The 57671-nt window shown below is 42.5% G+C and carries 49 protein-coding genes (1 of these 49 running past the window's edge); 19 read left to right on the top strand and 30 right to left on the bottom strand.

Going from position 1 to position 57671, the window contains the following annotated elements; genetic code table 11:
* The 3 genes in view from QZ576_RS13800 to QZ576_RS13790 are tightly spaced (at most 27 nt apart) and all read left to right on the top strand, a layout consistent with a single transcriptional unit that may run on beyond the window.
* Window positions 1-3013 carry the 3' portion of a BamA/TamA family outer membrane protein gene (locus QZ576_RS13800; RefSeq protein ID WP_297098141.1) on the top strand. The gene continues 623 nt to the left of window position 1, outside the view, so the window shows 3013 of its 3636 coding nt (coding positions 624-3636); the start codon falls outside the window, past its left edge; its stop codon occupies window positions 3011-3013.
* Window positions 3010-3636, top strand: coding sequence for a phosphoglycerate mutase family protein (locus tag QZ576_RS13795; RefSeq protein ID WP_297098140.1), 627 nt, complete (start codon window positions 3010-3012; stop codon window positions 3634-3636). Before QZ576_RS13800 ends, QZ576_RS13795 begins: the two co-directional genes overlap by 4 nt.
* 27 nt (window positions 3637-3663) lie before the next feature.
* Window positions 3664-4707, top strand: coding sequence for a DUF6268 family outer membrane beta-barrel protein (locus QZ576_RS13790; protein ID WP_297098139.1), 1044 nt, complete (start codon window positions 3664-3666; stop codon window positions 4705-4707).
* 10 nt (window positions 4708-4717) lie between these two features.
* On the opposite strand, the gene QZ576_RS13785 is transcribed toward QZ576_RS13790, so the two are convergent.
* Genes QZ576_RS13785 through rlmH form a run of 4 tightly spaced genes read right to left on the bottom strand, consistent with a single transcriptional unit; the run spans window position 4718 to window position 9784 of the window.
* The gene (locus tag QZ576_RS13785; protein ID WP_297098138.1) at window positions 4718-5224 is read right to left on the bottom strand and encodes a DUF6565 domain-containing protein; all 507 of its coding nucleotides are present in this window, start codon (window positions 5222-5224) and stop codon (window positions 4718-4720) included.
* The gene (locus QZ576_RS13780) at window positions 5212-5610 is read right to left on the bottom strand and encodes a phosphoribosyltransferase (protein WP_297098137.1); all 399 of its coding nucleotides are present in this window, start codon (window positions 5608-5610) and stop codon (window positions 5212-5214) included. The genes QZ576_RS13785 and QZ576_RS13780 overlap by 13 nt, the downstream gene beginning before the upstream one ends.
* Before the next feature lie 22 nt (window positions 5611-5632).
* Complete coding sequence (locus QZ576_RS13775) at window positions 5633-9307, bottom strand: ATP-binding protein (protein ID WP_297098136.1); 3675 nt, start codon at window positions 9305-9307, stop codon at window positions 5633-5635.
* 3 nt (window positions 9308-9310) lie between these two features.
* Window positions 9311-9784: a 23S rRNA (pseudouridine(1915)-N(3))-methyltransferase RlmH gene (gene rlmH, locus QZ576_RS13770; protein ID WP_297098134.1), complete on the bottom strand. Its 474-nt coding sequence runs from the start codon at window positions 9782-9784 to the stop codon at window positions 9311-9313.
* 341 nt (window positions 9785-10125) lie between these two features.
* Between rlmH and QZ576_RS13765 the strand changes: the two genes are divergently transcribed.
* Together QZ576_RS13765 and QZ576_RS13760 are read left to right on the top strand one after the other, a co-directional pair.
* On the top strand, window positions 10126-10539 hold the full coding sequence (locus QZ576_RS13765) for a DUF4783 domain-containing protein (RefSeq protein WP_297098132.1): 414 nt from the start codon (window positions 10126-10128) through the stop codon (window positions 10537-10539).
* A gap of 8 nt (window positions 10540-10547) precedes the next feature.
* Entirely contained in the window at window positions 10548-11471 is a 924-nt protein-coding gene (locus QZ576_RS13760; protein WP_297098130.1) for a YihY/virulence factor BrkB family protein, read from the top strand.
* Between the two features lie 110 nt (window positions 11472-11581).
* On the opposite strand, the gene QZ576_RS13755 is transcribed toward QZ576_RS13760, so the two are convergent.
* The 8 genes from QZ576_RS13755 to corA form a co-directional block, all read right to left on the bottom strand.
* Window positions 11582-12463, bottom strand: coding sequence for a rhomboid family intramembrane serine protease (locus QZ576_RS13755; protein ID WP_297098128.1), 882 nt, complete (start codon window positions 12461-12463; stop codon window positions 11582-11584).
* Window positions 12464-12493: 30 nt separating this feature from the next.
* Complete coding sequence (locus QZ576_RS13750; protein ID WP_297098126.1) at window positions 12494-13222, bottom strand: rhomboid family intramembrane serine protease; 729 nt, start codon at window positions 13220-13222, stop codon at window positions 12494-12496.
* A 133-nt stretch (window positions 13223-13355) separates the two neighbouring features.
* On the bottom strand, window positions 13356-15251 hold the full coding sequence (mutL, locus tag QZ576_RS13745) for a DNA mismatch repair endonuclease MutL (protein ID WP_297098124.1): 1896 nt from the start codon (window positions 15249-15251) through the stop codon (window positions 13356-13358).
* A gap of 39 nt (window positions 15252-15290) precedes the next feature.
* Complete coding sequence (locus QZ576_RS13740; RefSeq protein WP_297098122.1) at window positions 15291-15599, bottom strand: hypothetical protein; 309 nt, start codon at window positions 15597-15599, stop codon at window positions 15291-15293.
* Between the two features lie 66 nt (window positions 15600-15665).
* Window positions 15666-16814, bottom strand: coding sequence for an iron-containing alcohol dehydrogenase (locus QZ576_RS13735; RefSeq protein ID WP_297098120.1), 1149 nt, complete (start codon window positions 16812-16814; stop codon window positions 15666-15668).
* Between the two features lie 10 nt (window positions 16815-16824).
* On the bottom strand, window positions 16825-17133 hold the full coding sequence (locus tag QZ576_RS13730; protein WP_297098119.1) for a putative quinol monooxygenase: 309 nt from the start codon (window positions 17131-17133) through the stop codon (window positions 16825-16827).
* 68 nt (window positions 17134-17201) lie between these two features.
* Window positions 17202-18725 (bottom strand): bifunctional GNAT family N-acetyltransferase/carbon-nitrogen hydrolase family protein, encoded by a 1524-nt coding sequence (locus QZ576_RS13725; protein WP_297098117.1) that lies wholly within the window; start codon window positions 18723-18725, stop codon window positions 17202-17204.
* 18 nt (window positions 18726-18743) lie between these two features.
* Complete coding sequence (gene corA, locus QZ576_RS13720; protein ID WP_297098116.1) at window positions 18744-19808, bottom strand: magnesium/cobalt transporter CorA; 1065 nt, start codon at window positions 19806-19808, stop codon at window positions 18744-18746.
* Window positions 19809-19972: 164 nt separating this feature from the next.
* On the opposite strand from corA, the gene QZ576_RS13715 reads away from it, so the two are divergent.
* Entirely contained in the window at window positions 19973-21052 is a 1080-nt protein-coding gene (locus tag QZ576_RS13715) for a carboxypeptidase-like regulatory domain-containing protein (RefSeq protein WP_297098114.1), read from the top strand.
* A gap of 70 nt (window positions 21053-21122) precedes the next feature.
* A complete protein-coding gene (locus tag QZ576_RS13710; RefSeq protein ID WP_297098113.1) occupies window positions 21123-22208 on the top strand; it encodes a carboxypeptidase-like regulatory domain-containing protein in 1086 nt (361 codons plus the stop codon).
* A 68-nt stretch (window positions 22209-22276) separates the two neighbouring features.
* On the opposite strand, the gene der is transcribed toward QZ576_RS13710, so the two are convergent.
* Entirely contained in the window at window positions 22277-23587 is a 1311-nt protein-coding gene (gene der, locus QZ576_RS13705; protein WP_297098111.1) for a ribosome biogenesis GTPase Der, read from the bottom strand.
* A gap of 129 nt (window positions 23588-23716) precedes the next feature.
* Complete coding sequence (era, locus tag QZ576_RS13700; protein ID WP_297098109.1) at window positions 23717-24601, bottom strand: GTPase Era; 885 nt, start codon at window positions 24599-24601, stop codon at window positions 23717-23719.
* A 232-nt stretch (window positions 24602-24833) separates the two neighbouring features.
* Between era and QZ576_RS13695 the strand changes: the two genes are divergently transcribed.
* The gene (locus QZ576_RS13695) at window positions 24834-27017 is read left to right on the top strand and encodes a hypothetical protein (RefSeq protein WP_297098107.1); all 2184 of its coding nucleotides are present in this window, start codon (window positions 24834-24836) and stop codon (window positions 27015-27017) included.
* On the opposite strand, the gene QZ576_RS13690 is transcribed toward QZ576_RS13695, so the two are convergent.
* Both QZ576_RS13690 and dapF read right to left on the bottom strand, forming a co-directional pair.
* Window positions 27018-27788: a polysaccharide deacetylase family protein gene (locus QZ576_RS13690; protein WP_297098105.1), complete on the bottom strand. Its 771-nt coding sequence runs from the start codon at window positions 27786-27788 to the stop codon at window positions 27018-27020.
* Entirely contained in the window at window positions 27785-28648 is an 864-nt protein-coding gene (gene dapF, locus QZ576_RS13685; protein ID WP_297098103.1) for a diaminopimelate epimerase, read from the bottom strand. Before dapF ends, QZ576_RS13690 begins: the two co-directional genes overlap by 4 nt.
* A gap of 379 nt (window positions 28649-29027) precedes the next feature.
* Here dapF and QZ576_RS13680 point away from each other — a divergent pair, with 379 nt between their 5' ends.
* Complete coding sequence (locus tag QZ576_RS13680) at window positions 29028-30257, top strand: LL-diaminopimelate aminotransferase (RefSeq protein ID WP_297098101.1); 1230 nt, start codon at window positions 29028-29030, stop codon at window positions 30255-30257.
* 79 nt (window positions 30258-30336) lie between these two features.
* On the opposite strand, the gene QZ576_RS13675 is transcribed toward QZ576_RS13680, so the two are convergent.
* Window positions 30337-31539, bottom strand: a complete 1203-nt coding sequence (locus QZ576_RS13675; protein WP_297098099.1) for a pyridoxal phosphate-dependent aminotransferase — start codon at window positions 31537-31539, stop codon at window positions 30337-30339.
* Window positions 31540-31774: 235 nt separating this feature from the next.
* Between QZ576_RS13675 and ald the strand changes: the two genes are divergently transcribed.
* The 5 genes from ald to QZ576_RS13650 all read left to right on the top strand — a co-directional run bounded on the left by ald (window position 31775) and on the right by QZ576_RS13650 (window position 37203).
* Complete coding sequence (gene ald, locus QZ576_RS13670; RefSeq protein ID WP_297098098.1) at window positions 31775-32887, top strand: alanine dehydrogenase; 1113 nt, start codon at window positions 31775-31777, stop codon at window positions 32885-32887.
* 273 nt (window positions 32888-33160) lie between these two features.
* Complete coding sequence (locus QZ576_RS13665) at window positions 33161-33964, top strand: ion transporter (protein ID WP_297098096.1); 804 nt, start codon at window positions 33161-33163, stop codon at window positions 33962-33964.
* 146 nt (window positions 33965-34110) lie between these two features.
* Window positions 34111-34905, top strand: coding sequence for a thymidylate synthase (locus QZ576_RS13660; protein ID WP_297098095.1), 795 nt, complete (start codon window positions 34111-34113; stop codon window positions 34903-34905).
* A 12-nt stretch (window positions 34906-34917) separates the two neighbouring features.
* Entirely contained in the window at window positions 34918-35421 is a 504-nt protein-coding gene (locus QZ576_RS13655; RefSeq protein ID WP_297098093.1) for a dihydrofolate reductase, read from the top strand.
* A 42-nt stretch (window positions 35422-35463) separates the two neighbouring features.
* Window positions 35464-37203: a M14 family zinc carboxypeptidase gene (locus QZ576_RS13650; RefSeq protein WP_297098091.1), complete on the top strand. Its 1740-nt coding sequence runs from the start codon at window positions 35464-35466 to the stop codon at window positions 37201-37203.
* Window positions 37204-37245: 42 nt separating this feature from the next.
* Here the strand turns inward: QZ576_RS13650 and QZ576_RS13645 are convergent, their stop codons facing one another.
* The 5 genes from QZ576_RS13645 to QZ576_RS13625 form a co-directional block, all read right to left on the bottom strand.
* Window positions 37246-37911 carry an inorganic pyrophosphatase gene (locus QZ576_RS13645; RefSeq protein ID WP_297098089.1) on the bottom strand — a complete coding sequence of 222 codons (666 nt, stop codon included), beginning with the start codon at window positions 37909-37911 and terminating at the stop codon, window positions 37246-37248.
* Between the two features lie 85 nt (window positions 37912-37996).
* The gene (locus QZ576_RS13640) at window positions 37997-39466 is read right to left on the bottom strand and encodes an aldo/keto reductase (protein WP_297098087.1); all 1470 of its coding nucleotides are present in this window, start codon (window positions 39464-39466) and stop codon (window positions 37997-37999) included.
* Between the two features lie 220 nt (window positions 39467-39686).
* Window positions 39687-41318, bottom strand: a complete 1632-nt coding sequence (locus QZ576_RS13635; protein ID WP_297098084.1) for a glycoside hydrolase family 9 protein — start codon at window positions 41316-41318, stop codon at window positions 39687-39689.
* Between the two features lie 290 nt (window positions 41319-41608).
* Entirely contained in the window at window positions 41609-42835 is a 1227-nt protein-coding gene (locus QZ576_RS13630) for a YifB family Mg chelatase-like AAA ATPase (protein WP_297098082.1), read from the bottom strand.
* Entirely contained in the window at window positions 42835-43146 is a 312-nt protein-coding gene (locus tag QZ576_RS13625; RefSeq protein ID WP_297098080.1) for a magnesium chelatase domain-containing protein, read from the bottom strand. Before QZ576_RS13625 ends, QZ576_RS13630 begins: the two co-directional genes overlap by 1 nt.
* Before the next feature lie 171 nt (window positions 43147-43317).
* Here QZ576_RS13625 and QZ576_RS13620 point away from each other — a divergent pair, with 171 nt between their 5' ends.
* Window positions 43318-44085 (top strand): threonine/serine exporter ThrE family protein, encoded by a 768-nt coding sequence (locus tag QZ576_RS13620; protein ID WP_297098078.1) that lies wholly within the window; start codon window positions 43318-43320, stop codon window positions 44083-44085.
* A 1-nt stretch (window position 44086) separates the two neighbouring features.
* Window positions 44087-44575: a threonine/serine exporter family protein gene (locus tag QZ576_RS13615; protein ID WP_297098077.1), complete on the top strand. Its 489-nt coding sequence runs from the start codon at window positions 44087-44089 to the stop codon at window positions 44573-44575.
* 35 nt (window positions 44576-44610) lie between these two features.
* Here QZ576_RS13615 and QZ576_RS13610 read toward each other — a convergent pair whose 3' ends face one another.
* The 6 genes from QZ576_RS13610 to QZ576_RS13585 all read right to left on the bottom strand — a co-directional run bounded on the left by QZ576_RS13610 (window position 44611) and on the right by QZ576_RS13585 (window position 51297).
* Complete coding sequence (locus QZ576_RS13610; RefSeq protein ID WP_297098075.1) at window positions 44611-45540, bottom strand: DUF58 domain-containing protein; 930 nt, start codon at window positions 45538-45540, stop codon at window positions 44611-44613.
* 198 nt (window positions 45541-45738) lie between these two features.
* Window positions 45739-46056 (bottom strand): thioredoxin, encoded by a 318-nt coding sequence (gene trxA, locus QZ576_RS13605; protein ID WP_297098073.1) that lies wholly within the window; start codon window positions 46054-46056, stop codon window positions 45739-45741.
* A gap of 45 nt (window positions 46057-46101) precedes the next feature.
* Window positions 46102-49749, bottom strand: a complete 3648-nt coding sequence (gene dnaE, locus QZ576_RS13600) for a DNA polymerase III subunit alpha (RefSeq protein ID WP_297098071.1) — start codon at window positions 49747-49749, stop codon at window positions 46102-46104.
* Window positions 49750-49868: 119 nt separating this feature from the next.
* Complete coding sequence (locus QZ576_RS13595) at window positions 49869-50264, bottom strand: HIT family protein (protein ID WP_297098069.1); 396 nt, start codon at window positions 50262-50264, stop codon at window positions 49869-49871.
* Window positions 50265-50270: 6 nt separating this feature from the next.
* Window positions 50271-50744, bottom strand: a complete 474-nt coding sequence (greA, locus tag QZ576_RS13590; RefSeq protein WP_297098067.1) for a transcription elongation factor GreA — start codon at window positions 50742-50744, stop codon at window positions 50271-50273.
* Between the two features lie 163 nt (window positions 50745-50907).
* A complete protein-coding gene (locus QZ576_RS13585) occupies window positions 50908-51297 on the bottom strand; it encodes a hypothetical protein (RefSeq protein ID WP_297098065.1) in 390 nt (129 codons plus the stop codon).
* Window positions 51298-51409: 112 nt separating this feature from the next.
* On the opposite strand from QZ576_RS13585, the gene QZ576_RS13580 reads away from it, so the two are divergent.
* Window positions 51410-51853, top strand: coding sequence for a hypothetical protein (locus QZ576_RS13580; RefSeq protein WP_297098063.1), 444 nt, complete (start codon window positions 51410-51412; stop codon window positions 51851-51853).
* A 51-nt stretch (window positions 51854-51904) separates the two neighbouring features.
* Here QZ576_RS13580 and ahcY read toward each other — a convergent pair whose 3' ends face one another.
* Both ahcY and recQ read right to left on the bottom strand, forming a co-directional pair.
* Window positions 51905-53323: an adenosylhomocysteinase gene (gene ahcY / locus QZ576_RS13575; protein WP_297098061.1), complete on the bottom strand. Its 1419-nt coding sequence runs from the start codon at window positions 53321-53323 to the stop codon at window positions 51905-51907.
* Window positions 53324-53562: 239 nt separating this feature from the next.
* Window positions 53563-55749: a DNA helicase RecQ gene (gene recQ, locus QZ576_RS13570; RefSeq protein ID WP_297098059.1), complete on the bottom strand. Its 2187-nt coding sequence runs from the start codon at window positions 55747-55749 to the stop codon at window positions 53563-53565.
* A gap of 224 nt (window positions 55750-55973) precedes the next feature.
* Here recQ and tatC point away from each other — a divergent pair, with 224 nt between their 5' ends.
* Window positions 55974-56822 (top strand): twin-arginine translocase subunit TatC, encoded by an 849-nt coding sequence (gene tatC / locus QZ576_RS13565; protein ID WP_297098057.1) that lies wholly within the window; start codon window positions 55974-55976, stop codon window positions 56820-56822.
* Window positions 56823-56854: 32 nt separating this feature from the next.
* The gene (gene lptB, locus QZ576_RS13560; protein WP_367270492.1) at window positions 56855-57577 is read left to right on the top strand and encodes an LPS export ABC transporter ATP-binding protein; all 723 of its coding nucleotides are present in this window, start codon (window positions 56855-56857) and stop codon (window positions 57575-57577) included.
* Window positions 57578-57671 lie beyond the last annotated feature (94 nt).

Below are 57671 nucleotides of genomic sequence, written 5' to 3'. Positions count from 1 at the left end.
ATCAGTTGGCCCGCACGGAGGTAATTTCTCGACAGCCGCAAGTGTTTTGGGATTTCCGTATGCCATTTATAAAAACACACTGGGCGGAAGAAGCGACCTCGTTCACCCCGATTACCGGAACCTGCGCCAGCAAATGCATGCTGTTTTTCACGGATTTCCGAATGTAATTTACGCGTCGGCACTCGAAAACAGTCTGCAATACATTAAAACCGACAATATCCATCAGGTCATCAGCGGATCGATGGTTAAACAATCGTACGTTAACAGTAACAAAGCGGATTTTGCAAGCAGCAGCGCCGGCATCTCACGCATCGATATTCATGAAAACGGCGATGTTACACTTAACTTTTTTACCGTTGAAAATGGTACACAAACACCGGTTTTTAGCCGCCTTTTGTACTCCTTAACAACAGAAACAGAGGAAGACCTGACGGCAAAACGACAGGAACTTTTTAAAGACTCAACACACACTACCTACGCCAGCCTACAGTATCAGGCTACAAAAAGCTACGAAAAATGGATGGGTACCAACTATCGCCAGGTATGGGAAACACCTGTTGAGGCCCGCGTTTTCGATATCAGCAAAGAGAAAGGCGGACTTACCGTGTTAAAACGGGGAGGCGGACAACAAACCAAATCGCTTCGTGTGGAAACCGATGAGGGCCATCAATACGTACTGCGCTCACTCGAGAAATTTGCAGAAGGTGCACTTCCGAATGAAATGAAACCAACCTTTGCCAAAGATATTGTTCAGGATCAGATCTCGGCGTCGAACCCGTACTCGGCAATGCCCGCAGCTGTTTTAGCTGAACACGCAGGCGTTTTTCACACTAACCCCGAGGTGGTTTACGTGCCGCAGGATCCACTTCTGAAACAGTACAAAGAAGACATGCAAAGTGGCTTGTTTTTGTTTGAAGAACGACCGGCAAAAGACAGAAGCGACCTGAAAAGTTTTGGCTATTCCGAAGACATTGTTGGCACCGACGATGTGCTTGAGAAAATTATAGAAAGTGAAGACCATCAGGTAGATCAACAGGCCGTTTTGCGCGCCCGGCTACTCGATATTTTTATTAACGACTGGGACCGCCACGACGACCAGTGGCGCTGGGCTTCGTTTGAAGAAGGTAGTAAAACCATCTATCAACCGATTCCGCGCGACCGCGATCAAACGTTTTTTGTAAACCAGGGAATTTTACCCGGAATTGCATCGATGCCGTTTATTTTGCCAAAGCTTCAGAATTTTCAACCGCGCACAAAAAATGTAATTGGATTGGGATTTAATGCTCGTTATTTCGACCGGACTTTCCTGAACCAGATGGAGTGGGAAGACTGGCAAAAAGCCAACACCGAACTGATGAACCGAATGACGCCCGAGGCGATAAATGAAGCCATGGCCACTTTTCCAAAAGAAGTTCAGCCAATGGTTGCCGACTCCACGGCAAAAATTCTGCTGGCCAGAAAACAATACATGGAAGAGATGGCGCGCGAGTTGTATCTTTACCTGGCCAAAAGAATAAATATTCCGGGAACGGATCGTAAAGATCTTTTCGAGATCAACCGGAAAAATGATGATGAAACGGAAATAAGCGTTTATCACATTAAAAAAGACGACAGCAAAGGAAAACTCATTTATCAGCGCACCATTAAAACCGATGAAACGAAAGAGGTGGTTTGCTACGGACTTGACGACGAAGATCGTTTCGAGATTAGTGGCGAAGTACGGAAAGGCCCAATCATCAGGATTGTTGGTGGTCAGGATAAAGATGTGGTGGTAAACAATTCGAAAGTAAGCGGGATGAAAACGAAAACGCTGGTTTACGACCTGCTAAAAAGTACCGAAATTGAGGGTGATGGGCCAACAAATGCCAAACTCACCAACAACAAAATTATTCACGAATACGACCGAAAATACTTTAAACGCGATGTGGGCATGCCGCTTGCCAGTGGCGGTTATAATTCCGACGACGGCATTTATATAGGCTATGGCCGCTCGTGGTATAAACAACGTTTCCGTCGCGATACCAAAACATCGTTGCTGGGCGAGTATTCTTTCGAAAATACATCATTTAATATCAATGCACAGTACGAGTCATTGTCGACAAACAATGGTTTGGATGCCATTTTTGGCGTGGATGCAAGTACCGAAAATTATACCACCAACTTTTTTGGTTTTGGAAACAATTCATCGTACACAAACAGCGGTTTCGACGCTGATTATTACAAAGTAAAACAGCGAAGAATGGTTGCTCAGTTCGCTGTACAAAAACGATTTGGCGAGTCGGTTTGGGCACGCTACGACGAAGATGAAGAAAATAAAGACCACCCGATAAACGAGCATAAAATTGGCTTAAGCGCACAATACAAATTAAACGACACGAAAGAAGAAGAGGACAAATTTATTGGTGACTTTGATGAGAACGGTCTTAGTCCGGAAAACTTAGCACAGATACATTATGCTGTTTTGGGCGGCTATTACAGTTATCAGAATCTGAACAAAGATTTCAGGCCAACACGTGGTTTTGTGGTGGATGCTTCGGCTAACCGGTACCTGAATTTGCAAGGTGAAGAGCCCGATTTTACAAAGATTAGCGGGTCGGCTGCGGCGCTGCTGAGTTTTACCAAATATCCACGCACTGTTTTTGCGTTCCGGGTTGGTGGTGAAAAAATATTTGGCGATTACTTTTTTCACGACGCAGCAATTTTAGATGGAAAAACAAATCTTCGCGGTTACCGGAAAACGCGTTTTTACGGCGATGCCAGCGCCTATTTTAACTCTGAACTGCGTTTTAAAGTCATCGATTTTAAAAACTATCTGCTCACCGGCGAACTGGGTGTACTTCTATTCGACGATGTTGGCCGCGTTTGGATGGATGGCGAAGAATCATCGAAGTGGCATAACGGTTATGGGGCAGGCATTTGGATGTCGCCGTTTAAAATGGCCATCGTAACTGCCACCCTAAACAAAAGCCGTGAAGAAACGTTAGTTCAATTTAACTTTAGCTTTTTGTTTTGAAGATACTTACCCAACTCATATTTTTTCTCGGAATCATTTTATGCGTGCAAAAATCGGTGGCACAGGAAGTGATTTTGATTCGGCATGCCTCGGTAAAACTGGAGCGCCATGGCTGGATGGGTGCCAAAAAAGCTTCAAAAATGCGCGATGCTTACGACACTGCTCCGATCAGTCAGTTCGATCCGGATACGGTACTGAGCAAAGTTCCGGAACGTATAACCGACACGGTTTATGTTAGTGGTTTGTCGCGTTCGATTGCAACCGGGTTAAAACTTTTTGGCGATTCGGCAACAATCGTCTCATTGCAGGAACTCAACGAATTTGAGATGCACATGGTTTGGCTCCCCCTGTATTTGCCTTTTAAAGCCTGGACTTCCATATCGAGAACAACGTGGTTAATGGGGCTCGAAAAACCGGGGACGGAATCGTTTCAGGAAGCACGTGAGCGTGTTGACGATGTTTGTTCGTTTATTGAACGAAAAGCGGAGCAAAACAAACAGGTTATTTTGGTAACACATGGATTTATAAACCGAAACATTTCTAAAGAACTGGAAAAGCGCGGCTGGCAGGTGATCCAAAATAATGGCAAAAAAAACCTGGGCGCCACCGTTTTAAGAAAATAATTGTATCAATTGTACGTTAATAGGCTTGTGAAATATTTTTTAGGACTCATACTCGTTTTTATTTCGATGGCAGGATTTGCGCAGGACACCCTTTCGCGCGAAGACTGGACGCCTTATTTTGAAAACAATTTGCCTACACGTTTTCTGTACCTAAAAATGGAAGGCCCTTTTCAGTACAATATTTCATCCACTTCGGAGATTCCGCAAATTGGCGACGGCTCGGCAGAAATTACAGGAAACAGAACCGTTACTGCACGTTTAAAATTCCCGATTTTGAATAAACAGCGGGTAAAACTAACCGGTGGATTTCGCTACGTAAACGAGCAGTTTTACTTTGAGGACATAAAACCCGGCGACTACCCCATGTACGTTGGACTGAATGACAGAGGCTTGCGGCGTTTGGGTTTTGACCTGAAAGGGATGTTTCATTTGTACGATAATCACTCGCTGGTTGTGCAAACCGACTGGAGTCTGGCAGGCGATTTTCATATTCACAACAACAAATACTTTTCTTTTGGCGACTTGCTAAAATCATCGCTTGCGATTGGTTATGCCACCCGAAAAGACCTGAACACCTATTATGCTTTCGGCGCTTATTTTGGCTATACTTTTGGCGATCCGGCCATTTACCCGGTTTTTAACTACTCAAAACGTTTTGCAAACGGTATTGGTTTGGATTTACTTTTGCCGCAAGGTTTTAAGGCCTGGAAACAAATCAACAAAAGATTTTATGTAGTTTGCGATGCCGAGATTTCGGGAACCAGTTACACGGTGCGTGTTGACGATACTATTTTAAATGAAACCGAAAGTATTCAGCTGCGTCAATCTACCATTGATGCTACGGTTGGAATTATTACACAAATAAATAAATGGGTTGGTTTTGAGGCGAAATTTGGCTACTCAAACAATATCAATTTCAACGTTACCGAATCGAACTTTAAACCGGGGAGCACATTGCCCCGCCCGGATACCGACTACCTGATCAAGTCTACTGTTTCAGGCGCTCCTTATGCCAGCGTTGCTTTATTCCTGTCGGTTCCCCGAGATTTAATGGATCGTTGTATTGAATAAACATTAGAGACTAAAAAGACTCATCCAGCTTCCGCACAGCATCTTCCATAACCTTCACGGCCGAATCGCCAATTTCAAAAGCGCCATCAATTATTTTATCCCGATCCTCTTCAAAATCTTCATCAATGTATTTCTGTATTTTATCACCAATCTTATTTACGTCATCTTTAAACAGATCGCGAAGCATATCGCCAATACTTTCTTTATTTTTTAGCGCGTGATATTTAATAATCAGCCCTTTAATTTTTATCTGATCTTCAACCGTAAAATCGTCGCGATATTCGAGGTACCACTCCGAATTGTACCTTTCAAATTTTTCATCGGCCCACTCCCAGTCTTTCCTACCGTATTTATCATGATTATTGTCTACCCGCTTAACAAAACGTTCAAACCGATTGAGGTAATCTTCTTTTGATGATGGAGTTGTACACGCAACCATCCACACCAAACAACACACAATCAAATATTTTGAGTACTTCATTTCAAGTTTCAATTTCAGCCAGATTAAGGTTTCCATGGCCATTTTACACAATCTTTAATTTCGGGAAACAGCACATAATCGGCTCTTCCTTTCATGGCGCAGGTTTTTACATGCAAACCTTTTAGCTGCTGAAGTGCAGCCTCCATGGTTTTTCCCGATACCGATACATCGTCGACCAGCAAAATGCGCTTCCCTTCCAAATCCCAGTTGGCTTTTTCCAGCACTTTAGGTTCGTTGAAGCGCGGATTATTTTCTTCATCGCGATAATTCAGGGTCATCACCAAAAGCTCGGCATCAAGATGATAAGCCACCATTGTTGCTGCCGGAACGCCGCCGGTGCCAATGCCAATTACCACATCGATTTTGGGGAATTCAATTATTCTTAGTCGTTCGGTTATTTCTTTAAACGATAATGGAACCATGTTTTTCTTGTTTTTAATTTTTCTATGTTTCCTCGTACACCGGAATTTCGAGGTAAAAAGTGGTGCCTTTTCCCATCTCGGTTTCGAACCAGATTTTGCCGGCAAAATTTTCAACGATATTCTTTACAATCGAAAGTCCCAATCCCATACCACTTGTTTTAGTGGTAAAACTTGGGCTAAACAATTTATCGCGCAACTCGGCATCAATACCCGAACCGTTGTCTTGCACCGAAATTACAGCCATGTGCTGGCGTCGGTCGAGCCTGATTTTAATCCTTCCTTTCCGCCCTTCGGGAATGGCCTGAATGGCATTTCGGATCAGATTTATAATTGCCCGCGACAACTGCTCTCTGTCGGCATTTACTTCAAGATTTTCGTAGCCGTTCGAATCAAATTTAATGTCGATTTCACTGTGCGTTTCATACAGATCAATCGATTTTTTCAGCTGCTCGGCCAAACAGAATACCTGGTTACGGGCCGTTGGAATTTTGGCAAAGTTCGAGAACTCGGTAGCAATATTCGAAAGGTTGTCGATCTGCTCGATAAGCGTTGAGGTCACCCGATCTAAAAACTCGTTGTATTCTTCGTTTTTCCCCTTGGCACGCTGCAAATACTGAATGTTCAGTTTCATTGGTGTAAGAGGATTTTTAATCTCGTGTGCAATTTGTTTGGCCATTTCGCGCCACGCCGATTCCCGTTCCGAACGTGCCAGCAAATCGGCACTCACCGCCAGTTCATCAACCTTTTTATTGTATTCCCGAACCAGGCTACCAATTTCGTCTTTCCGATTGTACTGAATGGGCTCGTTGCGTTTACCCAGCTGCATTTTTTGCAGGTTCTCCTGAATAACAACCAGCGGACGTGTAATCTGGTTAGCAATAAAAACGGCCGCAATAATACTGGCCAAAAACAGCAGAACGTAGAGGTTGATGAAAGCCACAATAAAGGTGGAAATCTCCTGGCTGTAGTTATCCTGCCGGATAAAATATGGCAGATTAATCACACCCAGATAATCGCCGTAATTATTGATAATTGGACGGTATGCTGACAAATACGAAAGCCGGCCAATATTTTCGGGCTGAAAATAGCTGATGGAGTAATTCTGATAAACTTCGTAATTGGCACGTGCATTTATTCGCGACGATACAAGTCCCCGCGCATAAATCTCGGAACGCGATGAAGCAATAAGCCGCCCATCGGTTCCGTAAATATTAATATCTGTTCGGAAAATGTTCGAGAGCTTCGCCAGCTCCTCGCGCATCCACTCTTCCAGATCCGGTGTAATTTCTCGTTTATCGGTCAGGCGCATATCAATTTCTTCTGAAATCGATTTCATTTTCTCGTTCAAATCGTCCTGGTGTTTCTGCCGGTATTCTTTAATATTATAAAAAAGCGTTACCCCGGCAACAACCATTAACGAAATAAAAACGATGGAAATGATAGCCGCCTGAATCTTAAATTTCAGATCGAAAAATACCCTTTTCTCCCGAATCGACTGATTGATTATTATAAGCACAACCAGCAGCGTAAGAAAATAGAACACAAATAAATACGGGAAAGAAATCAGGTAATCGATCGGCGTAAGCAACTCTCTGGAAACCACTACATAATTCTGCTGGCTGGTGTGGTAAACCAGGTGCTCGTATTTATCCTGACGAAGAAATGAAAACTCGTCATCAGATTTCAGGTAAACATGCCCGTTGTAGTTGTAGTTGTAATCACCGTATTTATCGGTAAGCTCGCCGGCATAATATTTGGCATAATTGAATTTGCGGTAAATATCAGACCGAGCCATCGATTTGTCGATCAGCAACTCCGGGAAACCAATTCCTTCAAACAACAAATCCGAATCCAGATCGATATAAATGGTAACGCCTCTTCCTCCGTCAACCTTAGGATAATCCCAACGACCGGTGTACGAAATCCGTCCGTTCATATTATCCATAAAATAAAAATTGGTACCCGGAATTTGTAAACCCTGCGCCTCAATCTGATCATCCATAAACGGCCTGCACGAAACTTCACGATCATCGGGCTGAATAATCAAATTATCGTTACTGTGGCACACATAAATATTCAGCAGGTATTTTCTGAAATAGGTATTGAAATACGATTGCCGGATATATTCAACTGCATCTTCATCACGGTTCTGGTTTAACAAACTTTTTATGGCCCCATCTTCTGTAAGCTGGTATTGTATCTCGGTCATAAAAACTTCGGCAGCCGGATCGCGCTCAGCAACCAGAGTTACAGCCAACAATTTCTGTTGTTCTTTATCCTTTTTGCTGATGGTGCGGTTAATAACAACCAACGAATAAACCGAAACCACCGCCACATAAATAATCAGATAACTTAAAGTAAAGGTTTGCAGGTAGTGCCGCGTTACCAGCGAAGAAAGTATAACGCAAATAATAAAGAGCAACAAGGCGTAAATAGATACATTTTGTACGGCAAGGTATTGTACTCCGGCAAAAAATAAACTAATTGCCAGCGTTAATAAAACCAGTTGGTGGAGTTTAAAATTCTTCAGCGTTTTTTCGTTTACCCTGATGGTAAAAAAAACGACACCCAACAATAGCAAACTTACTGCAAAAATCCCCAAAATACTTTGTGGAGAGATGTCGATAATCTTGTTCAGCGCAAACGAAACAGTTGAATTATAGATGAGTTCTTTTACCAAATTATCGACCATCAAATACAGGCTGGCGTTAAAAATCAAAAGCAGGGTAATGATAATTTTTCGCGGCAAACCCGAGTTTTTCTGCAAATCCGGAATATTCAAATCGATAGCGAAATTGTAAATCCAGAACAGGAAAAATATGGCCAACAAAAAATAATCGCCCAGCGATGGCAACCAGTCGTTTATGGCAAAATAATCGGGACTAAAAAATTTGAGATGGAAGAACACTTTGGGCACCTGAAAAATTAGGTGAATCCAATACACCACAAACAGCGCCACACCCAGCGAAACCAGTTTCAGAAAGAAGGCCGCATCGCTCTCTACAAATTCTTTTCGGAAATAAAACAGCAGTAAAATAAGCCCGATAAAATAAATGGCACCGGGAAAATACAGCTGATTAGTGGTACACAAATAATTTCCGTAGGGCAAAAGAGTGAAAAGGTAATCGCCTTTCAAATCGACAATGTCGTAACCCCGGGTGTACTTTTTGGTTCGAATAATATAATCGCTGGGGAGCCTGTAACTTTTAAAGAAATTATTTTGCAGGTACTTGTTTTCGTAGGTGTAATTGCGTTTTATTAAATGAAAAACGGCAGCTGTATACTCGCCTACATTCAGTGTGTCGACCAGGTAATAGCCGTTTGGCAATTGCACCAGACCACTGGTTTTTGGCAAATCTTCCAGCCTGTCGTAGAAAGTAATTCCGCGGTCGGACCAAAAAAACAGCTCCTTATTTTTAAAAACCATCGCACCAAATCCGGTTTCGCGGATCAGTGTTTCATCGCGGCTAAAAAATTCGCTGATATCCTCATCCAGTTCATCTTCAAGCAGTACCTGTTTAATTTCCTGCAGCTTATTCTGAAGTTCGGTTTCGTTTGCCAGCAACTGCGTTTGAAAATCGTCGATAAGTTTGGTTTCCGGATTTCGCCGGAGCAAACCATTTTCGATAATGGCAGCCACAACCAAAATACCGATGGCCAAAATGAGGTATGTATATTTATTTAGTTTAACCAACATTAGCTATTCATGATGATACGGTTCGCCTTTTAAAATTGTCATTGCTCTGTATACTTGCTCAACACACAACAATCGCACCATTTGATGCGAAAATGTTAACCGCGATAGCGAAATTTTCGAGCTGGCTCGTTTATACACCTCTTCCGAAAAACCGTAAGGACCACCAACCACCAGAATCAGCTCTTTGGGTCCGCTTACCATTTTTTTCTCCAGAAACCGCGAAAACTCTACCGACGAGAACATTTTCCCTTTCTCATCGAACAAATGCAATTCTTTGCCCGGCGCCAGTTTTGAAAGAATAATTTCGCCTTCCTTATTTTTCTGCATTTCCGGGTTGGTATTTTTTCCCTTTTTAATATCGGGGATAACTTCCATATCGAAACTGATGTAGTGTTTCAGGCGTTTTAAATATTCATTTATCCCATCGCGTATGTAAGCCGCATCAGTTTTACCAACAACCAGTAATGTAATCTTCATTTCGCTAAAATCGTTTTTGTACAGAAATCATGCATAAACCGCCGGGGTTTTATCCAATTCTCACACTTTTCGGATGACAAAAAGGCATCAACACATAATCCTCTGAAGGCGAATTAAATATAATTATGTTTCTACAACAATCGCCCAATTGATTTTTAATTTTATAAATTTACAGTAAAAATAAGCGTATAAAAGTGTTTTTGCATAGTTTTTGCTTATTATGCAGCACATATGCTGAATTAAAATATGATGAAACGAGCATAATAAAAAGTTGCGAAATACACAGAAGTATGATTATGCGAGTTACATGAGTTACCGCTGAAAAATATAATTATAAACGAATGAAAAATTTTAAACATATATTTTCAATTATCCTGATATTTTGCAGTTTGCTGGCAGGCGCTGCTGAATCGCCTCAGGATAAAAAGGTTCCGAACGAAATTAATGTTGGTTTGGCAACCGGAGATGCGAAAGCACTTTCCTCTTATTTTAACCAAAACGTAGAACTGGTAGTACTTGATAACGACAATGTATACAGCAAAGCCCAGGCCCAACAAATTGTGGCCAACTTTTTCAATAAATTTCCCCCGCTGGAAGAAAATTCTTTTAGCATTATTCACGACAGTGGAAAAGAGAACGCGCAATACGTAATCGGGAAATTAAAAACAGAAAAAGGCGATTTCAGGGTTTACTTTTTGCTGAAACAAAACGATGGCAAACAATACATTCACCAACTACGAATTGAACAACAGTAATGGCCGATATGGCAGCGGAAAAAATCACTTTTAAGCGAATTAAAAAGTTGAGCGAAAGAGCCGTTGAACACGCCAAACGTATTTCGCTCCCGCTTTTTGATGGTGTTCCCCTGTACGATGTTTTGTTGTTTTTCTGGAGAAGTATCGTCGACGGATCGATAACAACCCGTGCATCAGGAATTGCTTTTTCCTTTTTTATTGCCTTATTTCCCGGTATTATTTTCCTTTTCACGCTGATTCCGCTCAGTGGATTCCAGGATGAACTTTTTGTAATTATTCAGGAAATAGTTCCTGTAAGTGTGTGGCCCACAATAGAAGAAACCATCACCGAAATTGTGATGCGACCACGTGGTGATTTATTGTCGCTGAACTTTGTTATGGCCCTAATTTTTGCTACTAACGGTTTTGTATCGATGATGAGTGCTTTTGATGCTACGGTGCACAATATCAACCGCCGAAAATGGTGGAGCCAATATATGGCAGCAGCTCTAATGCTGGTGGTTTTTACCCTGGCACTTACCGTTGCAATTGCCTTGTTAACAGGTGGGCAAATGTTAATCAATTACCTCGACCGGATTGACATTATTCAAGACAAGTTTCTGGTGTATTTGCTGATTGCCGGAAAATGGATAATAACCATCACAATCTTCTTTTTTGCTTTCTCGTTTCTGTATTATATGGCGCCGGCAAAAAAAACAAAGTGGCGGTTTATCTCGGCTGGAGGAACACTGGCAACCGTACTGAGTATTATCGGTTTTGCAGCCATGTCGTATTACCTGAATAACTTTAGCCAGTACAACAAACTTTACGGTTCCATCGGGACGTTACTGGCCATCCTTTTTCTGATGTATGTAATGTCGTTGATTTTGCTGATCGGCTTTGAACTGAATGCCAGTATTTACCAGGCACACACTTATCAGGAAGAGGACTAAAGAAGGATTATTGATTAAGGTTGAAGGATTAATTATGGTTCTTAGGTGGCGTTTTATCTGAAAATACCAAACACCTTTTCAATCTGAAAACTGAAAACTGCGACTGCAGACTATTTCTTCCCTTGTTTAAAAAGCAATTCCTTTTCTTTTTTGGTTAAACTCTCGTAACCCGATTTTGCAATTTTATCCAGAATACGATTGATCTCGTCTTGCTGATGATGTTTCTGACGGTTGTATTCGTGATCGTCGCGCGGAGGTTTTCGGTAAGTAACTTTCATTTTACTTTTATGCTTAAAAAGCCCCTCGAAAAACTTACCGATTTTATTTACAAGGTTTACCAATCCGGCTCCCATATCTTTTCCTTTTCGCAATTGATAAATATAAAACCATCCCCAAAAGGCACCGCCCAAATGCGCAATATTACCACCGGCATTTGTTGAAGAAATACCGATCACCGATAATAAAACGTAAAAAGCAGCTACATATTTCAGCGGGAAACGACCGATAAAAAACAGGTGTATCTCGCGGTTGGGATCGTAAAATGCTACGGCTACCAAAATAGCAAAAATTGATGCGGAAGCCCCCAGCAATATTGCGTTAGCAGAATCGAATACGGGAATAAAATTATAGGCAATGATGTATAAAAATGCTCCCCAAAGGCCTCCCATCAGGTAAACACCCAACATTTTGTCCCCTTCAAAATGATAAAGAAACAGCTGCCCAAACCAATACAGGCCAAGCATATTAAACAAGAGATGCAAAAATCGCTCGTGTAAAAACATGTAGGTTATTGGTGTCCACGGGCGTTGTACCAAAACATCGACAACCGAAGGAACCGACAACCACTCATACACAGGTAAACTTTGTCCGCTGAGGTAAAAGAATACACCAATGATTTTCAGCAAAAGAAAAACACCAATGTTTATGTAGATCAACCGGGTTAAAACCGATCCCTCTTTAAATGTTCGTTTTATGTCGCCAGCAATATCCACTTCCCAGGTTTTTTAAAATCTGTATGAACTTTAATAAAAACGGTTGGAATGTTTATTCCAGTATTTGATCATAAAATACCCAAACAACATTCCGCCCAGGTGCGCAAAGTGTGCTACACTTCCCTGAATTCCGGATACACCAAAGAACAACTCCAAAGCACCGTAACCAATCACAAAATACTTGGCTTTAATTGGTATTGGCGGAAAAAGCAGCATCAACTCCGTATTCGGGAACAGCATTCCGAAACCTAATAAAATGCCGAAAACCGCACCCGAAGCACCAACTGTTGGCGTATTCATAAATAGTGTAATCTTTTCCGAAACAGTTCCCGGAATATATTTTCCCTGCGCTGCAATCTCTCTGAAATATGCAAGCTGATCGGGCGCAACATTTGCAACTGCAACTTTATACTCAATGAAGGTAACCAGCAACTGTATAAGCGCTGCTCCTACTCCTGTAACCAAATAAAAAGTAAGAAAACGCTTCGGTCCCCAAACGCCTTCCAGCACGCGCCCAAACATGTACAAGGCAAACATATTAAAGAAAATATGCCCAAATCCCGGTGTGCTGTGCATAAACATGTAGGTAAAAATCTGGTATAACCTGAATTTTTCAGAAAGCGGGAAATACAAACCCAGAATGGAATATAAATCAGTTCCGGTTTGTTTTAACACAATGGTGGCAATAAAAAACAACACGTTGGCAAGAATCAGATTCTTTACCACAGGAGGCATGTTTAATGTGGGACGATAATTCATATTTATAAAGTTGTAAGACCTAAAGAATCTTTCTTTCCAGAATCAACGATCTTCAGTTGCTTATTGTTTTAACGATCAGGCAAGATACAATGACCACGCCAAAATTTTAAGTGTTCAAATTAACGACAATCTGTCATTTTGAAAAACTTTTTTCGATATCATCTGTCGAAATGATGGTCAACACCTTTTTTCCGTCGGGCGAAAAGTTGGGTGTTGCACAGGCAAACAAATTATCGATCAGGTGATCCACTTCTTCCTGTTTCAGGTCGGTGCCATAATCCATTGCTGATGCTTTTGCCAGCGACGCCGCAATTTGTTCCTTTGCTTTCGATCGTGCATCAACCGGCGATGTTTTGTACTCTTCCAGCAATTTTTCCAGAATCAACTCGGGCGACGAAATATCTAAAACTCCCGGTGTTCCGTTTATAATAAAAGTGTCTTTTCCAAATTCGCGAATATCAAATCCCAGCGACAACAGGTCTTCCAAAATCGATTTTAGCAGAGCCGAATCAGCAGGATTGAGTTCAACGGTTTGCGGAAATAATTGTTGCTGGCTGGCCACCGAATCCGTTTTCAGCACCTCCATAAATTTCTCGTACAAAATTCGTTCGTGTGCCCGCTTCTGGTCGATTACCATTAATCCCGACTTTACCGGCGTTAACACATAACGTTGTTTCAGCTGCAAAACCTTTTTACCGCTGAACTGACCCGGTGCGTTAGCATACAAATCATCAGCCTGAATGGCACTTTCGCGGTATTCCGGCTCGGGTTTTAATTTCAATTGTGCTCCCTGGTACAGGTCTTCCCAGTTTTCGAGGTTTTTCTTTTCTCTTCCTGAATCGGGAGAACTGCTTCGTCCCTGGCCTGCCGAATCATTCTCAAACGGCGAGTAACCACGTTCGGCAAACTGCTTTTCGTTGTTAAACGGATTGTAGTCCGGGTTGATCTGAATCTCCGGGAAACGAACTCCCTCTCCATCTTTTCTCGGAACGGGAATATCAATACTTCCACTTTGGTCGAAATCGATCGACGGCACCACATTGTGTTTGCCTAACGATTCGCGTATCGACGCATGAATTATCGGCCAGATATCGCGCTCGTTCTCAAATTTTATCTCAGTTTTTGTTGGATGCACATTAATGTCGATCGCTTCCGGATCGAGCTCCAAAAACAGGAAATATGACGGATACGTATCGGGTGGCAACAACTGTTCGTAAGCCTGTGTAATCGCCTTATGAAAATACGGGTGGCGCATAAATCGTCCGTTCACAAAAAAGAACTGTTCGCCCAGCGTTTTGCGGGCATATTTTGGCTGCCCGATGTATCCGAAAACCTTTACAATGCTGGTATCCTCATCTACATTTATCAGACTATGGTTCAGCGACTTGCCAAACACATCAACCAAACGTTTGCGGTAGTTGGCAGGTGGCAGATCATAAACAGGTGATCCGTTGTGAATCAAGGATAATTTGATGTCGGGATTGGGTAATGCTACCCGCTGAATTTCCCAGATAATATGTTTTAATTCGGTAGAATTTGCTTTCAGAAATTTGCGACGTGCCGGCACATTAAAAAACAGGTTTTTAATCATAAAATTGGTGCCGTTATTGCACCCGGCGGGCTCCTGTGTTTTTACCTCGGAACCGATTATATGAATAAAAGTACCCACCTCATCGTCGGCTTTTTTGGTGCGCAGCTCAACATCGGCAATGGCGGCTATCGATGCCAGTGCCTCACCACGAAAACCCATGGTACGAATGGCAAACAAATCGTTGGCCGAGCGTATTTTTGATGTGGCATGACGCTCAAAAGCCATCCTCGCGTCGGTTGGCGACATTCCGCTCCCGTTGTCCGAAATCTGAATAAGGGTCTTTCCTGCGTCTTTTATATTGATGGTAATTTCAGTTGCGCCCGCATCAAGAGCATTCTCCACAAGCTCTTTCACAACCGATGCCGGTCGCTGAATAACTTCTCCGGCAGCAATCTGATTGGCTACTGCATCGGGTAATAACTGAATAATATCGCTCAAGATTAAATCTTTAGAAATTTGTACTATGAGGTTCGCTTTCTAGGCAAAAAAGTCGGAAAAGAAGAAAAGATAAAGCACCAAAGCAAGGACTATAACAATCCAAACAAGCCTGCGATTTTGTGCTCTCCGGGCCGATTCGGATGACCGGGCCCAGTTATCTCCCGAACGAAACTGACCTTTAATGTTCGGACGATACGGACGATTGCTGTCTTTTTTCTCATCTACAATCCCCAACTCCTCCTTAATTCGGCGTTCCCGCTCGTCTCTCTCGTCCTTGTCAGGATCCCAAAAACGTGGCGTTATTCTAAACTTTTTTGTTCCCGGTGTATGAAAAAAATTGCCAATCATCGCGTTCTGTTTATTGTACAAAGATAGTTTTATTCTACAAAAATTGTTCCGATACCGGATTGTCATTTACAACGACCGCTCCAAAATGCGAAACAACTGCTCATCTGTCAGTTCTACCGGATTCCCTTTCATGCTGCTCGATACTTTTGCTTTTTCAACCAGTACACGAAAATCGTCTTTTGTCAATCCAAATTCAGACAGTGGCGGTATTTGTAAATCAGCCACCAACTCGGCTGCCCAAATAGCTGCATCGTTCGACATGGCTTTTTCGTTCCCGGTAAGGATTTTTGCCAGCTCATCAAATTTCGAGCTATCGAGTTTACTTTCCCGCACAGCCTCAATATTTTCTTCAATCACTGCCGACATCAGACAAGCACAAACGGCACCGTGCGGAATAGGGAACATCCCTCCCATCGGTCCGGCAAAACCATGCACCGCTCCCAGCTTTACGTTGGCCAATGCCATTCCGCCCAAAAGGCTGGCCATGGCCATATCTTCGCGCGCCTGTTTATCGCTGGCGTCTTTGTATGCTTTTCGTAAGGACCTTGAGATTCGTGTCAGACCTTCGCGGCAAACCATATCGATAAAGGGGTTGGCCTGGTTCGACACAAATGTCTCGAGCAAATGGGTTAATGCATCAACGCCGGTGCTGGCGGTTAATGCCGGTGGCATCGACCAGGTAAGTACCGGATCAACCACCGCAACATCGGGGTACATCTGGTTACTTCGCAAACTTACTTTCACGTTATTTTCAGGCGATTTAATTACCGAGTTTTTGGTTACCTCGGCACCGGTCCCGGCCGTTGTCGGGATGGCAATACACGGCAACGGTTTTTCAGTCAGCGGTTTTCCGCGCCCAATCACTTCCAGGTAATCGAGCAACTCGCCCTTATTGGTTACCATGGCAGCAATTGCTTTTGCACTGTCTACAACACTTCCTCCGCCAAAGCCAACAACCACATCACTTGCATGCTCGCGTGCCAGTCGTACTCCGGCCTCAATTAAATCGGTGGTCGGTTCGCCGGGCACATTAAAAATTACGGTGTCGGTTCCCGGGCTGAATTTCGCCATCAACTCTTCAGCCCGCGACGAACTTTTCCCCGTTACTAAAACTACTTTCTTCCCAAAACCGGCAACAAGATCGGGGACTTTCTCCAACGAATGATTTCCAAAAATTATTTGCCCCGCGGTTGCAAATGAAAAATTAACTGTCATATATTCTTTCTTAATCCCAACCTTCTTCGTCGGGATGTACATTATAAAATTTTAGTGCCGATCGAGGTTCAGCCATCATATCGGCAACGGTGTCGCGCCACTTTTGGTAGTGCGCTGTTTCCTTGTGTTTTGCCGGATCGTCGGCCGTGCGATACACCTCCACTAATACAAAACGTGTAGGATCGTCTTGTTGTTCTACAAAATCAAAACGGGCAATTCCCGGTTCGTTAATACTGTTTTTTGCATTCTCGATGGTGGCCGCTTTAAACGCATCGATACAATCTTCCTTTACGTGAACAAAAACGTGAACGATAAACATAGTTTTTTATTTAGCCGGGAACAAAAACTCAGCAGTTTCCTCTCCCAATTTTTATGTCATAATGAGTTCTAAATCTTCTTTTTCAGCTGGAATAAATCCTGACGACGGTCTTTCAGGTTTCTTACGCTACCAAACTGATTCAGTTCGCGCAACAAACCGATATCCACATCGGCAATCAAAATCATTTCGGTATTCGGCGTGGCTTCGGCCTTTACCCCATTTACCGGGAAGGCAAAATCACAAGGCGTAAACACCATCGACTGCGCATACTGAATATCCATATTATGCACTTTCGGCAAGTTGCCCACACTACCGGCAATGGCCACATAACACTCGTTTTCGATGGCGCGTGCCTGTGAGCAATTTCGTACCCGCGAAAAACCGTTTTGCGTGTCGGTTAAAAAAGGTACGAACAAAATATCCACGCCTTCGTCGGCCAGCAAACGGCTTAGTTCCGGAAACTCCGAGTCGTAACAAATCAACACACCAATTTTACCACAATCGGTGTCCAGCGCTTTTAAGGCATGACCTCCCTGCATCCCCCAAACTTTCACTTCGTCGGGTGTAACGTGCAGTTTTTCGTAGCGCTCGGTGCTTCCGTCGCGTCGGCACAAGTAGCCCACGTTATACAAGGTGTCGTCCACCAACTCGGGCATACTACCGGTAATTATATTAATGTTGTAGCTAATTGCCAGCTCCGAAAACTTTGAAGTAATCGCTTCGGTGTGTTTTGCTAGGTCGCGAATGGCTTCGGGCTCGGTTAAGTGGTTATTTTCGGCCATAAGCGGCGCATTAAAAAACTCGGGAAACAGGGCAAAATCGCAGCGGTAACCAGAAACGGCATCAACGAAAAACTCGGCTTGCAACATCAGGTCTTCGAGCGTTTTATAAGGTCGCATTTGCCACTGCACCAATCCCAAACGAACCACCGTTTTTGTGATCTCCGGTTTTTTTCGCGGCTTTTCATAATAGATATTGTCCCACTCCAGCAGCACCGCATATTCATTCGAGTCGGTGTCGCCTTCCAAATAACCTTTTATAATTTTTGCCGGGTGAAAATCGTTCGATATCTGGAAATTCAGCACCGGATCGTGAATCTCTTTTGTACGTACTTTCTGAATGTACTCTTTTGGCGACAGTTCATTCTGGTAAAGGTGGTAATTGGGAATCCGTCCGCCAAAGGCAATTCCTTTTAAATTGAGTCGCTCGCACAACTCTTTGCGGTAATCGTACAAGCGGCGCCCCAGTCGCAATCCACGAAATTCGGGTTTAATAAATACATCAATTCCGTACAACATGTCGCCATCAGGCGAGTGCGTGTCAAACTTATAATTCCCGGTAATTTCTTTGTAGGTATGGTTGTCTTCAAACTTATCGTAATCAACCACAATGGCAAGCGCACAACCGGCAATCTGCCCGTTTACTTTCAGCACCACCTGCCCTTCAGGGAAACGTTTAATCAGCGATTTTATATGATGTTCTTTCCAGTACGCATCGGGCATGCTCGAGTACACCTCAATCATGGCCTGTTTCAGTTCCTGGTAATCGTCGAATTTTAAATACTCCAGTTCTATATTGTCAATGTCTTGCATATTTGTTTTGGTTAAATTTTACAACCACTTTTTTCGTTTAAAATAAATCAGCAATCCGCCTCCCAGAATTAAAATAAAAATCCAGAATACCAAATAACCATATTTGAATTTGAGCTCGGGAATATATTCAAAGTTCATTCCGTAAATGCCGGCAACAAAAGTTAGGGGAATAAATATTGATGCGAAAATGGTAAGCGTTTTCATCACCTCGTTCATCCGGTTACTCATGTTCGAATTGTAAATATTCAGCTGATCCGATGTCATACTATTGTACATTTCAACCGCTTCGGCACACTGAACGGCCAGGTCGCTTAAGTCTTTCAGAAAGGCGAAATTCTTTTTCTGAAAAAACGAATCTTCCGTACGAAGCAGGGCTGCAATAAATTCCCGCATTGGGCGCACTGCCTTGCGGATGTAGTTCAGCTCTGTTTTAAAACGATAGATCTCTTCCACAATTTTCGAGTCCATGGTTTTAAAAAGCCGGTCTTCAATATCTTCCACCTGCCGGCCAATATTCTCAATCAGAATCGAATAATTATCAACCAGCGCATCCATTAAAGCATAGGCCAGGTAATCGTTTCCACTGATGCGAATCCGGCCTTTACTTTTGCGAATCCGCTCGCGAACCACTTCAAAAATATGGGCTCTTTGCTCTTGCAAGGTCAACACATAATTTTCACCCAATATCAACGTAACCTGTTCGGCATGAATCCGGTAAGCTTCCTTGTCCTGATACAGGATTTTCATAATAAAAGCATCGTAATCCTCGCCATTCTCGTATTTAGGCGACTGGTCGGTATTCAGGATATCCTCGAGCAAAAGTGTCGGCAATTTAAACTCTTCGCCAAGCTTTTTAATCATCTCTAAATCGTGCAGTCCGTAAATATTTATCCAGTTTACTTTCCCCTCTCGAAATTTCTGCTGTGCCATCTCAATCGAATCCACCGTTTCCTCCGTCAATTCATCTTTATCGAAAGTAATAAACTGAATCTCCGACTGTTCCATTTTTTGCCGGCCGATTAAAACCAGCGAACCCGGAACAGCTCCAGTTGCTTTTGAACGATCTTTTAAAAAACGTGCCATACTTTTTAGTTTATGCTTCGGGATTCAAATATTTACAGCTAACAAATCCCAAAGAATTTTAGCCAATTTAATAAATTAAATTCGCTTACACACATAACTTCCTGAGGACATATTATGTTTTTTATATGGAACAATTTTTGCTCATATTTGTAAAAACAAAAGCTATGATACCTGCCAGATTTTCTCTTTCGCTGCTGTTCTTTTGCATCCTCTCGATAAGTGTTTTTGCGCAACAGACGATTAACGGACAAATAACGGATGCAGAAACCGACCTTCCGATTCGGCACGCCGAGGTTTTTGTTTCGGGAACTACAGTAGGATGTATCACTGACAGCCAGGGAAAATTTAGTTTGCAGCCTCCGATGCGGCCTTTTGTGCTAATTGCCGACCATGTAGCGTACGAATCAGCCGTCGTACCAATTACTGGTGAAGAAAACGTGAATCTTAAATTGAATCCTGCAACTATTACTATCGGAGAGATAAATGTTTCGGCCCGGAATAAACGCAAAAAGAACCTTCGTTTTTTCTATTCGCATTTTATCGAGGAGGATCGCAACAAAATAGAGATACTGAACGACAGCGTGCTTATTTTCAATCGCGATGAAATGAAATTTGTGGCAAAAACAAACGAACCACTGATTGTCCTAAACCATATTCTGGGTTATAAAATCAAAATTATCCTTGAAGAGTTTAGTGTGATTGCGTTTGATGGTCCAAATGGAAAGCAACTGCCATTAAATTCGATGAATGGCCGGGAAGTTACTGAATTTACCGGCTACTATTATTTCGAGCCGCTTGAAAATTATTCCAGCGAAAAAGCTGAGAATTACCGCGTTAACCGGCACGACGCCTATTATGGCTCGTGCCGCCACTTTTTAAAATCGATTTACGATAACGACCTTGAAATGCAAGGTTTTAAAATTGAAACTCTAAGCCCCGAATCCGAAACTGCATTTTACGAAATTGGAGAGTACGACGACCACACAAAAGAATATGTTATTTCTGCCGATTCATTAAAAGTGTGCTATCGCTTTGATAAAAAAGGATTCCCGGTTCCGGAGGAAGAGCTTTCGTCAGGGAAGGTGTATTCGCAAAAAATATCGGTGATTCACTCAACAAATGAATCGTTTTTGATCCGGGAAAACGGGACAAGTCCAAGACTTCCTTTTATTATCGAAGGATTAATGACCATTAAAAGTATTGTAAATTCGTTACCTGAAGATTATACGCCGCCCGAACGATAAAAGCTTTTGGGTGTACATATTATGTTTTTAAGTGGTACAAATTTTGTTTTAATTTGAAAAAACAAAACCTATGATACCTGCCAAGTTTTCTCTTTCGCTGCTGTTCTTTTGCATCCTCACGACCAGCGTTTTTTCGCAACAGACGATTAGCGGACGTATTACGGATGCAGAAACCAACCTTCCGATTCGGCATGCCGAGGTTTTTGTTTCGGGAACAACAGTGGGTGTAATTACCGACACGCTGGGGAATTTCTCGATAAAAGTTCCGTTTATGCCTTGCACCTTGGTAGCGGATCATGTTTCTTACGAATCGTATATTCAAGCCATCGAAAACCAGCAACAACTGGATATTGAGCTTGTTCCATCGAATTTTTCGCTTGATGAGGTCAGCATTTCAGCAAAAGACAAACGCCGGAGAAACCTGCGGTATTTTTACGACCATTTTTTAGGTGAGTCGCCGGAAAAAACCAAAGTACTCAACGACAGTGTGCTTGTTTTTCAGCGCGACAAAATGCAGTTTTCAGCCACTTCAAACGAACCACTGCTGGTAGAAAATAACTACCTCGGCTATCGCATAAAAGTTATTCTCGATGAATTTAAGGTAATTGTGCGCGATGGTCCAAACGGGAAACAACTGGCGTTAAATTCGCCAAACGGAGGCGATGTAATCCAGCTTAAAGGTTATTACTATTACGAACCTTTAGAAGTGGAACAACCATCGAAAACTGACTATTTTGCAAAAAATCGCCGACTTAGTTATCATGGCTCGTACCGCCATTTTCTGAAATCGATTTTCGACAATAATCCCGGAGAACAAGGATATGAAATCAAGATTTTTCCGGAAGAACAGAAAGCCGCCTTTTACCTCATTGAAAATGAAGAATTAAGCAGTCAGGCGAAAGAATACATAATTCTAGCCGATAAGCTTGAAATTCACTACCGGTTTGATGAAGATGACTATCCTATTCCGGAAGAATTTTTACATGACCGCTTTACATATTCTCAACGAAACTCAGTCTTTTATCCTGTAAAAGCTCCGTTTCTTATTCGGTCGAATGGCACCAGTCCGAACCTTAATTTTGTTATCGACGGAGCTATGAAAGTGTCAAATTTTTCCAACTCGCTACCCGAAGATTATACGCCACCGAAACGATAAAAAAAATTCCACCTGAAATAAATTCAAATGGAATTTCCTGACTTCGGTCTCCCGACTTCTGACTCCCTTTATTTCTGTCTGAAATAAATTTGAATCGGTACACCGGTAAGATTAAAGTTATCGCGCAACTGGTTTTCGATATACCTTTTATACGGCTCTTTAATGTATTGCGGCAAGTTGGCAAATAATGCAAACGCCGGTGTTGGCGATGGCAACTGCGTACAATACTTAATTTTTATGTATTTACCTTTTACTGATGGAGGCCCGTATTCTTCAATTGCTTCGAGTAATACCTGGTTCAATTCCGAAGTTTTAATACGCTGCTTGCGGTTTTCGTGAACCTCCATGGCAACCTCCAACGCTTTGTGCACACGTTGTTTTGTTAGTGCCGAAATAAAGATGATCGGCACATCGGTAAACGGTGCCAAACGGTCGTGAATTTCTTCCGTCATTTTTTTGGTGGTCATGGTATCTTTGTCAACCAAATCCCACTTATTCACCAAAATAACTACACCCTTTTTGTTTTTTATGATCAAGTTCAGGATGTTCATATCCTGTGCTTCAACGCCGCGTGTGGCATCGATCAGCAACAAACAAACATCCGAATTTTCGATGGTACGTACCGAACGCAAAACCGAGTAAAACTCAAGGTCTTCGCTTACTTTACCTTTTTTGCGGAGTCCGGCAGTGTCAACGATCATAAAATCGTGGCCAAACTTATTGTATCGGGTATGAATGGAATCGCGTGTTGTTCCGGCAACATCGGTAACAATGTTGCGGTCTTCGCCAATTAAAGCATTAATAAACGACGATTTACCCACATTTGGGCGTCCCACAACCGATAGGTGAGGCAATTCGTGCTCTTCTTCCAACGAATCACGATTCGGGAATTTGGCAACCAGGGCGTCCAGCATATCGCCGGTTCCACTTCCGGTCATCGACGAAACACAATAAATTTCGCCCAATCCCAATCCGTAAAATTCCTGTGCGTCCAGAATTCTATTGTGGTTATCAACTTTGTTTACAACCAGAACGATCTCCTTTTTGCTGCGACGTAAAATATTCGCAATGGCATCATCCAGATCGGTAATTCCGGCTTCCACGTCAACCACGAACATAATTACATCAGCCTCATCAATGGCCAAATGCACTTGTTTGTTGATCTCGGCTTCAAAAACATCCTCCGAGTTAACCACATAACCTCCGGTGTCAATCACCGAATATTCAACGCCAATCCACTCACCTTTTCCGTAATTACGGTCGCGGGTAACCCCTGCCGTTTCGTCAACAATGGCTTTTCGCTGTTCTATCAAACGGTTAAACAGTGTTGATTTCCCAACATTCGGGCGTCCTACTATAGCTACTATTCTGCTGCTCATTTTTTCTAATCTTTTTAAGGGCTAAAGCCCATTTTAACCGGAGGCTTCAATTTCTCCCCGACTTGAAAGTCGGGGCTAAGGATAGCTTTTTAAAATACATCCTACTCCGGTCTTCCGTCTTCTGACTTTTTAAAATTTATCGTATCCAAATTGTTTCAACTGACCGTCTTTTTCGCGCCAGTCTTTGGCTACCTTCACATACAATTCGAGGAAAATTTTCTTGTCGAAAAATTCTTCTGCATCAGCACGTGCTTCTGTTCCCACACGTTTTATACTTTTTCCCTGATGACCGATGATAATTCCCTTCTGGCTATCGCGCGAAACATAAATTACCGTACGGATATTGATAATTTTCTCCTCTTCTTTAAACTCTTCAACTTCCACTTCAACCGAGTATGGAATTTCTTTTTGATAATGCAAAAGAATTTTCTCGCGAATAATTTCCTGCATAAAAAAGCGCTCGTTACGGTCGGTTAATTGGTCTTTCGAGAAAAAGGCCGGACCTTCGGGCAAGTGATCCAAAATACGATCGAAAATAGGTTCGATATTGAATTTTTCCAGCGCCGAAATCGGGAAAACATCCGCTCCCGGAAAAGTGTTCGACCAGTGATCGTAAAGTTTTAATACTTCTTCCTGGTTCGACAGATCGATCTTATTCAGCAACACGATAACCGGCATGTTCGACTTACGTACTTTCTCGATGTACACCGGATTTTTGTCCACCTTTTCTTTAACATCGGTAACAAAAAGAATCACGTCGGCATCGATCAAAGCTGTATCAACAAACTTCATCATCGATTCCTGAAGTTTATAACTGGGCTTCAGAATACCGGGAGTATCGGAATAAACAATCTGGAAATCTTCGCCACTTACTATGCCTTTAATGCGGTGGCGCGTGGTTTGCATCTTTTGGGTGATGATAGACAGTTTTTCGCCTACCAGTGCATTCATAATTGTTGATTTACCCACATTCGGGTTGCCAACAATGTTCACAAATCCTGCTTTATGTGCCATTATTTCAAACTATTAGGTGTTCCTTCCCTTGCGGGAATTCTCTGTTATTTTCTAAAAAATCGGCACAAAGATAATCGAATTCAACAAATTGCGCTCACAACGGCATAATATTTTGATTTTCAAGGCAAAAGTTTCACACAGGCATTCGTATTCATAATCGCCTTTCCTTTGATTTCAGGCCGATTTTTCGTAACTTAAATGATCCGACAACTTTACTAAAAAAACTTACGCCATGGATTCAATTGCTTTTTGGGACAAGGTTGGAATCTCCGTACGCGCACGAAAAATTCTTCAAAAATTATTGGCCGAAAATCCGGTGCTCGAAAAAATTGTCCGAAATGCAAACAACGTAGTTGAAATTCACGAAGCTTTGCGCAACTGGGTTTTGCCCATTTTAAAACGCAATCCGGCTGCCGAAAGTTATTACCGGGGTACATCGGCTGATGAAGAACTGGCGGAAAAACTCTCCTGGCAAGATCTGGCGGCTATTCGTATTCTGGATTATATCGACAATGCCGGCAAAGAATTTCCCGACCAGAATATTGGCGGGCAATTGGCACAAACAAATCCGTTTAAAGTGCTTTGGCTGGCAACGCATAAAGGAATCAGCGGAGCAGAACCGGCTTTTTTCGAAGACATGCTGCAACTGTTTCGGCAGTTAAATGATACACAAATTCGAACACACCCAACTAAAAACCATGTAGAAAATTGGATGCAAAAATATCCTTCGGGACTTAATCCGGTGGTGGAAGATTTGCGGCAAGAAAACAAAAAGCGGATCATCCGGATTTTGATCGAAAAAATCGACAATGGCGACATTTCAAGCAAAAGATATTCGTTCGAATCGGGTTTAAGTTTTGCCGAAAAAGAAAAGCTGATGAATGAATGGTGGCTGGATAGTAATTTTCATCTGCGTTTTGCCATTCGTTCTCCGGAATTGCTAAACGAAATGCTCGACTACACGCTTACCGAAGAAACGATGAAAGTGCTGAAAAAAGCCCGGAGAAAAGGCATTCCGTTTTTTGTAAATCCGTATTATTTGTCGCTGTTAAATTCATACATACCAGATTATGTTGTTGGTGCCGACATGGCCATGCGCTGTTATGTGATTTACAGTAAACAACTGGTTGAGGAGTTTGGAAAAATTGTTGCTTGGGAGAAGGAAGACAAAGTAAAACCCGGCGAGCCAAATGCTGCGGGCTGGCTTCTGCCGTCGCACAATATTCACCGGCGCTACCCAAAAGTTGCCATTTTTATTCCCGATACGGTTGGCCGTGCCTGTGGTGGTTTATGTGCCAGCTGCCAACGGATGTATGATTTTCAGAGCGGGCGTTACAATTTTAATCTCGACAAGTTGAAACCTGAAAAATCGTGGAAAGAGCGCCTGCCCGAATTACTCGATTATTTTAGAAACGACGCCCAACTTCGCGACATTCTGATAACCGGAGGCGACGCTTTAATGAGCAGCGATAAAAACCTGAAACAAATTCTCGACGCCGTTTACAACATGGCTTTGGCAAAAATCGAGGACAATAAATCGCGTGCAGAAGGAAAAAAATATGCAGAAATTGTACGAATCAGAATAGGAACGCGGTTGCCGGCTTATTTGCCACAACGTATAACTCCCGATCTTTGCAAAGTTCTTTCTACATTTAAAAAGAAAGCAAAAACGGCAGGCATAAAACAGTTTGTTATTCAGGCGCACTTCCAGTCGCCAATGGAAATAACCTCAGAATCAAAACAGGCCGTTCAGATACTACTTGAATCGGGATGGGCAGTTACCAACCAGGAAGTTTTTACCACCGCAGCTTCACGACGCGGACACAGCGTAAAACTCCGCCAGGTTCTGAATGAAATCGGAGTGCTTTCGTATTACACGTTTACCGTAAAAGGGTTTAAAGAAAACAAAAGCAACTTTACTCCGAATTCGCGCCTGATGCAGGAACGAATGGAAGAAAAGATCTTTGGGACGATACCTGAGAAAGACATGGATTTTGCGCAACATCTTTTGGTTCATCCTTCAAAAATTGTAGAGAATATCAAATTCCTGCACAGAGAAACGCAACTGCCTTTTTTATCTACCGACCGAAGCATCCTGAATTTGCCGGGAGTGGGAAAAAGTATGACTTTCAGGACCATAGGAATTACACGCTATGGCCGACGAATTTTGGAATTCGACCACGACCCTACGCGCGTCCACAGTCCGATTATTCATAAAATGGGAAAAGTAATTGTCATCGAATCAAAATCGCTCGACGAATACCTGGAACAGCTGGAAGAAATGGGTGAAAACCGCGAAGATTACGACGGCGTTTACGGCTACACCATTGGGCACACCGAACCACGGATGGCCATGTACGAATACCCGGAATACGACTACCAGGTAACCGAAGAAATTTCGAATCTGGAAATTTAATCACTGATTTTCTTTCACGTACTTCATTACGTTTATAAAAGAGTCGCTGTAAAGATCATCGCTGTTTTCGCTTACATACTGCAGCAGTTGTTTGTGTACATCTGCTGCGGTATTTAAATAACCACCGCCCACACTGTGAAACATAAATACCACAATTGTTCCATTCGCTTTGGCTTCCTCAATTTTTGCAATCAGGTCGTCAACCTGCGGATCAACTGACATAAAACTTGGTGTTTTCCAAGTTTTATATCCATCCATCGTCTCCGGGATTGAGCCATCGCAACGCGCAGCTACAAATATATTTTTTACTGAATCGGTAAAATCCACTCCGTTGGCCACAAAATGACTACAGGTGTAGCCGTATGATCGATCAGTATTTCCATCGATTGCTTTTAATAAAGTGTTGGCAGTTTTTAACTCGGCAACAATTTGGTCGGGCGTGTATGTTCTCAGATCGTACTCGGGTTTTACCCAATCCTGCCCGGTTCCGTCGCAGGGGTGAAACAAGGTGTGGTTTCCCAACTCGTGGCCTCGTTTTGTAATGGCACGCCACTCTTCGGTTCGGTTATATAAACTTGGAGAATTGCCGGTGCAGAAAAACGTTCCTTTTAAACCGAACTCGTCCAATTGCGGCACGGCAACATCCAAATGGCAATCCAATCCATCGTCGTAGGTAAAAACGACAGCCGCTTTAGCACCGTTTGGCCATTTAAACTGTGCGCTTGAGCTGAGTGCAAAAACAGTCAGCAATACTATCAAAAGTGTTCTCATAGTTCCAAATCTTCTATTAATTCAGCACCCAATGTTCCTGATCCAATTTCGCGAACTTCGCCGGTCATTCGGATTTCCCAGTCTTCATCAATTTCAATGGCCAGATTTCCACCCGGCATTTTTATGGTGAGGTTTCGTTCTGTCAATCCTCGTTTTACTACCGTGCAAGCCACTGCACACGACGAACTTCCTGATGCCAGTGTCCAACCGGCGCCGCGCTCCCAAATCATCACTTCCACTTCGTTTGGCGAAACCACTTTTGCAAACTGTACATTTATGCGGTTCGGAAACATCGGATTTGTCTCAATCTGCGGTCCGAAAGTTTTTATTTCCTTTTCATCCAGTTCATCTTTTAAAACCACACAATGCGGATTGCCAACCGACACACAATTTATTTCGTATCCGCGGTATTCCAGTTCCAGCGTCTCACCAATGCATTCCTCTTTTTCGCAAATAACAGGTATTTTTTTCGATTCGAAAATCGCTTTTCCCATGTCCACTTTTATGGTAAAAGCTTTGTTGTTTTTCTCCTCAATTACCTCAGCTCGCACCAGTCCGCCGGGTGTTTCTATGCTGAATGATTTTGATTGGGCAAAACCATAATCGTACAAATACTTGGCAAAAATCCGCAGGCCATTTCCGCTTTTTTCGGCTTCCGAACCATCGGGATTCAGAATACGCAAACCAAAATCTGCTTTCTCGCTCGGCACCTTTAAAAGAATACCGTCGGAGCCAATTCCAAAGTGAACATCGCAAATACGAATTATAGCTTTTTCTGTTAATTCAAAAGTTATCTCATCCTGGTTTAAAACGATATAATCGTTCCCCAGGCCGTGTGACTTTACAAAGAAGTTTTGCATAATTGAGTTATTGTTTGGGCAAATGTATCAAACCCGAGGCAATTCTGGAATTATCCGAAACTTTTTTCATCGATACAAAACAATTGAGCTCTCTGTTTAGAAACGAAACTCGTATTTCAATTTACCCCTGAATCCCCTAAAGGGGACTTGCCCTGCTCCCCTTTAGTGGCCGGGAGTAAAAACAAAAGGCAAGATTCAGCCCAACGGTATGGAGTCATATTTCGTAATTTTACGCCACGTAATTTTACGAAGTCACCTTAAAACAACCATGCATTAAATTAATCTAAATAACCACAAACGAATTCGCCGTAAAAATACTTGCCGATAGTTTTTTTTATCTTTACGCTCCAATTTGGAAAACATTATAAAATAGACAGATATGGCAAAAATTAACGAGAATTACCTGAAACTTCAGGCGGGGTATCTTTTCCCGGAAATTGGACGTAGAGTGAGCGAATTTATCGATGCCAATCCCGATAAAAAAGTAATTAAAATGGGTATCGGCGATGTTACCCAACCATTGGTTCCCAGTGTTGTAAAAGCTTTTCACGAAGGCGTTGACGAAATGGCCAAAGGCGAAACTTTTAAAGGTTACGGACCGGAACAAGGATACGCTTTCCTGCGCGAAGCCATTGCAAAACACTCGTACCAGGAAAAAGGTATCGATATTTCTGCTGATGAGATTTTTGTTTCTGACGGCTCGAAATGCGACACCGGAAATATTCAGGAAATTTTTGGCAACGACAATAAAATTGCAATTTGCGACCCGGTTTACCCGGTTTATGCCGACACAACGGTAATGAGCGGAAAAACAGGCACATGCCAGGCAAACGGTCATTACGAAGGAATAATTTACATGCCTTGTACAAAAGAGAATGGCTTTATTCCTGAGCTTCCAACGGAAACTCCTGATCTGATTTTCCTTTGCTACCCAAACAATCCAACAGGAACAGTAGCTTCAAAAGAAGAATTGAAAAAGTGGGTTGATTATGCTATCGAAAAAAATGCGATCATCCTTTACGATGCGGCCTATGAAGCTTTTATCACCGAAGATGGAATTCCACGTTCGATTTACGAAATTGAAGGTGCCAAAAAAGTTGCCATCGAATTCCGCAGTTTCTCAAAAACAGCAGGTTTTACCGGAACACGTTGCGCCATTACCGTTATTCCAAACGAGTTGGTAGCTTACGATTCAGAAGGAAAAGCGCACCAGGTAAAAACATTATGGAACCGTCGTCAATCGACCAAATTCAACGGCGTTTCTTACCCTGTTCAGAAAGCAGCAGCTGCCATCTATACCGAAGAAGGTAAAAAAGAGGTGGAAGAAGTAATTGCTTACTACCTGGAGAATGCCAAAATTATGCGTGAAAGTCTGGCAGAAATTGGCTACGAAGTTTACGGTGGTGTAAATGCGCCTTACGTTTGGGTGAAAACCAAAAACGACATGACATCGTGGGACTTTTTCGATAAAGTACTAAACGAAGCAAATTTGGTTGGAACTCCGGGATCCGGTTTTGGTCCTGCAGGTGAAGGTTATTTCCGTTTTTCAGCTTTTGCCGACAGGGAAAATGTGCTGGAAGCGATGGAACGTGTTAAGAACTTAGCGTAACAATAGATCATATAAAGAAAAAACCGGACTGTTCCCAGTCCGGTTTTTTTATGCTTTAATCGTTCTTCTATTCTTAATCTTAACGCGATTTTCTTCCCGGATAAACTTTTAGCGCCTCAGTTAAAATCTTCAAACAAACGGCCAAATCTTTTTTGTTCAGCACATAAGCAATTCGTACTTCATCCTGCCCTTTATCGGAGCCGGTATAAAAGCCCGAAGCGGGTGCCAGAAACACAGTCTGTCCTTCGTACTGAAAATCGGATAATAACCACGCACAAAATTTATCAGCATTGTCAACCGGTAAACGTGCCACAGTATAAAATGCTCCCATCGGAATTGGCGAATACACACCATCAATTCGGTTCAGCCCGTCGATCAAAAACTTTCGTCGCTGAACATACTCGTTGTAATTATTCAGCATGTATTCCGGATCGGCATCCAACGAAGCTTCGGCAGCAATTTGCCCGATAAGTGGCGGACTCAAACGTGCCTGGCAAAACTTCATCACATTTTTCTTCACGGCTGCATTTTTGGTGATCAGTGCACCAATCCGCAAACCACATTCGCTGTAACGCTTCGATACAGAGTCGACCAATACAACATTCTGCTCAATTCCTTCCAGGTGAAACGCAGAAATATAAGGAGCGCCAGTGTAACAAAACTCGCGGTAAACCTCATCGGAAAACAAATACAGGTCGTATTTTTTCACCAGGTCGCGAATGGCATTCATTTCCTGCTGCGTATATAAATATCCGGTTGGGTTATTCGGGTTGCAGATCATTATCCCCTTGGTTTTTGGGGTGATCAGCTTCTCGAATTCTTCGATATCAGGTAATACAAATCCTTCCTCAATGTCGCCCGGAATCGATTTAATCTTAGCTCCGGCCACAATTGCGAAAGCTTCGTAGTTGGCATACGCCGGTTCAGGTACAATAATTTCGTCGCCCGGGTCGAGACAGCTCATAAAAGCAAAGGTTACCGCCTCGCTACCTCCCGATGTAACAATGATATCATCGGCAGTTACATCAATATCAAATTTGTGATAATATTTCGCCAGTTTCTGACGGAACGATAAAATTCCTTCACTCGGAGTATATTCTAAAATTTCCCGGTCGATCGACCGGATGGCCGCCAGTGCTTCAGGAGGTGTAGGCAAATCGGGCTGTCCGATGTTTAAATGGAACACTTTAACCCCTTTCTCTTTAGCTTCATGAGCTAACGGAGCTAATTTCCTGATTGGGGAATCAGGCATTATCCTTCCTCGGTCTGATACTGTCGGCATGTTATATAATATATTTTACAGGCAGGCAAAGATAAGATTATCAATCTGAAAACAATAATCTAAAAATTCAGACAAATTAATATCTTATTGCAAAATTAACTTGCAAATCATAATTATATGATGTCATACATGTTACTTTTACAATAAATTGTTGCAAATCCTGAGAATATATCATGTTTTAGTCACAAATAGTGGTCTATTTTTGAACTCAGAAAAAACTCAAATATTTACTAAAATGATAATTGGAGTACCAAAGGAAATTAAAAATAACGAAAACCGTATTGCACTAACACCTGCCGGTGCTGCGGAGTTGGTTAAACACGGCCATGACGTTTACGTTCAGGCCGGCGGTGGTATGGGCAGCGGTTTCCAGGATGAGGATTATATTGGAGCCGGAGCCAAAATGCTTCCAACTATTGAAGATGTTTACGGCATTGCCGAAATGATCATCAAAGTAAAAGAACCGATCGAAGAGGAATACAAGCTGATTAAAGAAGGACAAATCCTTTACACTTACTTCCACTTTGCATCGTGCGAGCCGTTAACTCACGCCATGATTGCAAACAAATCGATTTGTTTGGCTTACGAAACTGTTGAGTTGCCCGATCGTTCGCTTCCATTGCTTGTTCCTATGAGCGAGGTTGCCGGTCGTATGTCAATTCAGGAAGGTGCAAAATACCTGGAAAAAACTTACGGTGGTTACGGTGTACTTCTTGGTGGAGTTGCCGGAGTTCTTCCTGCCAAAGTTTTGGTAATTGGTGGTGGTATTGTTGGTACCGAATCAGCAAAAATGGCTGCAGGACTGGGTGCCGATGTTACGATTATGGATGTATCGTTGAAACGCCTGCGTTACCTCGACGATATTATGCCGGCCAACGTAAAAACCATGATGAGCAACGAATACAACATTCGCGAAATGGTTAAATCGCACGACGTTATTATCGGTGCTGTTCTTATTCCTGGTGCAAAAGCGCCACATTTGGTTACCCGCGATATGCTGAGCACAATGAAACCGGGTACTGTTTTGGTTGACGTTGCTGTTGACCAGGGCGGTTGTTTCGAGACAACTAAAGCAACAACACACGCCGATCCTACTTTCGTTATCGACGATGTATTGCATTACTGTGTTGCCAACATGCCGGGTGCTGTTCCACGTACTTCAACAATTGCGTTAACTAACGCTACTCTTCCTTATGCTATCGAGATTGCAGGCAAAGGATGGAAGCAAGCATGTATCGACAACGAGCCATTACGCAAAGGGCTTAATGTTGTTGACGGAAAAGTGGTTTACAAAGGTGTTGCTGAAGCTTTCGATCTGCCGTTCGAAAGTGTTGAAACTGTTCTCTAAAAACCAATACAGAATAATTTCAAAAAGCCTTTCCCTTTTATTTGGGAAGGGCTTTTTTATTTTACACTCGATACAAATCAAGGGTTGAAAATTTCTCGGAGACAATATGATTTTCTCCCTTTTTAACCTCTATCCTGAAGGAAGAAAGCGAGAAAATCCTTGATCATCCTTCAGGAGTTGAGGTAAAATCAAGGATTTTTATCCAAATTATAATTCAACCCGGGATTCGCATTTATAGCATATTTGTATATTTAATGCAGAATATTGCTGAACATGGACAAAACCAAAGAGAAAATTTACGAGATTATTTTTGAGGCCGACACGCCGGGCGGCAAACTTTTCGACGTGGCACTCCTGTTCATCATTATTGTCAGCGTTGCACTGGTGCTGCTGGAAAGTGTTCCTGCCATCCGCAATAATCATCAGCAATTATTGCGTATTTTGGAATGGTGTATTACCATTATTTTCTCCATCGAATACATTCTGCGTGTTGCCATTGTAAAAAAACCATTGCGTTACATTTTTAGTTTCTATGGCATTATCGACCTATTATCGGTTTTACCTACCTACATTGGACTGGTCGTTGTTGGGTCGCACAGTTTGGTGGTGATTCGAATACTCCGATTACTTCGTGTTTTCAGGATTTTAAAACTTACACGTTACACCGAGGCAGGCCGTTCGCTGGCAAAAGCCCTTTGGCACAGTCGCGAAAAAATAAGTGTTTTCATCTTTTTTGTATCCATGCTGGTTATTATTATCGGAACTGTAATGTACCTTGTTGAAGGCCCTGAACATGGATTTACCAGCATTCCAAAAGGAATATATTGGGCAATCGTAACACTTACTACCGTTGGCTATGGCGACATCAGTCCGGGAACACCGCTGGGACAATTTCTGGCCAGCGTTGTTATGATTATGGGTTACGCCATAATTGCCGTTCCAACGGGTATTGTTACTGCCGAGATCATCAATCCCACCACTGAAAAAAATACACAGGTTTGCCCACAGTGCCTGCATCCATCGCACGACGACGATGCTGTTTTTTGTAAGAAATGCGGTACACGAATCAATCCATGACATAAAAATAGTGATACCCTCACTCGGAGTGAGGGTATCACTAACCATGTTCCGTTAACAACCTCATTGCAATTGTGAATATTTAAATTCCGGAAATCGGAAGCAGTTCTTTCTGAACGATTATTTTTGTGAGAAATATTTGAAAAATGAGGCAGTATTTAGATCTATTGGAAACCATTTTAGAAAAGGGAGCGGTTAAAGAAGACCGCACGGGAACAGGAACAATCAGTCGCTTTGGGCACCAAATGCGTTTTGATTTGAGCGAAGGTTTTCCGATGGTAACAACAAAAAAACTGCACCTGAAATCGATCATTTACGAGCTACTTTGGTTTTTGAAAGGCGACACCAATATAAAATATTTGCAGGATAACGGGGTACGCATTTGGAACGAGTGGGCCGACGACGACGGCAACCTCGGGCACATTTACGGTTACCAGTGGCGAAGCTGGCCAACACCCGATGGCGGCCATGTTGATCAAATCTCTCAGGTAATTGATGCCATAAAAAATAATCCTGATTCGCGACGCCATTTGGTTAGCGCCTGGAATGTTGGAGAGCTCGACAAAATGAATTTGCCGCCCTGCCACATTCTTTTCCAGTTTTATGTTGCCGACGGGAAATTGTCGTGCCAGTTGTATCAACGAAGTGCCGATGTATTTTTAGGTGTACCTTTTAACATTGCATCATACGCATTACTAACGATGATGATGGCTCAGGTTTGTGATCTTGAACCGGGCGATTTTGTACATACTTTTGGCGACGTTCACATTTATTCCAATCATGTTGAGCAGGTAAAACTGCAACTTACACGCGAGCCTTACAAACTGCCGGAAATGAAAATCAATCCGGATGTAAAAAGTATTTTCGACTTTAAATTCGAAGACTTTGAACTGGTTGGTTACCAGTCGCACCCACATATTAAAGGAGCTGTTGCCGTTTAAAATCTATTTAAAATGACAAATAAAATTCAAAAGAATATCTCGATAATCGTTGCCATTGCCGAGAACTTTGCCATTGGCAAAAACAACGACCTGCTGTTTCATTTACCAAACGATTTGAAACGCTTTAAAGAAATTACCAGCGGCCACACCATTATTATGGGGCGTAACACTTTATTGTCGTTGCCAAAATGGCCGTTGCCAAATCGCCGGCACATTGTAATTACCGATAAACAAGACGATGTTTTTCCCGGTTGTGAAACGGTTTTTTCCATCGACGAAGCCATTGAAAAAGTGAAAGATGAAACGGAAGCTTTCATCATTGGCGGAGGAATGATTTACAAACAGTTTTTCCCTCTGGCGGGCAAACTTTACCTTACGCTGGTACACCAATCTTTTGATGCCGACACATATTTCCCCGAGGTTAATTATGCCGAGTGGAACGAAATAAAACGCGAAGATCTGCACGACGAAAAGAACAAATTTGACTATTCTTACCTTGATTTAGAACGAAAATAATTTTTGCGTTTGTAGCTTATTGAGCTACTCAAATTTAACATCATGAGAAAAAAAACTGCTTTGGTTGTGGCGCTATGCGCTGTCAGCCTGTTTTTGTTTGCCCAAAAACCACTGATAAATCTGAGGTACGAGCAAAATTACACGCCCACTTACGACGAAGTAATTGAAATGTTCCAACTGCTCGATTCGAAGTATGAAAATGCAACATTCGTTGAAAATGGTTTTACCGACATTGGAAAACCATTGCACACCTTCGTTATAAACAGTGAGCCCGAGTTCAATCCTGAAACAATAAAAGCGCAGGGAAAATCAGTTTTGCTCATTAACAACGGTATTCACCCGGGCGAACCGGAGGGAATTGATGCCAGCCTGCAGTTTGCCGACGATATTCTCCGTAACAAAAACGGGATGCAAAAGTGGCTCGACAATACTGTTATTGTTATCATTCCGGTGTACAATATTGCCGGACATCTGAACCGCGGGAAATACAACCGCGCCAACCAGGCTACACCATACGAAACCGGTTTTCGTGGAAATGCAAAAAACCTGGATCTGAACCGCGACTTCTCGAAATGCGATTCAGAGAATGCCCGGTCGATCAATAAAATTTTCAACCAGTGGGATCCCGATGTATTTCTGGATACGCACACTACCAACGGCTCGGATCACCAATACAGCGTCACCTGGATCACACCTTTCCCTGATTATTTTCCACCGGCACAAGAGCAGTTTCTACGCAGCCAAATGATTCCCGACATGTTTGAGAAAATGGATGAAGGCGAATACAAACTCACGCCATACGTTAACTGGCTGAATTACGAGCCGCTGTCAGGAATCCTTCTTTGGCAAGACTCGCCAAGGTATTCGTCGGGTTACGCGAGCCTTTTCAACAGTTACGGAATGATGACAGAAAATCACGTGTATAAAGACTTTGCCGACCGCGTAAAATCGTGCTACCAGTTTATCGTTGCACTAAGCGAGTTCACCTCAGAAAATTCGGAAGAAATTATTTCAAGCCGCAAACAAGGAACGGAAGAATTGCTGGCAATGAAAACTTATCCTATCAGCTATAAAGTTGATACCAGTAGTTACAGCACATTTACTTTCGACGGTTACGAAACCAGCGAAGAAATTATTGATAAAGTTACCGGCCTGCCACGCTTTGGCTACGACCGCTCGAAACCACTTTCGAAAGAAATTCGCTATTACGACAGCTACAACACGGTAGAAGAAATTACCGTTCCGGAGTACTACGTTCTTCCACAAGGCTGGATCGAAGTGATTGAAAGATTACAGCTGAACGGAATAGAAATGGCACCGCTAAAAAATGATACAATAATGGAAGTGACTGTTGATTATATCGATGAATATTCGAGTCCGAAAAATCCTTTTAACGGTCATTATTTCCATAACGAAGTGACTACCCGCAGCGAGGTCCAGCAAATTAACTATTACGCCGGCGACCTGCTGATTCCAGTTCGCCAGAATAGAATGAAATATATTTTGGAAATGCTGGAGCCCAAAGCAATGGACTCATTTTTCCGCTGGAACTTTTTTGATTCAATTCTTGATCAGCGAGAATATTTCTCGTCGTATGGATTTGAAGAAAACGCGCTAAAATATTTAAATGAGCATCCGGAATTCAAAAAGCAGCTGGAAGAAAAACGCAAAGCTGATCCGGAATTTGCAAAGAACCATCGAGCACAATTAAGCTACATTTATAACAATACCGAATGGGCCGAAAAAACCTTCAAACGTTACCCGGTAGCAAAAATCTATTAAAAGTAAAAAAGGCTTGATTTCTAATAAATCAAGCCTTTTTTATTATGAAAGCAGTTTTCCTAAATTCGCAAACTTGTTGTTGTAATCTTCAACCGAAAGTTTGATCACCTCGAGCGCTTCATCGTGCCCGTAAGTTGCCGCAATTTCAGTGTTCGAATCAACACCCGGCATATCCTTGTACGTAAGGAAATAATGCTCCAAACGCTGGATTACAATTTCAGGTACTTGTGCCACATCGGTAAAATGACCATAAACTGTGTCGTTATCCAAAACTGCAATAATTTTATCATCAGCCTGGTCGCCGTCAATCATTCGGAAACCACCAATCGGACGAGCAGTTACCAGCAAATCACCATGTGCCAGATCTTTTTCAGTTAGCACACAAATATCAATCGGGTCGCCATCTCCTTTTATTCCTTTTCGGTTCACTTTCTCCGAACAGTATTCGCCAACTTTGGTACCGCAAAAAGTTTGCGGAATAAAACCGTATAAAGCCGGAACTACATTTGAGAATTTTTGTGGCCGGTCAACGCGCAGATAACCACTATCCTTGTCAATTTCGTATTTTACCGTATCAGTTGAAACCACTTCGATAAAAGCGGTTAATTCTTCGGGGGCATTTTGGCCAATTGAAACGCCGTGCCAGGGGTGCGATTTATAACGCAATCCCATCAATCGTCCGATGGGATCGGAAAGTCTGTCTACCATCTTAGTTAAATTATGTTTTACTATTTCAAACCAATAGTACGACTTTTAGTTCATACTAATCGCCACAAAGGTCATTAAATTTTTGTTACGCCACAACTGTTTCGGCTCTATTTCCAGCTTTATCAACAGTGACCAGCGTAACATTGTCCGGCTTATCAAGTGTAATACTAAACGGCTGGCTTTTTAACAACTGAGGTTTGTGCTCAACCTTACCCAACAACTCACCATTCTGTAAAACTTCATAATGCGATATTGGCTCCTCATCTGCCAGCGCGGTGTTCCAGGTTAATTTACCATCCATAAATTTTACATCACGCGGAGGAGAAAGTTTCTCTTTCTCAATCACCTGAAAATAATTACTTCCGGGTTTCACGCTTTTGGCGTGCTCTTCAATTCGTTTTCGCTCTGCAGCGCTCATTCCATCAGGTTCTATCTGCGAAGCATAAAAGTTTTGTACCAGCTGGCATTTCATCGGATCATCGTCGATTTGCCCGATTCCGATAATCAAGGTATGCACTCCAGGCGTTGTTAGCGAATATTCGATAAGTGGTTTGCTCGGCAACTCGTCGGTACCCACTTTACGGAAAACATCGGCAGGCGTTTGCGACCAGCGCGGTTCTTTATGGTACATGGCAGCATCGGCAAAAACTTTCATACCGATTATTCCCATTCCTTTGGCTTCGGCAATCGGGATGACGTTATTCTGCATGTTCATTTTGGTTTTGTCGTTGGCATTTATCGATACCAGCATTCCATCCAAAATGCCGTATTCATCGCGCTGAATCATATCCATCATCGCCGGCGGATGAGCATGACCGGAAAATCCTATATGTTTGATCAGCTTTTCATTTTTCGGATTCATTCCTGTCAGGTTGGTGCCGTCGCGTAAATCGCGAAGTGCCACAAGCGCCCCAAAATTTCCATCCGGATCGAGCGGTGTTTCCAGCCCTTCGTAAAGCACATCAACTTCAGCGGCATTATTTAAAGTGTGGCACAAAACCATATCGAGATAAGCGCCATCCGGGTAATAACCTTCTCCATCGCCAAACAACTGCGTTAACGATCGTTTTACATCGTCAACCGCACACTTTACATTTTCTCCGTTCGACCAGTTGTTAACTCCTTCCCGCTCGGACCAGCCCGGTTTTCCCCAGCGCATAGCTGTTTTACTTGTCAGCCAGATTGACTTTCGCAGCGCTTCGTTGTAACCATCTGCCCCGGGAATCAGGTTCAGGTGTTTAAAAGCTTTATGGTAATTGAGTTGGCTATCTGCATAGAGGTTTGACGTATCGAAATAGTTAACGCCCAAATCAAATGCTTTAAGGATAATTTTTTCAGGCTCAACATCGTCGGGAGTCCATTGAATCGAGGCCTGCCCTCCAAGACCAAGTGTGGTTACATCAAAGCCAAGTTTGCCAAAAGGGCGTTTCATTGGCTCCGGTAATTTTTCGGTATTGCAAGCGCCAAGCGACATTGCAGAAACCGCAGCGGTTGTTGCTGCCGAAACTTTGATAAAATCTCTTCGGGAAACTGGATACTTTTTTGATTTAGTCATGACAAGTTGATTTTGATTTCTATAAAATTAATGGAAATCAATTGAACTACCTAGCGTTAAGTCAATTCTTAAGTTTCGGGTACGTCATTCCGAACTTGTTTCGGAATCTATATTATTTAAAAGATGCTGAAATAAATTCAGCATGACGTGTCAAAGTTATACAGCCGACTTAACATTTGTATCCAGGTCCAAAACTACGTTAGCATAAAACAGAACGACACTAATAACTCACAAATCCGGCAAGCGCATAAACCAATGCAGCCTGCCAGTTAATTGCAATTTCGTTTTTGCTGTACGAAGCTTCTTTATCCTCCCAATCGGTTGCCGAGTGGCCGCCGCCAACGAGATATCCCGGCCAGGGCGCCTCAATATTATCGGCTCCTGAGCGGCGGTCGTGCGGATGCATCGGCGGATTGATTCCCAAACCGGTAACGTACGATCGATTATAGTAATTCTTCCCGAAAATATGATCGACAATACCAATGGCCGCTTGTTTATATTTTGGGTTTGGCTGAATCAGATTCGCCACCTGTAAGTTTAACGTTTGGCGGGCAACAGTTCCGTTGCATCCCCAGTAATATCGTCCACCAAGCGCACGCGAATACACATCCGTTTTCCCTTTTTCAACAATGGCATCAGCATTGGCAACAATATTCTTTCTGATGTTTTTTTCCACCTCCGAATTTTTCCCCTCTCGCGAAGAAAGTGCGTACGAATACATCGCCAGGTTCGATACATTTTGCCAGTCCCAGTCTTCTTTTATTTCATAATCGATGGCGGCTGCACGTTTTTCAAAGTCTTTAAGACAAGCTTCATCGCCGGTAGTTGCCCAAAGTTCGGCAGCTGCCCACAAACGATCATCCTCATCTTTCGACTGGTAACCACCGGTTTCAAAATCACCTTGCTCAAAACGTTTATACTCCGGGCTTTCCTGCAGAAAACGATAACTCACCCAGGCAGCATCCAAACATTTTTGTGCATACACCGCATCGTAGGGTTTAAAGTAGCGGGCTGCCATAGCCATTATTCCCACAAAATCGGCAGTTGCCGCCGAACTCCATTCCGTAAAATAGCGCTTGGCATCATCATCGCTGGCCATTATAAAACCTGAAAAATTGGTGCGTGTAAGTTTATGTGAAACCCTGCCCGAACCATCAGGATACTGCATTTTTAAAATCCAGTCGGTTTCCCATTTTAGCTCTTGCAGAAAATCGGGAAACCCGGGTGCTGTTTCGGGAATATCCAAATCCATTTTTTCCAGCTGAGGTTGAAAATGTTCCCACGCATAAAACAAAACTCCCATTGAGATCCCTGCATTTACCACATATTTTCCGTGGTCACCGGCATCGTGCCAACCTCCTGTTCCGTCGCGTTTCGAACCTTTTTCTCCAATATAGTCTTCAAAGGCATCATCCAGGTGACAAACATCCTGATGATAATGATTGCCGGCGAACTCGCCATCAACGGCCATTCCGCAGCGCCATAAATAAAAAGCGCGCATACTTGTTACTGCTGCAAAATTGAATGCATCGTTTGCTATTGAAAATTCATCCGATCGCCCAACTCCGGGTACCTCCAGGTAATAACTACCCGATTTTTGAACGGCTGAAAAATCAACTTTCCAGACTTCCTGATCTACATCTTTCTGATAGCTTGGCCCGGTAGTTTCTCCTTCAAAAACAATGTCTCCGGTAGAAACAGAAATAACTTTAAACGCAGTGCAGGATTGCGAAATAACAGCCGTTTTAGGGCCATCAGTTAGAAAACCCAGCGAGTTTAAATGAATGTTTTGTGCGAACAGTGTTGGAATAATGCTCAGGCAAAAGAGCACCAAAAGAACAGGCTTCTTCATTTTGTGGTTTTATTGATTTAGACCACTAAGATATAAAATTAGCTTATTGTTTAAAAGACAGAGTGCATGATAATAGTCCGGGGCTTTATAGATATAACATATACAGCACCAGGCTCGTTTTATACGTTCAGCGGTTACAAACCGCTGAACCCTAATATCATTCTGCGCTAATCAGCGAAATCTGCAAGCAATTTCTTCTCAGCGGATATCAGCAAAATCAGTGTTATCAGTGTTCCAAAACATTTTCGAGTGATAGCCTCACTTCGAGTGAGACCATCACCAGGGTGCGGTTACCCACCCCAGTTCTCCCGATCCAGACTGCGGTAATGAATGGCTTCCGAAAGATGATCGGCCTGCACATGCTCCGCACCCTCGAGGTCGGCAATGGTACGCGATACTTTTAGAATACGGTCGTAAGCACGGGCCGAAAGACCAAGGCGATCCATTGCATTTTTAATCAGGTTATTACTTTCATTGTCGAGCACTACATATTCGCGTATCAGTTTCGAGGTCATTTGTGCATTGGCGTAAACTCCCTGATGTTCAGCAAAACGTTTCTCCTGAATTTTCCGGGCAGTTAACACCCGATCGCGAACGGCCTCACTATTCTCCGACGATTCCATTTCCGACAATTTTTTGAACGGCACGGGAACTACTTCCAGGTGAATATCGATACGATCGAGTAGCGGCCCCGAAATTTTATTGAGGTATTTCTGCACCACTCCCGGCGCACAAACACACTCTTTTGTGGGGTGATTGTAATATCCACACGGACACGGATTCATGGAAGCCACCAGCATAAAACTTGCCGGGTATTCCACCGAAAACTTAGCCCGCGAAATGGTAATATTCCGGTCTTCCAGAGGCTGGCGCATTACTTCCAGCACTGTTCGTTTAAACTCGGGCAATTCATCCAAAAACAAAACGCCATTGTGTGCCAACGAAATTTCTCCCGGTTGTGGATAATTTCCGCCGCCAACAAGCGCCACGTCAGAAATGGTGTGGTGCGGACTCCGGAACGGCCGCCGTGTCATCAATGATGTTTCTTTATCAATCTTTCCAACCACCGAATGAATCTTAGTGGTTTCCAGTGCTTCTTTTAACGAAAACGGAGGCAATACCGTAGGAATCCGTTTCGCTAACATCGTTTTTCCTGATCCGGGAGGGCCGACCAAAATTATATTGTGACTTCCCGCCGCTGCAATTTCCAAAGCACGTTTTACATTCTCTTGACCTTTTACATCTGAAAAATCGAGCGGATTATTATTCACCTGTGCATAAAACTCAGCGCGAGTATCAATTACCGTTTGTTCCAAACTTCCTTCGTCGTTTAAAAAGTCGATTACTTCGCTGATATTCTCTGCTCCATAAACTTTCAAGCGGTCGACAACGGCAGCTTCGCGTGCGTTTTGTTTGGGCAGAATCAGGCCTTCAAACTCTTCTTTTCGCGCATTAATAGCGATGGGCAAAACGCCTTTTATGGGCTGTAAAGTTCCATCGAGAGATAGTTCGCCCATTAAAACATACTTCGATAATTTACGTGATTAATTTGCCCCGATGCGGCCAAAACAGCGGCAGCCAGCGGCAAATCGTACGCCGATCCTTCTTTCCGAATATCGGCCGGAGCCATGTTAATAATGATTTTCTTTTTAGGCCATTTGTAACCATTTAAGCGCAATGCAGATTCAATGCGTTGCTGACTTTCTTTCACAGCACTGTCGGGCAGGCCAACAAGCAGGAATTTAATTCCGGTGGTTACATCAACTTCAATGGTAATAGTAGTGGCATCGATTCCAAAAACTGCGCTTCCGAAGGTTTTAACTAACATAAACGGGGATATTATTGATAATCAGCTAAAATTAATGATTTTACCCGACATTAAAAATTGTATTGTTTACTGAATATTACTTTACTTTCGCGCACCAAGCGATTTACCGGCAAGTTGCAACAGAATGCACTACTTTTGCAATGGTATTCAATTAAACTTTGAATGAGCAGCATGAAAGATTCAGTAGCAGATGCACAGTCGGCCGGGAATACTCTTCTTGAGATCGGTGCATTATTAATGAGTTCAGGAGCCAGTACACACCGCACACGCGTTACGATGAAAAGAATTGCCCAAAGCCTCGGGTATGGAATAGAGTTACTTATTACACAACGGGCTTTGATGCTGACCATTATTGAAAAGGATCAGCAGTACTTCTTTAGCCGCATGAAACGAATCTCTCCGCTTCACCCAAATTTTAAAATGGTAAGCGGAATCAGCCATTTAAGCTGGAATGTAAAAGAACAGAACTGGGGAGTTGAGCAGATAAAAGACGAATTACAACGCTTAAAATCGCTACCCAAATATCCACGCTGGTTACTGTTAGTAATGGTAGGTGCTGCCGGTGCCGGCTTCTGTAATCTTTTTGGTGGCGATGCATTAAACATGGGCGTTTCGTTTATTGCAACTGTTGCCGGGCTTTTCGTTCGGCAGGAAGCTGCACGCAAAAATTTCAATCCCTATCTCTGTGTGTTTTTTGCCGCTTTGGTGGCATCGTTTCTTGCGGGATTATCGGAACATTTCGAAATTGGCGCCGATCCCGAGAAAGCCGTTGCAACGTCGGTGCTTTTCCTGGTTCCCGGAATACCACTGATAAATTCGGTAACCGATATGATTGACGGCAATATTCAAAACGGTGTTGTTCGGGCGATTAATGGATTAATGATTGCTTTTGCAATTGCATTCGGACTTTTTACTTCAAGAATGATCTTAAATTTCTGACATGATAGTACTCGAAATACTAACAAAAGCTTTTTGGTCGGGCATTGCAGCCGTAGGTTTCGCCATTCTTTTTAATGTGCCCAAACGTACACTTTTCCCCATTGGAGCAATGGGTGCCATCGGCGGATTTATAAAATTTGGCAGCATGTTTTTGGGAATCGGAATTGTTTTAGCATCGTTTATCGGCGCATCACTCATAGGAATTATCAGCATACAAATGGCGCATATGAAAAAAAGCCCGCCACTGATTTTTTCTATCCCGGGAGTGATTCCAATGGTACCGGGAGCTTTTGCTTACCGGATGATGTTAGGATTTATCGCACTTATTGATCTTGAGGACAAAGACGTTTATATACAAACACTTATCGATACAGTTAACAACGGTGCAAAAATGATTTTCATACTTATTTCGCTGGCTATTGGCGTATCGATACCCATGTTGATCAGTAGAAAAGAAACGATAAAAAAATTGAAGGAGACTACGAATTAGAGCGTCGTAGTTCGCGAGGTAGAAGCTAAATTCGACTAATATAACTTCTTACGTTTTACCAGATAAGAAAATAAAACCTCTTTAAAATCTTTGTTGATGTCGGCTTCGGCCAAATCGATTTGGTATTGCCCGCACTTTACTTTCAGGTCTTCGAAATAATCGCTAACCGTATTGGTGTAATGCTCTTTTACTTCCGATGGATTGAACTTAACAACCTGCCCACTCTCCAAATCAACAAACTTGTGCGGACGATTACTAAAATCGAATTCACGCTCTAACGAATGATCGGTTACATGAAAAAGAATAACCTCGTGTTTGTTGTAACGCAAGTGTTGCAGTGCCGAAAACAACTCGTCGTTTTTCGAGCTGTCGAGCATGTCGCTGAAAATAATTACCAGCGACCGTTTATGAATATTCTCGGCAATTTGGTGAAGTACCTGCGTGGTGTTGGTGGTTTTTCTCAAACTGGCATTTTCGGGCTGAATGAGCTCCGAAAGTTTTCCGTACATCACTTCGGCATTTACCGATGAAATTCGTGGCGAAGAATGAAACTCAATTTCGTCGGAAAAAAGTGTCAATCCAACTGCATCGCGCTGTTTGCGCATCAGGTAAATAAGTGCGGAAGCCGTGTAAACCGAGAAAGCCAGTTTATTGTGTAAATGCTTTTTCCCTTTTGTATAAGGGAACAACATGGATGAAGAAGTATCGACAACCAACTGACAACGCAGGTTGGTTTCCTCTTCGTACTGTTTTACGAAAAGTTTGTCGGTTCGAGCATACAATTTCCAGTCGACGTGTTTGGTCGATTCACCTTGATTGTACAACCGGTGTTCAGCAAATTCAACCGAAAATCCATGAAACGGACTTCGGTGCAAACCGGTAATAAAACCTTCAACAACCTCGTGAGCAACCAGCCCCAGATTATCGAAACGGTGAAATTGTTCTATGTCGATCAGGTTCTTCAAAATGATGAAAAGAAAAGCGATGTCGTTTTATTGAACACCCTTCGATTCGGCTCAGGGTGACAGTCAGACAGAGCGAAGTCGAAGTCTGGTAATTCAAAATAAAAACTGTCATTTCGGGTAGCAAGAAAAGCCGGATCTTTTATTGAAAAAGATTTCTCCTCCTGCGTCGTCGAAATGACAGCTCAGATAAAAATGCTATTACAGCAGCGCGTTAAGCTTGTCAACAAAAGCTTGTTTTGGAGCAGCACCAACTTGTTTGTCAACCACTTCGCCGTTTTTCACAAACAATACTGTAGGAATGTTTCTGATTCCGTATTTCATTGCTACATCCTGGTTGTTGTCAACATCAACTTTGCCAATCACTGCTTTGCCTTCGTACTCAGCAGACATTTCTTCAACAATCGGTGCAATCATTCTGCAAGGGCCACACCAAACTGCCCAAAAATCGATCATCACCGGTTTGTCCGAACTCATTACCAATTCTTCAAAATTGGCATCTGTAATTTCTAAAGCCATATCACTATTTTTTATTATTGTATATCGTTTCTCAGTTCTACAAAACTAATTAATTCTGTAACTCATTTCCGGTTGTTCATCAAAAAAGTTCAGAAAACTATCCAAAGGATTTACCCTTGTAGTTCTTGAAAACATTTCAATGTACATATTGTTCTCGGGATCAAAAACATTAAACTTCAGCAGCGCCTTTCCCTTGTATTCACCGGCCATCTGATCGACACGTTTTACGAAGTCTTCAGTCAATGCTTTTAGCGGCACGTTAATAGTTAAACTTTTAATGTATTTCTCGCGCACATCGTCGAGCAGTTCAATGCTGTTCACTTTGTACTCGTAAAAATCGCTGTTAAAACGCTGTTTTACCGAGCCTTTTACCATAATAAAAATTCCCACTTTGCAGAACTTACTAAAGTTTACATAGTCATTCCCAAAGAAGAAAAGTTCTTTTGAATCGGTGTAGTCCGTAAGCGTCATAACGGCATACATATTTCCGTTTTTCGACTGCCCCTCGCGCGCTGCAGTTACCATTCCGCCAAAAGTAAAATCCTTACCCTGATATTTCGAGATATCGTTGTTCAGGTCTTTCAGCGCCACATCTCTCGAGCAGAAATTGGTAATTTCCAAACGGTAATCGTCGAGCGGATGTGCAGTTAAATAAATACCGATCAGGTTCTTCTCTTTCTCCAGCAGAATTAGTTTTGCCCACTCGTCAACTTTTGGAATTGGCGGTTTTTGAATATCCTGTCCGCCTCCCATTCCACCAAACAGACTTTGTTGTGCACTGTTTGCTTCAAGCTGAACGCGGTTACCATATCGAATCAGTTTTTCGATAAAATTGGTATCGTCGTTTTCATTTTCGCCGGCAAAAAAGCAACTGCGGTTTACCCCTTCCAAATTTGTGAAAGCACCTGCCATTGCAAGCGCCTCGAGGTTCTTTTTGTTAACGGCCTGTAAGTTTACGTGCTCCACCAATTCGTAAATGGTTTTAAAATGACCGCGTTCGTTACGCACGTTAATAATGTGCTGAACCGCTCCGGAACCAACCCCTTTAATAGCCCCCATTCCAAAACGAATATCGCCTTCTTTGTTTGCCGTAAATTTGATAAAACTCTCGTTAATATCCGGGCCAAACACATTTAAGTTCATGCGTTTGCACTCGTTCATCAACTTGGTGATATCGACAATATTATTGAGGTTTCGGCTAAGGTTGGCAGCCATAAACTCTGCCGGATAATGTGCTTTCAGGAAACCGGTTTGGTAGGCAATGTAAGCATAACAAACCGAGTGCGATTTGTTGAATGCATACGAAGCAAACGCCTCCCAGTCTTTCCATATTTTATTAATTACTTCCTCAGTATCTTTTCCTCTGTTTTTGCATTCGTCAACAAACTGCCGGTTGGCTTTACAACCATCAACAAACTTAACTTTAAGCTTTTCCATCACCGACATAATCTTTTTACCCATCGCCTTACGCAGCGTATCCGAGTCGCCTCGGGTAAAGCCGGCCAGCAAACGCGAGAGTAACATCACTTGCTCCTGAAAAACGGTAATACCATAGGTGTCGCTCAGGTATTCTTCCATCATTGGCACATCATAATCCACTTTCTCCCGACCGTGTTTACGCGCAATGTAATTCGGAATGTATTCCATTGGTCCCGGACGATAGAGCGCGTTCATGGCCACCAAATCTTCAAAGCGGTTTGGCTTCAAATCGCGCAGGTGTTTTTTCATTCCGTCCGATTCAAACTGGAAGATAGCCGTGGTTTCGCCATGACTAAAAAGCTCGAATGTCTTCTCATCATCGAGCGGAATTTCGTTTATCGGCACTTCAATTCCTTTCGACAGTTTGATGTTTTCCAGACACTCTTTTATAATCGACAAGGTTTTCAACCCCAGGAAGTCCATTTTCAGCAAACCGATGTCTTCCACAAAACGACCATCATACTGCGTTGTTAGCAGATGTTCTTCGTCTTTGGTAGGCATCAACGGAATATGATCGGTCAGCGGATCGCGACTGATCAGGATTCCACAGGCATGCACCCCGGTATTTCGCACCGATCCTTCCAGCTTTTCAGCATAAGTCAGCGTATCAACAACCAATGGAATAGGTGAATCTTTTTCCCGTGCCAAATCGGGACTTTCTTTAAAAGCCTTTTTGAAACTCATTTTCGGAGCCTCGGGCACCAACTTTGCCAAACGGTCGGCTTCGGGTAATGGCAGTTTTAACACACGCGCCACATCACGGATCGACGACTTGGTAGCCATCGTACCGAATGTACAAATGTGCGCCACTTTGTCCTGCCCGTATTTGTCGGTAACATATTCCAGTACCAGTTGTCGCCCGTCATCATCAAAGTCGATATCGACATCGGGAAGCGATATACGGTCAGGGTTCAGGAAACGCTCGAACAGCAGGTCGTATTTAATCGGGTCGATGTTGGTAATTCCGGCGCAATACGATACTGCCGCACCGGCAGCCGATCCACGTCCCGGACCAACGATCACGCCGTTATCTTTTGCCCAGTTAATAAAATCCTGTGTGATAAGGAAGTAACCGGGATAACCCATTGTCTTAATGGTATTCAGCTCAAAAATCAGGCGTTCTTCCACACTTTTTTCAAGCGGGTCTCCATAACGTTCTTTTGCCCCTTCGAAAGTAAGGTGCTCCAAAAACGCCGATTCCAGTTTCACACGAATTACCTTATCGTATCCGCCAAGGCGTTCGAATGCCGAATCGCCAAATTCCTTGCGCAAATCAGCCTCTGAATATTTCTCCTTAAAACCTTCTTCTGTTCCAATTTCTTCAGGAATGGGGAACACCGGCATAATCGGCGAGGCATTCAACTCAAAAGGCTCAATTTTTTCGGCAATTTCGTTGGTGTTTGCCAGCGCCTCCGGAATGTCTTTAAAAAGCTCATTCATTTCGGCCTGCGTTTTAAACCACTCTTGTTTGGTGTAACGCATCCGGTTCGGATCGTCGAAATCTTTCCCGGTATTTAGGCAGATCAACAAATCATGCGCTTCTGCATCCGATTCGTTTGTGAAGTGAATATCGTTGGTAGCAATTAGTTTCACACCCAACCTTTTTGCCAGCGGAACCAGTTGCTTATTTACTTTTACCTGCCAGTCGTAAACCTCCTCGCGTTCGCGTTGCGATTGCGCCGGATGTCGCATCAATTCCAGGTAGTAATCCTCGCCAAACAGGTTTTTATACCAGAGGACGGCCTCCTCGGCTGCTTTAAGGTTATTGGCCATTATATGCTGCGGAATCTCGCCTCCCAAACAGGCCGACGATGCAATCAATCCTTCGTGATGTTTCTCGAGCAGCTCTTTATCAATACGCGGTTTATAATAAAAACCGGTTGTGCTGGCAGTCGATATTAGCTTGATCAGGTTGATATATCCTGTTCTGTTTTTTGCCAGCAAAATAAGGTGATGCCCCGAGCGGTCGACCTTATCGCTTTTATCTTTAATCGTGCGGGAAGCCACATAAGTTTCACACCCTAAAATCGGTTTAATCTCAGCCTTCGAACAGGCGGCATGAAACTCTTTGATACCAAACATTGATCCGTGATCGGTTAAAGCCAAAGCCGGCATATTATCCGATTTTGCTTTGCCTACCAGGTCGCTGATGCTGGCAGCTCCGTCGAGAATTGAGTATTGCGAGTGTACGTGTAAATGCGTAAATGGAACCATAAAAACTGTGCTAAAAAAGTTTTTAAAGATACCAATTCTCTCCCCCTTATGCAGGTGATGTTAATAATTTTTGATGGAATTTTTGGAGCAAAAAAAAGCCCTGATGTTCGATCAGGGCGCTAGTCAATATTTTCGGCGATGAGCTTTGCCAGTTGCTCCATTTCCTCTGGAGGGAATTTTGTTTTGTCGGCAAAGTTCAGCAAATCGTGTTCGCTTTGCATGGGCACCAAATGAATGTGTGCATGTGGCACCTCAAGACCCAAAACCATTACTCCTACTTTTTTGCAGGGAACAGCTTTTTCCAATCCTTTGGATACTTTTTTGGCAAACATTTGTAACCCGGCGTAGGTTTCATCATCCAAATCAAAAAGGTAGTCTACCTCTTTTTTCGGAATTACCAAAGTGTGTCCTTTTGCAGTTGGGAAGATATCGAGAAAAGCAAAGTAATTCTCGTCCTCAGCTACTTTGTAAGAGGGGATCTCACCATTGATAATTTTTGTAAAAATGCTTGCCATTATTTTTTAAAGTGAAATTTCTACTATCTCAAAAGGTATAACTCCTGACGGAACTTTAATTTCAACCACATCGCCAACTTTTTTGCCCATCAAACCTTTGGCAATTGGCGTTTCTACCGACAACTTTCCCTCTTTCAGATTCGCTTCACTTTCGGGAACCAAAGTATACTGCATGGTAGCATTATTCTTTTTGTTCTTGATCGTTACTTTATTCAGAATCTGAACTTGTGATGTGTCAATTTTCGACTCGTCGAGAATACGAGCATTGGCCACTTTATTTTTTATCTGGGCAATTTTAGCTTCAAGCATACCCTGGGCATCTTTTGCTGCATCGTACTCGGCATTTTCCGAGATATCACCCTTTTCAATGGCCTCGCCAATCTGCTTCGAAATTTTTGGGCGCTCAACAGTCATCAAGTGCTCCAGCTCTTTCTTCAGCTTTTCTAATCCGTCTTTCGTCAAATATGTTACTTCGGACATTTTGTATCCTCCTTTATTTAATTGTTTCGCCTTTAAGTAGGCATAAAAAAATAGAAAGAACCCCGATTTGCCCGGAACTCTTCCTAATGCAAAATTATATAATTTCTTGAATATTAAAATATTCTAAGCAAAAAAATATCGAAAATGGGTGATTTTTACGCAGTTAGACATATTTTCTATTGATAATCTCACTATATATCACGGCTTTCTTCAGCGAAAACTTCTCGCCCATTATCAACACCCCCTTTTTCGATTTTTCTGTCCGTTTCATTTTTGGTTTTAGCGGCGCCGATTTTTTTGCTTCGGTACTGTATTCGAATTTTGGCTTAGCCTCCCGAACCGGCTCAGGTTTTACTACTTCCTCCTGAATAACCTGCGGCTGCGGCTGGTAAGGAACATCTTCATTGTCATCCATCAGCATCTCCCAAAAATTCTGCGTATCGTCGGCCGGAGGAGCTGGTTGTCCGGACGCGGCATTCTTTTTACGCGTTTTATTTAGGATGCCAAAAACGGCAACTATAAGCGTCAGTATGATAACAACTATATCATCCATAATTTTCTATCAGCAATAAATTGTACTTTTGGCTGTTCAGTTTATAAAAGTACGAAACGCGCACGGAAATAAAAACTTTCGCGTTAAAGAATAATAAAACAAAGTTAGCATCATGCAAAATAAGAGCAACAGCAGGAAGTCGGTTTATTCAGGGATGAAGTATTTGTTTCTTATTACATTTACTTTTTTTATGTATTCGTCGTGCAACGAGATCGATTCGGAAATTCCGGATGTTTGGGTAGGGTTAAATATCGACCTTAACCTTTTTAACGAACTAACCGTGCCGGGCAACTCGGCCTATTTCCCGAACCAGGGATTTGGAGGCGTTATTATTTATTGCGAAATAGAAGGCTCGTATTATGCTTTTGATGCGGCTTGCACCAACGAAATTAGTCCATCATGCAGGGTAGCAAACGAAGGCGCTGTAGGAAAATGCTCGTGTTGCGAATCGGAATTTATTTTTATTGGAGGAACACCAACAAAAGGTCCGGCAGCTGCTCCGTTAAAACAGTACAACACTTCGCTTAGCGGAAATATGCTCCGCGTATACAATTAAAAATGGGCTCCACAAAAGTGAAACCCATTTTCTATCTGATAAAATTTCTTTTTAATATCTGTAGTGCTCCGGCTTAAACGGACCTTCTTTCGAAACGCCCAGGTAAGAAGCTTGCTTTTCGGTAAGCTCAGTCAATTTTACACCAATTTGTGCTAAATGCAAACGGGCAACTTCCTCATCCAGCTTTTTTGATAAAGTGTAAACACCAACTTCGTAGTTGTTCTCCCACAAATCAATTTGTGCCAGCGACTGGTTGGTAAACGAGTTACTCATTACAAACGACGGGTGTCCGGTAGCACATCCGAGGTTCACCAAACGACCTTCGGCCAATAAATAAATGCAATGTCCATCTTCGTAAGTATATTTATCAACCTGTGGTTTGATGTTTACTTTTTCGATTCCCGGCCATTTTTCCATTTTGGCAACCTGAATTTCATTGTCGAAGTGGCCAATATTACAAACGATCGACTGATCTTTCATATTTGCCATGTGCTCGGCAGTGATTACATCGCAGTTTCCGGTAGTGGTAACATAAATGTTTCCTTCAGCCAATGCATCTTCCATCGTTTTTACTTCGAACCCTTCCATGGCCGCCTGCAACGCACAAATCGGATCAATTTCGGTAACGATTACACGCGCTCCATAACTACGCATCGAGTGTGCACAACCTTTACCAACATCGCCATAACCGGCAACAACAACCACTTTCCCGGCAATCATTACATCGGTAGCACGTTTAATACCATCGGCCAGCGATTCGCGACATCCGTACAGGTTATCGAATTTCGATTTGGTTACCGAATCGTTAACATTAATGGCAGGAACCAGCAATTCGTTTTTCTCAGCCATCTGATATAAACGATGTACTCCGGTTGTAGTTTCTTCCGAAACCCCTTTCCATTCGGCTACCGTGCGGTGCCATTTCTGATTATCTTCTTTTAATGTTGTTTTCAGCAACTCAAGGATTACTTCTTCTTCTTCGCTTGACGCTTCAACATCCAAAACACTGGCATCTTTTTCTGCAGCATAACCTTTGTGAATCAACAAGGTAGCATCGCCACCGTCGTCAACAATCAATTGCGGACCTTTTCCATCAGGGAAACTCATTGCTTCGCGGGTACACCACCAGTATTCTTCCAATGTTTCACCTTTCCAGGCAAATACAGGAACTCCGGCTTTTGCAATCGCCGCCGCCGCATGATCCTGTGTTGAAAATATGTTACAGCTTGCCCAACGAACATCTGCTCCAAGGGCAACCAAAGTTTCGATTAAAACTGCAGTTTGAACAGTCATGTGCAAACTACCCATTACACGCACGCCGTCGAGCGGTTTGCGCGGGCCAAACTTTTCTCTGATGGCCATTAATCCCGGCATTTCTTTCTCCGCGATCTCAATTTCTTTTCTTCCAAAATCGGCCAATGAAATATCGGCTACTTTGTAATCTAGTTTTTCCTGAACTGACACAGTCATATCTTATTACTTTAATTTTTTCAAATGAAACACCTCTTAGCGAGGTACCAAATTCACTTTCATAATGATGAAAAACATTCATCAAATGCATTCAAATATCCCGATGAGCTGCGCTATCGGGATTCGTTCAACTTACATATTTCAATACACTACGTTTTTGAAATCTGAGTTTTACGAATAAAAAGGCGTGCAAAAATAACAATTTCTGCCACAAAAAAGTTGAAAATCAATGATAAGGATTAGTTACCAAGGTCGGAGAAGAATTTAACGCGCATCAACCGAATGTCATCTTCCGAGTATTCTTCCTCGCCTAATTCATCCAGGGCGTCCTGAATAGAGTCGGTTTCAGCCTCGCGGAAATATTCAAAAATATCTTCCTGATGATCTTCATCGATCACATCTTCAATGTAATAATCGATGTTTAATTTTGTGCCCGAATTAACAATCGCTTCCACCTCGCCGATCACATCGCTTACTTCAATTCCTTTTGAGTCGGCAATATCTTCAAACGACAATTTGCGGTCGATACTCTGAATAATAAACACCTTCATTTTAGATTTGTTGGCCACGGTGCGCACCACCAAATCTTCAGGGCGTTCAATCTCATTTTCATCCACATACGTTTTAATCAGCTTCGCAAAATCTTTACCATAGCGTCGGGCTTTTCCTTGCCCAACTCCCTGAATATTTTGCAACTCTTCAGTAGTTACAGGATATTGAATCGACATATCAGCCAACGACGGATCCTGGAAGATTACGAACGGCGGCAAATTGTGCTTTTTGGCAATTTTTTTTCGCAAGTCCTTTAACATGGCAAACAACTGTGGATCGCCACTTGCACCCCCCGATGGAGCACCTCCTGAACTTGCCGAGTCATCCTCTTCTTCATATTCGTGGTTTTTCACCAACATAAAACTATGTGGTTTTTCCAGGAACTCGTGTCCTTTCGGTGTCACTTTCAGCAAACCGTAATTTTCAATGTCTTTATTGATAATCCCGGCAACCATCGACTGGCGGAACACGGCATTCCAGAAACGTTCGTCGTGTTCTTTTCCTGTACCAAACGATTTAAGCGTGTAGTGCTTAAACGATTTTATGGCAGCCGTACTGTTTCCAATCAGGATGTTGGCAATATGGTCGCCTTTGTATTTCTCATTTACTTCAAGAATCGCTTTCAGTGCGGTAACAATTTCATCTTTCGCTTCAATCTGCTCTTTCGGATTCAAACAGTTATCGCAATTCCCACAATTATCAGTTCTGTAATGTTCGCCAAAATAATGCAATAATATAATACGTCGACAAATGGCCGACTCGGCATACGAAACAGTGTCGAGTAAAAGTTGTTTACCTATTTCCTGCTCGGCAACCGGTTTTCCGTGCATAAATTTCTCCAGCTTCTGAATGTCTTTATAACTGTAAAAAGTAATGCATTGACCTTCGCCACCATCGCGGCCGGCACGCCCGGTTTCCTGATAATAACCTTCCAGACTTTTTGGAATATCGTAGTGAATTACAAAACGCACGTCGGGTTTATCGATTCCCATTCCAAAAGCAATAGTAGCTACAATTACATCCACTTCTTCCATCAGAAATTTATCCTGATTTCCCGAGCGGGTGGCGGCATCCATACCAGCATGATAAGCAAGAGCTTTTATACCGTTCACCTGCAGGGTTTCGGCCAGCTCCTCAACTTTCTTCCGGCTCAGACAATATATAATGCCCGATTTACCTTCGTTTTGTTTTATGAATTTTATGATCTGCGTTTCGGTTTTCACCTTCGGACGCACTTCGTAGTAAAGATTCTCGCGGTTAAATGACGCCTTAAAAACCTTTGCATCCAAAATGCCCAGGTTCTTTTGAATATCGTGCTGAACCTTTGCAGTTGCGGTAGCAGTAAGTGCAACAATCGGCGACTTGCCAATTTCTTCAACAATTGGTTTTATGCGTCGGTACTCCGGTCTGAAATCGTGTCCCCACTCCGAAATACAATGCGCCTCATCAATGGCGTAAAACGATATCTTTATTTGCTTTAGGAATTCAATGTTCTCTTCTTTTGTCAACGACTCGGGAGCAACATAAAGTAGTTTTGTTTTTCCGGCCAGCACGTCTTCTTTTACCTGAGTGATGGCTGCTTTCGATAGCGAAGAATTCAGAAAATGAGCAACGCTGTCTTCGGCATGTGTTCCACGAATCGCATCTACCTGATTTTTCATCAGGGCTATTAACGGAGAAATTACAATTGCCGTGCCTTCCAAAATCAAAGCCGGTAACTGATAAATTAACGACTTTCCACCTCCTGTTGGCATTAACACAAAGGTGTCTTTTCCATCCATCACACTTTTAATCGCCTCTTCCTGTTGCCCTTTAAAACGGTCAAATCCAAAAAAACGCTGCAACTCTTCTGCTAATACAACTTTTTTACTCATATGTTCAATCTCCCAAATTCTGTAGCATAAGCAAATTCTAAATTATTAAAAGTAAGCAAAATGGCAATACAATTTAATAAATTTTATATTTTAAAATTTGATGTATTTAATAGAGACTAACATTATGTGAAAAGTTTGAGCAGTGCAATATATAAGTAATATTTGAGATTTTAAATGCGAAAAATTCGTGTACATTTGTGAAGTTTTTTTGAAAACCAGAATTCATGAGCGAAGAACGTACTACCAAAAAACAAGGGGAAGAAAGTTCGAAGGGAGAAATGTCCTTCCTTGAACACCTGGAGATACTTCGTTGGCACATTATCAGGTCGTCTGCGGCCATTGTTATTTTTGCCATCGTTGCATTTGTTATGAAATCGTTTATTTTCGATGTGGTCATTCTCAGTCCGCGGATGCCCGACTTTTGGACTAACCGTATGTTCGCCAAGCTGGGCGACCTTGTAGGATCGGAAGCCGTAAAAATTAATCAGGTACCATTAAAAATGCAGAGTATAAAAATTGCAGGGCAGTTTTCTACTCATATTATGGTGTCGATTATTGCAGGTTTTATTATGGCCTCGCCCGTTGTTTTCTACGAATTCTGGCGTTTTATAAAACCTGCTTTATACGAAAACGAACGTAAACATGCCGGTGGTGCTGTGTTCTTTACATCAATACTATTTTTAATGGGTATTTTGTTCGGTTACTATTTAATTGTGCCGTTATCCATTCACTTTTTAGGAACCTACCAGGTAAGTAGCGAGGTAGAAAACACGATTAACCTCCGATCGTATATCGGGTCGGTTACATCAATTTCGCTAGCTGCCGGAGTGGTTTTCCTAATTCCAATCTTCTCTTACTTCTTAAGTAAGGTAGGAATACTCACACCACAGTTTATGAAAACATACCGACGACATGCCTATGTTGTAATGTTGCTGCTTTCGGCAATTATTACTCCACCCGATATTTTTAGCCAGGTAATGGTTTGTTTCCCGCTGGTTTTCCTTTACGAAATTGGAATTGTAATCTCAAGGCGCGTAGTTAAAAATCGTGAAAAAGAGATGGAAGCCATGTAATTCCGTCAAAAATTGACGTTATTTGAACCATTATGATTCTTCGAGCAGAAAATATCGTTAAAAAATACCGAAAAAGAACCGTAGTAAAAGGAGTAAGTTTTCAGGTTGAGCAAGGCGAAATTGTGGGTTTATTAGGTCCTAATGGAGCCGGAAAAACCACGTCATTTTATATGATTGTTGGGTTGATTCAGCCGTTTTCAGGAAAGATCTTTCTTGATGACAAAGACATTACAAAACTTCCGGTGTATAAACGTGCGCAGCATGGAATTGGCTACCTGGCGCAGGAAGCATCGGTTTTCCGCAAACTAAGTATTGAAGATAATCTTCGTGCTGTTTTGGAAATGACCGATTATTCAAAAGAGTACCAAAAAGAAAAATTGGAAACACTACTCGACGAGTTCAGTTTAAACCATATTCGAAAAAGTAAAGGTATTCAGCTTTCGGGTGGTGAGCGACGCCGCACAGAAATTGCACGCGCACTGGCCATCGATCCGAAATTTATTTTACTTGATGAGCCGTTTGCCGGTGTTGACCCGATTGCGGTTGAAGACATCCAGCAAATTGTAATGAAACTGAAGGAAAAAAATATCGGTGTGCTGATAACCGACCACAACGTACATGAAACGCTGCGAATTACCGACCGCTCGTATCTCCTTTTCGAAGGAAATATATTAAAAGCAGGTAGTGCAGATGAGCTCGCAGCCGACGAAGATGTGCGTCGTGTATACCTTGGTCAGAACTTCGAATTGCGCTAAAATACATTTTTTGCAAATTTTTTATTTTTTTGTTTGCAGATTAAAAAATGTTTCTTTCCTTTGCAGCGCTAAAATAAAAACGGCGCTTTAAACG

Origin of the sequence: uncultured Draconibacterium sp. (genome assembly GCF_913060805.1) — a bacterium.
Lineage (GTDB): Bacteria > Bacteroidota > Bacteroidia > Bacteroidales > Prolixibacteraceae > Draconibacterium.
The sequence above is the reverse complement of the archived record's forward strand: the minus strand, read 5'-3'. Positions and strand labels throughout refer to the sequence as shown.

Coding starts and splice junctions, on each gene's coding strand:
- QZ576_RS13785 (WP_297098138.1), bottom strand. CDS start 5,224: ATGGAAACCTTAATCTGGCTGAAATTGAAACTTGAAATGAAGTACTCA.
- QZ576_RS13780 (WP_297098137.1), bottom strand. CDS start 5,610: ATGGTTCCATTATCGTTTAAAGAAATAACCGAACGACTAAGAATAATT.
- QZ576_RS13775 (WP_297098136.1), bottom strand. CDS start 9,307: ATGTTGGTTAAACTAAATAAATATACATACCTCATTTTGGCCATCGGT.
- rlmH (WP_297098134.1), bottom strand. CDS start 9,784: ATGAAGATTACATTACTGGTTGTTGGTAAAACTGATGCGGCTTACATA.
- QZ576_RS13765 (WP_297098132.1), top strand. CDS start 10,126: ATGAAAAATTTTAAACATATATTTTCAATTATCCTGATATTTTGCAGT.
- QZ576_RS13760 (WP_297098130.1), top strand. CDS start 10,548: ATGGCAGCGGAAAAAATCACTTTTAAGCGAATTAAAAAGTTGAGCGAA.
- QZ576_RS13750 (WP_297098126.1), bottom strand. CDS start 13,222: ATGAATTATCGTCCCACATTAAACATGCCTCCTGTGGTAAAGAATCTG.
- QZ576_RS13740 (WP_297098122.1), bottom strand. CDS start 15,599: ATGATTGGCAATTTTTTTCATACACCGGGAACAAAAAAGTTTAGAATA.
- QZ576_RS13735 (WP_297098120.1), bottom strand. CDS start 16,814: ATGACAGTTAATTTTTCATTTGCAACCGCGGGGCAAATAATTTTTGGA.
- QZ576_RS13730 (WP_297098119.1), bottom strand. CDS start 17,133: ATGTTTATCGTTCACGTTTTTGTTCACGTAAAGGAAGATTGTATCGAT.
- QZ576_RS13725 (WP_297098117.1), bottom strand. CDS start 18,725: ATGCAAGACATTGACAATATAGAACTGGAGTATTTAAAATTCGACGAT.
- corA (WP_297098116.1), bottom strand. CDS start 19,808: ATGGCACGTTTTTTAAAAGATCGTTCAAAAGCAACTGGAGCTGTTCCG.
- QZ576_RS13715 (WP_297098114.1), top strand. CDS start 19,973: ATGATACCTGCCAGATTTTCTCTTTCGCTGCTGTTCTTTTGCATCCTC.
- QZ576_RS13710 (WP_297098113.1), top strand. CDS start 21,123: ATGATACCTGCCAAGTTTTCTCTTTCGCTGCTGTTCTTTTGCATCCTC.
- der (WP_297098111.1), bottom strand. CDS start 23,587: ATGAGCAGCAGAATAGTAGCTATAGTAGGACGCCCGAATGTTGGGAAA.
- era (WP_297098109.1), bottom strand. CDS start 24,601: ATGGCACATAAAGCAGGATTTGTGAACATTGTTGGCAACCCGAATGTG.
- QZ576_RS13695 (WP_297098107.1), top strand. CDS start 24,834: ATGGATTCAATTGCTTTTTGGGACAAGGTTGGAATCTCCGTACGCGCA.
- QZ576_RS13690 (WP_297098105.1), bottom strand. CDS start 27,788: ATGAGAACACTTTTGATAGTATTGCTGACTGTTTTTGCACTCAGCTCA.
- dapF (WP_297098103.1), bottom strand. CDS start 28,648: ATGCAAAACTTCTTTGTAAAGTCACACGGCCTGGGGAACGATTATATC.
- QZ576_RS13680 (WP_297098101.1), top strand. CDS start 29,028: ATGGCAAAAATTAACGAGAATTACCTGAAACTTCAGGCGGGGTATCTT.
- QZ576_RS13675 (WP_297098099.1), bottom strand. CDS start 31,539: ATGCCGACAGTATCAGACCGAGGAAGGATAATGCCTGATTCCCCAATC.
- ald (WP_297098098.1), top strand. CDS start 31,775: ATGATAATTGGAGTACCAAAGGAAATTAAAAATAACGAAAACCGTATT.
- QZ576_RS13665 (WP_297098096.1), top strand. CDS start 33,161: ATGGACAAAACCAAAGAGAAAATTTACGAGATTATTTTTGAGGCCGAC.
- QZ576_RS13660 (WP_297098095.1), top strand. CDS start 34,111: ATGAGGCAGTATTTAGATCTATTGGAAACCATTTTAGAAAAGGGAGCG.
- QZ576_RS13655 (WP_297098093.1), top strand. CDS start 34,918: ATGACAAATAAAATTCAAAAGAATATCTCGATAATCGTTGCCATTGCC.
- QZ576_RS13650 (WP_297098091.1), top strand. CDS start 35,464: ATGAGAAAAAAAACTGCTTTGGTTGTGGCGCTATGCGCTGTCAGCCTG.
- QZ576_RS13645 (WP_297098089.1), bottom strand. CDS start 37,911: ATGGTAGACAGACTTTCCGATCCCATCGGACGATTGATGGGATTGCGT.
- QZ576_RS13640 (WP_297098087.1), bottom strand. CDS start 39,466: ATGACTAAATCAAAAAAGTATCCAGTTTCCCGAAGAGATTTTATCAAA.
- QZ576_RS13635 (WP_297098084.1), bottom strand. CDS start 41,318: ATGAAGAAGCCTGTTCTTTTGGTGCTCTTTTGCCTGAGCATTATTCCA.
- QZ576_RS13630 (WP_297098082.1), bottom strand. CDS start 42,835: ATGGGCGAACTATCTCTCGATGGAACTTTACAGCCCATAAAAGGCGTT.
- QZ576_RS13625 (WP_297098080.1), bottom strand. CDS start 43,146: ATGTTAGTTAAAACCTTCGGAAGCGCAGTTTTTGGAATCGATGCCACT.
- QZ576_RS13620 (WP_297098078.1), top strand. CDS start 43,318: ATGAAAGATTCAGTAGCAGATGCACAGTCGGCCGGGAATACTCTTCTT.
- QZ576_RS13615 (WP_297098077.1), top strand. CDS start 44,087: ATGATAGTACTCGAAATACTAACAAAAGCTTTTTGGTCGGGCATTGCA.
- trxA (WP_297098073.1), bottom strand. CDS start 46,056: ATGGCTTTAGAAATTACAGATGCCAATTTTGAAGAATTGGTAATGAGT.
- dnaE (WP_297098071.1), bottom strand. CDS start 49,749: ATGGTTCCATTTACGCATTTACACGTACACTCGCAATACTCAATTCTC.
- QZ576_RS13595 (WP_297098069.1), bottom strand. CDS start 50,264: ATGGCAAGCATTTTTACAAAAATTATCAATGGTGAGATCCCCTCTTAC.
- greA (WP_297098067.1), bottom strand. CDS start 50,744: ATGTCCGAAGTAACATATTTGACGAAAGACGGATTAGAAAAGCTGAAG.
- QZ576_RS13585 (WP_297098065.1), bottom strand. CDS start 51,297: ATGGATGATATAGTTGTTATCATACTGACGCTTATAGTTGCCGTTTTT.
- QZ576_RS13580 (WP_297098063.1), top strand. CDS start 51,410: ATGCAAAATAAGAGCAACAGCAGGAAGTCGGTTTATTCAGGGATGAAG.
- ahcY (WP_297098061.1), bottom strand. CDS start 53,323: ATGACTGTGTCAGTTCAGGAAAAACTAGATTACAAAGTAGCCGATATT.
- recQ (WP_297098059.1), bottom strand. CDS start 55,749: ATGAGTAAAAAAGTTGTATTAGCAGAAGAGTTGCAGCGTTTTTTTGGA.
- tatC (WP_297098057.1), top strand. CDS start 55,974: ATGAGCGAAGAACGTACTACCAAAAAACAAGGGGAAGAAAGTTCGAAG.
- lptB (WP_367270492.1), top strand. CDS start 56,855: ATGATTCTTCGAGCAGAAAATATCGTTAAAAAATACCGAAAAAGAACC.